56 protein-coding genes, 1 pseudogene and 2 riboswitches (2 of these 59 running past the window's edge) are annotated in these 55,993 nt (G+C 70.6%); of the genes and pseudogenes, 35 read left to right on the top strand and 22 right to left on the bottom strand.

The features are described 5' to 3' along the window. On the bottom strand, positions 1-132 hold the start of the coding sequence (locus ACYUED_RS11985; RefSeq protein ID WP_491292261.1) for a response regulator. The gene continues 273 nt to the left of window position 1, outside the view; 132 of the gene's 405 nt are visible here — the first part of the coding sequence; its start codon is at positions 130-132; the stop codon falls past the left edge of the window. 178 nt (positions 133-310) lie between these two features. On the opposite strand from ACYUED_RS11985, the gene ctaE reads away from it, so the two are divergent. The 6 genes from ctaE (at position 311) to ACYUED_RS11955 (ending at position 7,423) form a co-directional block, all read left to right on the top strand. Beyond that, positions 311-931, top strand: coding sequence for an aa3-type cytochrome oxidase subunit III (ctaE, locus tag ACYUED_RS11980; RefSeq protein WP_242760872.1), 621 nt, complete (start codon positions 311-313; stop codon positions 929-931). 79 nt (positions 932-1,010) lie between these two features. Next, complete coding sequence (gene qcrC / locus ACYUED_RS11975; RefSeq protein WP_491292260.1) at positions 1,011-1,820, top strand: cytochrome bc1 complex diheme cytochrome c subunit; 810 nt, start codon at positions 1,011-1,013, stop codon at positions 1,818-1,820. Further along, positions 1,817-2,872, top strand: coding sequence for a cytochrome bc1 complex Rieske iron-sulfur subunit (qcrA, locus tag ACYUED_RS11970; RefSeq protein ID WP_491292259.1), 1,056 nt, complete (start codon positions 1,817-1,819; stop codon positions 2,870-2,872). Before qcrC ends, qcrA begins: the two co-directional genes overlap by 4 nt. Then, positions 2,869-4,521 carry a cytochrome bc1 complex cytochrome b subunit gene (gene qcrB, locus ACYUED_RS11965; RefSeq protein ID WP_491292258.1) on the top strand — a complete coding sequence of 551 codons (1,653 nt, stop codon included), beginning with the start codon at positions 2,869-2,871 and terminating at the stop codon, positions 4,519-4,521. The genes qcrA and qcrB overlap by 4 nt, the downstream gene beginning before the upstream one ends. Before the next feature lie 144 nt (positions 4,522-4,665). Further along, on the top strand, positions 4,666-5,730 hold the full coding sequence (gene trpD, locus ACYUED_RS11960) for an anthranilate phosphoribosyltransferase (protein WP_491292257.1): 1,065 nt from the start codon (positions 4,666-4,668) through the stop codon (positions 5,728-5,730). 76 nt (positions 5,731-5,806) lie between these two features. Beyond that, positions 5,807-5,923, top strand: a riboswitch (SAM riboswitch). A 123-nt stretch (positions 5,924-6,046) separates the two neighbouring features. After that, positions 6,047-7,423 (top strand): aminotransferase class V-fold PLP-dependent enzyme, encoded by a 1,377-nt coding sequence (locus ACYUED_RS11955; protein WP_491292256.1) that lies wholly within the window; start codon positions 6,047-6,049, stop codon positions 7,421-7,423. Positions 7,424-7,458: 35 nt separating this feature from the next. Here ACYUED_RS11955 and ACYUED_RS11950 read toward each other — a convergent pair whose 3' ends face one another. Beyond that, on the bottom strand, positions 7,459-7,740 hold the full coding sequence (locus ACYUED_RS11950; protein ID WP_124442915.1) for an Lrp/AsnC family transcriptional regulator: 282 nt from the start codon (positions 7,738-7,740) through the stop codon (positions 7,459-7,461). Then, positions 7,737-8,522 (bottom strand): rhomboid family intramembrane serine protease, encoded by a 786-nt coding sequence (locus ACYUED_RS11945; RefSeq protein ID WP_491292255.1) that lies wholly within the window; start codon positions 8,520-8,522, stop codon positions 7,737-7,739. Before ACYUED_RS11945 ends, ACYUED_RS11950 begins: the two co-directional genes overlap by 4 nt. A gap of 164 nt (positions 8,523-8,686) precedes the next feature. Here ACYUED_RS11945 and ACYUED_RS11940 point away from each other — a divergent pair, with 164 nt between their 5' ends. The 5 genes from ACYUED_RS11940 (at position 8,687) to ACYUED_RS11920 (ending at position 14,002) form a co-directional block, all read left to right on the top strand. After that, positions 8,687-8,926: a hypothetical protein gene (locus ACYUED_RS11940; RefSeq protein WP_266512872.1), complete on the top strand. Its 240-nt coding sequence runs from the start codon at positions 8,687-8,689 to the stop codon at positions 8,924-8,926. Between the two features lie 34 nt (positions 8,927-8,960). Further along, the gene (locus tag ACYUED_RS11935) at positions 8,961-10,304 is read left to right on the top strand and encodes an NYN domain-containing protein (RefSeq protein WP_491292254.1); all 1,344 of its coding nucleotides are present in this window, start codon (positions 8,961-8,963) and stop codon (positions 10,302-10,304) included. Positions 10,305-10,526: 222 nt separating this feature from the next. Beyond that, positions 10,527-11,561, top strand: a complete 1,035-nt coding sequence (locus ACYUED_RS11930) for a C40 family peptidase (protein ID WP_491292253.1) — start codon at positions 10,527-10,529, stop codon at positions 11,559-11,561. Between the two features lie 201 nt (positions 11,562-11,762). Continuing rightward, complete coding sequence (locus ACYUED_RS11925; RefSeq protein WP_491292252.1) at positions 11,763-12,779, top strand: C40 family peptidase; 1,017 nt, start codon at positions 11,763-11,765, stop codon at positions 12,777-12,779. Positions 12,780-12,811: 32 nt separating this feature from the next. Next, positions 12,812-14,002 carry a hypothetical protein gene (locus ACYUED_RS11920; protein WP_491292251.1) on the top strand — a complete coding sequence of 397 codons (1,191 nt, stop codon included), beginning with the start codon at positions 12,812-12,814 and terminating at the stop codon, positions 14,000-14,002. Here the strand turns inward: ACYUED_RS11920 and ACYUED_RS11915 are convergent. Then, positions 13,990-14,219 (bottom strand): annotated as a pseudogene (locus ACYUED_RS11915) (PadR family transcriptional regulator); the annotation flags it as partial. The gene ACYUED_RS11920 and the pseudogene ACYUED_RS11915 sit on opposite strands and share 13 nt — an antisense overlap. Positions 14,220-14,312: 93 nt before the next feature. After that, positions 14,313-15,548: a glycosyltransferase 87 family protein gene (locus ACYUED_RS11910; protein ID WP_491292250.1), complete on the bottom strand. Its 1,236-nt coding sequence runs from the start codon at positions 15,546-15,548 to the stop codon at positions 14,313-14,315. A 120-nt stretch (positions 15,549-15,668) separates the two neighbouring features. On the opposite strand from ACYUED_RS11910, the gene ACYUED_RS11905 reads away from it, so the two are divergent. Together ACYUED_RS11905 and ACYUED_RS11900 are read left to right on the top strand one after the other, a co-directional pair. Next, positions 15,669-16,811 carry a glycosyltransferase family 4 protein gene (locus ACYUED_RS11905; RefSeq protein ID WP_491292249.1) on the top strand — a complete coding sequence of 381 codons (1,143 nt, stop codon included), beginning with the start codon at positions 15,669-15,671 and terminating at the stop codon, positions 16,809-16,811. Positions 16,812-16,972: 161 nt separating this feature from the next. Next, on the top strand, positions 16,973-18,595 hold the full coding sequence (locus ACYUED_RS11900) for a GMC oxidoreductase (protein ID WP_491294217.1): 1,623 nt from the start codon (positions 16,973-16,975) through the stop codon (positions 18,593-18,595). Between the two features lie 31 nt (positions 18,596-18,626). Here the strand turns inward: ACYUED_RS11900 and ACYUED_RS11895 are convergent, their stop codons facing one another. After that, positions 18,627-20,423 (bottom strand): AMP-dependent synthetase/ligase, encoded by a 1,797-nt coding sequence (locus ACYUED_RS11895; RefSeq protein WP_491292248.1) that lies wholly within the window; start codon positions 20,421-20,423, stop codon positions 18,627-18,629. A 338-nt stretch (positions 20,424-20,761) separates the two neighbouring features. Here ACYUED_RS11895 and ACYUED_RS11890 point away from each other — a divergent pair, with 338 nt between their 5' ends. The 6 genes from ACYUED_RS11890 (at position 20,762) to ACYUED_RS11865 (ending at position 25,889) form a co-directional block, all read left to right on the top strand. Then, positions 20,762-21,517, top strand: a complete 756-nt coding sequence (locus tag ACYUED_RS11890) for a metallophosphoesterase family protein (protein WP_491294216.1) — start codon at positions 20,762-20,764, stop codon at positions 21,515-21,517. A gap of 123 nt (positions 21,518-21,640) precedes the next feature. Continuing rightward, positions 21,641-22,084, top strand: coding sequence for an SRPBCC family protein (locus ACYUED_RS11885; protein WP_491292247.1), 444 nt, complete (start codon positions 21,641-21,643; stop codon positions 22,082-22,084). A 64-nt stretch (positions 22,085-22,148) separates the two neighbouring features. Beyond that, positions 22,149-23,318 carry an ArsA family ATPase gene (locus tag ACYUED_RS11880; RefSeq protein ID WP_491292246.1) on the top strand — a complete coding sequence of 390 codons (1,170 nt, stop codon included), beginning with the start codon at positions 22,149-22,151 and terminating at the stop codon, positions 23,316-23,318. Positions 23,319-23,375: 57 nt separating this feature from the next. After that, entirely contained in the window at positions 23,376-23,909 is a 534-nt protein-coding gene (locus ACYUED_RS11875; RefSeq protein ID WP_491292245.1) for a DUF5304 domain-containing protein, read from the top strand. A gap of 124 nt (positions 23,910-24,033) precedes the next feature. Next, positions 24,034-24,987 carry an ROK family glucokinase gene (locus ACYUED_RS11870; protein ID WP_491292244.1) on the top strand — a complete coding sequence of 318 codons (954 nt, stop codon included), beginning with the start codon at positions 24,034-24,036 and terminating at the stop codon, positions 24,985-24,987. A gap of 155 nt (positions 24,988-25,142) precedes the next feature. Beyond that, positions 25,143-25,889, top strand: coding sequence for an endonuclease/exonuclease/phosphatase family protein (locus tag ACYUED_RS11865; protein WP_491292243.1), 747 nt, complete (start codon positions 25,143-25,145; stop codon positions 25,887-25,889). Here ACYUED_RS11865 and ACYUED_RS11860 read toward each other — a convergent pair. Further along, positions 25,886-26,449 carry a hypothetical protein gene (locus ACYUED_RS11860; RefSeq protein WP_491292242.1) on the bottom strand — a complete coding sequence of 188 codons (564 nt, stop codon included), beginning with the start codon at positions 26,447-26,449 and terminating at the stop codon, positions 25,886-25,888. The genes ACYUED_RS11865 and ACYUED_RS11860 overlap by 4 nt on opposite strands. After that, the gene (locus ACYUED_RS11855; protein ID WP_491292241.1) at positions 26,442-27,221 is read right to left on the bottom strand and encodes an alpha/beta hydrolase; all 780 of its coding nucleotides are present in this window, start codon (positions 27,219-27,221) and stop codon (positions 26,442-26,444) included. The genes ACYUED_RS11860 and ACYUED_RS11855 overlap by 8 nt, the downstream gene beginning before the upstream one ends. Positions 27,222-27,431: 210 nt before the next feature. Between ACYUED_RS11855 and ACYUED_RS11850 the strand changes: the two genes are divergently transcribed. The 4 genes from ACYUED_RS11850 to ACYUED_RS11835 all read left to right on the top strand — a co-directional run bounded on the left by ACYUED_RS11850 (position 27,432) and on the right by ACYUED_RS11835 (position 31,226). Further along, a complete protein-coding gene (locus ACYUED_RS11850; protein WP_491292240.1) occupies positions 27,432-28,148 on the top strand; it encodes a lysophospholipid acyltransferase family protein in 717 nt (238 codons plus the stop codon). 25 nt (positions 28,149-28,173) lie between these two features. After that, complete coding sequence (gene macS, locus ACYUED_RS11845; protein ID WP_491292238.1) at positions 28,174-29,403, top strand: MacS family sensor histidine kinase; 1,230 nt, start codon at positions 28,174-28,176, stop codon at positions 29,401-29,403. Beyond that, entirely contained in the window at positions 29,400-30,089 is a 690-nt protein-coding gene (locus ACYUED_RS11840) for a response regulator (protein WP_491292237.1), read from the top strand. Before macS ends, ACYUED_RS11840 begins: the two co-directional genes overlap by 4 nt. A 108-nt stretch (positions 30,090-30,197) precedes the next feature. Further along, positions 30,198-31,226 carry a 6-phosphofructokinase gene (locus ACYUED_RS11835; protein ID WP_491292236.1) on the top strand — a complete coding sequence of 343 codons (1,029 nt, stop codon included), beginning with the start codon at positions 30,198-30,200 and terminating at the stop codon, positions 31,224-31,226. Positions 31,227-31,282: 56 nt separating this feature from the next. On the opposite strand, the gene ACYUED_RS11830 is transcribed toward ACYUED_RS11835, so the two are convergent. Together ACYUED_RS11830 and ACYUED_RS11825 are read right to left on the bottom strand one after the other, a co-directional pair. After that, on the bottom strand, positions 31,283-33,163 hold the full coding sequence (locus ACYUED_RS11830; RefSeq protein WP_491292235.1) for an anthranilate synthase family protein: 1,881 nt from the start codon (positions 33,161-33,163) through the stop codon (positions 31,283-31,285). A gap of 115 nt (positions 33,164-33,278) precedes the next feature. Then, a complete protein-coding gene (locus tag ACYUED_RS11825; protein ID WP_073723848.1) occupies positions 33,279-33,335 on the bottom strand; it encodes a trp operon leader peptide in 57 nt (18 codons plus the stop codon). A 105-nt stretch (positions 33,336-33,440) separates the two neighbouring features. Between ACYUED_RS11825 and ACYUED_RS11820 the strand changes: the two genes are divergently transcribed. Both ACYUED_RS11820 and ACYUED_RS11815 read left to right on the top strand, forming a co-directional pair. Next, a complete protein-coding gene (locus tag ACYUED_RS11820) occupies positions 33,441-34,793 on the top strand; it encodes a class II 3-deoxy-7-phosphoheptulonate synthase (RefSeq protein ID WP_266512804.1) in 1,353 nt (450 codons plus the stop codon). Positions 34,794-34,962: 169 nt separating this feature from the next. Further along, the gene (locus ACYUED_RS11815; protein WP_491292234.1) at positions 34,963-35,190 is read left to right on the top strand and encodes a (2Fe-2S)-binding protein; all 228 of its coding nucleotides are present in this window, start codon (positions 34,963-34,965) and stop codon (positions 35,188-35,190) included. Here ACYUED_RS11815 and bfr read toward each other — a convergent pair. Next, entirely contained in the window at positions 35,187-35,666 is a 480-nt protein-coding gene (gene bfr / locus ACYUED_RS11810; protein WP_266512801.1) for a bacterioferritin, read from the bottom strand. The genes ACYUED_RS11815 and bfr overlap by 4 nt on opposite strands. Positions 35,667-35,839: 173 nt before the next feature. On the opposite strand from bfr, the gene ACYUED_RS11805 reads away from it, so the two are divergent. Continuing rightward, a complete protein-coding gene (locus tag ACYUED_RS11805) occupies positions 35,840-36,487 on the top strand; it encodes a sulfite oxidase-like oxidoreductase (RefSeq protein WP_491292232.1) in 648 nt (215 codons plus the stop codon). A gap of 16 nt (positions 36,488-36,503) precedes the next feature. Here ACYUED_RS11805 and ACYUED_RS11800 read toward each other — a convergent pair whose 3' ends face one another. The 6 genes from ACYUED_RS11800 to thiO all read right to left on the bottom strand — a co-directional run bounded on the left by ACYUED_RS11800 (position 36,504) and on the right by thiO (position 42,196). Next, a complete protein-coding gene (locus ACYUED_RS11800) occupies positions 36,504-37,007 on the bottom strand; it encodes a DUF4396 domain-containing protein (RefSeq protein ID WP_491292231.1) in 504 nt (167 codons plus the stop codon). A 76-nt stretch (positions 37,008-37,083) separates the two neighbouring features. Further along, complete coding sequence (locus ACYUED_RS11795; protein ID WP_491292230.1) at positions 37,084-37,953, bottom strand: deoxyribonuclease IV; 870 nt, start codon at positions 37,951-37,953, stop codon at positions 37,084-37,086. Between the two features lie 34 nt (positions 37,954-37,987). Then, positions 37,988-39,928, bottom strand: coding sequence for a Stk1 family PASTA domain-containing Ser/Thr kinase (pknB, locus tag ACYUED_RS11790; protein ID WP_491292229.1), 1,941 nt, complete (start codon positions 39,926-39,928; stop codon positions 37,988-37,990). Positions 39,929-40,046: 118 nt separating this feature from the next. Continuing rightward, positions 40,047-40,841 carry a thiazole synthase gene (locus tag ACYUED_RS11785; RefSeq protein ID WP_491292228.1) on the bottom strand — a complete coding sequence of 265 codons (795 nt, stop codon included), beginning with the start codon at positions 40,839-40,841 and terminating at the stop codon, positions 40,047-40,049. Between the two features lie 3 nt (positions 40,842-40,844). Then, positions 40,845-41,045: a sulfur carrier protein ThiS gene (gene thiS, locus ACYUED_RS11780; RefSeq protein ID WP_491292227.1), complete on the bottom strand. Its 201-nt coding sequence runs from the start codon at positions 41,043-41,045 to the stop codon at positions 40,845-40,847. Beyond that, a complete protein-coding gene (gene thiO / locus ACYUED_RS11775) occupies positions 41,042-42,196 on the bottom strand; it encodes a glycine oxidase ThiO (protein WP_491292226.1) in 1,155 nt (384 codons plus the stop codon). Before thiO ends, thiS begins: the two co-directional genes overlap by 4 nt. After that, positions 42,194-42,305, bottom strand: a riboswitch (TPP riboswitch). Its footprint overlaps the gene before it by 3 nt. Positions 42,306-42,357: 52 nt before the next feature. On the opposite strand from thiO, the gene ACYUED_RS11770 reads away from it, so the two are divergent. The 6 genes from ACYUED_RS11770 (at position 42,358) to ACYUED_RS11745 (ending at position 47,364) form a co-directional block, all read left to right on the top strand. Continuing rightward, entirely contained in the window at positions 42,358-42,708 is a 351-nt protein-coding gene (locus ACYUED_RS11770; protein ID WP_491292225.1) for an avidin-fold protein, read from the top strand. A 32-nt stretch (positions 42,709-42,740) separates the two neighbouring features. Next, the gene (locus tag ACYUED_RS11765) at positions 42,741-43,982 is read left to right on the top strand and encodes an NAD(P)/FAD-dependent oxidoreductase (protein ID WP_491292224.1); all 1,242 of its coding nucleotides are present in this window, start codon (positions 42,741-42,743) and stop codon (positions 43,980-43,982) included. Between the two features lie 66 nt (positions 43,983-44,048). Next, a complete protein-coding gene (locus ACYUED_RS11760) occupies positions 44,049-44,420 on the top strand; it encodes an Rv2175c family DNA-binding protein (protein ID WP_491292223.1) in 372 nt (123 codons plus the stop codon). Between the two features lie 198 nt (positions 44,421-44,618). After that, positions 44,619-45,275 (top strand): thiamine phosphate synthase, encoded by a 657-nt coding sequence (thiE, locus tag ACYUED_RS11755; protein WP_491292222.1) that lies wholly within the window; start codon positions 44,619-44,621, stop codon positions 45,273-45,275. Positions 45,276-45,394: 119 nt separating this feature from the next. Beyond that, entirely contained in the window at positions 45,395-46,318 is a 924-nt protein-coding gene (gene metF / locus ACYUED_RS11750) for a methylenetetrahydrofolate reductase [NAD(P)H] (protein ID WP_491292221.1), read from the top strand. A 56-nt stretch (positions 46,319-46,374) separates the two neighbouring features. Further along, entirely contained in the window at positions 46,375-47,364 is a 990-nt protein-coding gene (locus ACYUED_RS11745) for an SCO2102 family sporulation regulator (protein WP_491292220.1), read from the top strand. 33 nt (positions 47,365-47,397) lie between these two features. Here ACYUED_RS11745 and ACYUED_RS11740 read toward each other — a convergent pair whose 3' ends face one another. From ACYUED_RS11740 to ACYUED_RS11725, 4 genes are all read right to left on the bottom strand, one after another. After that, a complete protein-coding gene (locus tag ACYUED_RS11740; protein ID WP_491292219.1) occupies positions 47,398-48,906 on the bottom strand; it encodes a phytoene desaturase family protein in 1,509 nt (502 codons plus the stop codon). A 504-nt stretch (positions 48,907-49,410) separates the two neighbouring features. Further along, positions 49,411-50,040, bottom strand: coding sequence for a TetR/AcrR family transcriptional regulator (locus ACYUED_RS11735; RefSeq protein ID WP_491292218.1), 630 nt, complete (start codon positions 50,038-50,040; stop codon positions 49,411-49,413). 47 nt (positions 50,041-50,087) lie between these two features. Beyond that, positions 50,088-52,172: a YhgE/Pip family protein gene (locus ACYUED_RS11730; RefSeq protein WP_491292217.1), complete on the bottom strand. Its 2,085-nt coding sequence runs from the start codon at positions 52,170-52,172 to the stop codon at positions 50,088-50,090. Beyond that, positions 52,144-52,935, bottom strand: a complete 792-nt coding sequence (locus tag ACYUED_RS11725) for an ATP-binding cassette domain-containing protein (protein WP_491292216.1) — start codon at positions 52,933-52,935, stop codon at positions 52,144-52,146. The genes ACYUED_RS11730 and ACYUED_RS11725 overlap by 29 nt, the downstream gene beginning before the upstream one ends. Positions 52,936-53,096: 161 nt before the next feature. Between ACYUED_RS11725 and ACYUED_RS11720 the strand changes: the two genes are divergently transcribed. The 3 genes from ACYUED_RS11720 (at position 53,097) to ACYUED_RS11710 (ending at position 55,335) form a co-directional block, all read left to right on the top strand. Continuing rightward, positions 53,097-53,663, top strand: coding sequence for an SAV_6107 family HEPN domain-containing protein (locus ACYUED_RS11720; RefSeq protein WP_266512752.1), 567 nt, complete (start codon positions 53,097-53,099; stop codon positions 53,661-53,663). A gap of 174 nt (positions 53,664-53,837) precedes the next feature. Then, on the top strand, positions 53,838-54,665 hold the full coding sequence (locus ACYUED_RS11715) for a methyltransferase (RefSeq protein ID WP_491292215.1): 828 nt from the start codon (positions 53,838-53,840) through the stop codon (positions 54,663-54,665). A gap of 277 nt (positions 54,666-54,942) precedes the next feature. Further along, on the top strand, positions 54,943-55,335 hold the full coding sequence (locus ACYUED_RS11710; protein ID WP_232648209.1) for an SCO2097 family morphological protein: 393 nt from the start codon (positions 54,943-54,945) through the stop codon (positions 55,333-55,335). Between the two features lie 81 nt (positions 55,336-55,416). Here the strand turns inward: ACYUED_RS11710 and ACYUED_RS11705 are convergent, their stop codons facing one another. After that, positions 55,417-55,993, bottom strand: the 3' portion of a protein-coding gene (locus tag ACYUED_RS11705; protein ID WP_491292214.1) for a transglutaminase TgpA family protein. Its footprint extends 1,925 nt past the window's final position; the window shows 577 of its 2,502 coding nt (coding positions 1,926-2,502); the start codon falls outside the window, past its right edge — the gene reads right to left on this strand; its stop codon occupies positions 55,417-55,419.

Here is a 55,993-nt window from a genome sequence, read left to right as displayed (position 1 = left end):
CGCCTGCGTCGCGCATTCCAGGAACTCGACGACGGGAGCGTCCGGCGCAGGCCTGCGTCCGGTCGCCAACCGGACTTGTTCGCGGGTGTTGGAGTCATCGCTGTAGACCAGCACCGTGGCGGTCGCCTGCATCGTTCCTCCGCATCGTTGGTCGGGAACATCGGTTACCGATGGGGCGGATGCTACTCCCATGAACACCGAGTCAACACCTGTTGGAACACGGCTTCGATGGGCCATATGAGCAGTACACGCGGTACGGACACTCCGAACGGTACCCCCCGGAGTGAGGGCGGGATAAGGGACCGACATAATGTCGGTCGTGGCGACAGCAACGACAGTAGAAACCGGGCACGCGCACCCGTCGGTCAACCGGCCGAACCTCACCAGCGTCGGAACCATCATCTGGCTGAGTTCCGAGCTGATGTTCTTCGCGGCCCTCTTCGCGATGTATTTCACCCTGCGATCGGTGACCGGTCCGGATCACTGGAAGGAGATGGCGAGCCATCTCAACCTTCCGTTCTCCGCGACCAACACCACGATCCTGGTGCTCTCCTCCCTGACCTGCCAGCTCGGCGTCTTCGCCGCCGAGCGCGGGGACGTGAAGAAGCTCCGGGGCTGGTTCATCGTCACCTTCGTCATGGGTGCGATCTTCATCGGCGGTCAGATCTTCGAGTACACGGAGCTGGTGAAGAAGGACGGACTCTCTCTGTCCTCCGACCCGTACGGCTCGGTGTTCTACCTGACCACCGGGTTCCACGGCATGCACGTGACGGGCGGCCTCATCGCCTTCCTGTTCGTCCTCGGCCGCACCTACGCGGCGAAGAGGTTCACCCACGAGCAGGCGACCGCGGCCATCGTCGTGTCCTACTACTGGCACTTCGTCGATGTCGTGTGGATCGGCCTCTTCGCCACGATCTACCTGATCAAGTAGCCGGGACCGTTCCCGCGTGCGCCCACAGGCGCACATCCCAGAAGCATCGACGCAGAAGATCCTGACACCGGGGTAATCCGTGAAAAAGCTCTCCGCACGACGACGCCATCCCATGGCGGCGCTCGTCGTCCTACTCCTCGCGCTGGCATGCACCGGGGGGCTGTACGCCGCGTTCGCACCCGCGAGCAGGGCGCAGGCCGATGAAACAGCCCAGTCTCTCGCCATCGACGAGGGCCAGAAGCTCTACGCCGTGGGCTGCGCCAGCTGCCACGGCACCGGCGGTCAGGGCACCTCCGACGGTCCGAGCCTGGTGGGCGTGGGCAGCGCGGCCGTCGACTTCCAGGTCGGCACCGGCCGTATGCCGGCCCAGCAGCCGGGTGCGCAGATCCCGAGCAAGAAGGTGATCTACACCCAGGCGCAGATCGACCAGCTCGCGGCGTACATCTCCTCCCTCGGCGCCGGCCCGACCGTCCCGACGAAGACGCAGTACGGCCCGGAAGGTGCTGACATCGCCAAGGGTGGCGAGCTGTTCCGCACCAACTGCGCGCAGTGCCACAACTTCACCGGCAAGGGCGGCGCGCTGACGCACGGCAAGTACGCGCCTAGTCTTGAAGGCGTCGACCCGAAGCACATCTACGAGGCCATGCAGACCGGCCCGCAGAACATGCCGTCGTTCCCCGACACCACGCTGTCGGAGCAGAACAAGAAGGACATCATCGCGTACCTGAACGCGGTCAACGGTGACGACACCGAGAGCCCCGGCGGTCTTGAGCTGGGCGGTCTCGGCCCGGTCTCCGAGGGCCTGTTCGCCTGGATCTTCGGACTCGGCGCGCTGATCGCGGTCGCCGTCTGGGTCGCCGCTCGGACCGCAAAGGCCAAGAAGTCATGAGTAGCCAAGACATTCCAGAAGAGAACCTGCCCGCAGAGCAGGACGCGCACGGCACCGTGAGCATCGCGGACGAGAAGAACCCGTTCGCGGACCCCGGTCTGCCGCCCCACGAGCACCGTGTCCAGGACATCGACGAGCGGGCCGCCAAGCGGTCCGAGCGTGTGGTGGCCATGCTGTTCACGGTCTCCATGCTCGCCACGGTGGGCTTCATCGCCTCGTACGTGGCGATCCCGCACGACAAGGCGATCTACGTCTTCCCGATCGGTCACATCAACGCGCTGAACTTCGCGCTGGGCCTGACCCTGGGCCTCGCGCTGTTCGCCATCGGCGCGGGCGCGGTCCACTGGGCCCGCACCCTGATGTCCGACGAGGAGGTCGCCGACGAGCGTCACCCGATCGAGGCCTCGCCCGAGGTCAAGGCCAAGGTGATGGACGACTTCCGGCAAGGTGCCAAGGAGTCCGCGCTCGGTCGTCGCAAGCTGATCCGCAACACGATGTTCGGTGCGCTGGCCCTGTTCCCGCTGTCCGGCGTCATGCTGCTGCGCGACCTCGGCCCGCTGCCGGGTACGAAGCTCCGCCACACGCTGTGGTCCAAGGGCAAGCTGCTCGTCAACATGAACACGAACGAGCCGCTGCGCGCCTCGGACGTCGCCGTCGGCTCGCTCACCTTCGCCAAGCCCGAGGGCCTGGAGGAGCACGACGAGGACTTCCAGACCCAGATCGCCAAGGCGGCCCTGATGATCGTCCGGATCCAGCCGGACAACATCAAGGACAAGCGCGAGCTCGAGTGGTCGTACCAGGGCATCGTCGCGTACTCGAAGATCTGCACCCACGTCGGCTGCCCGATCTCGCTGTACGAGCAGCAGACGCACCACGTGCTGTGCCCCTGCCACCAGTCCACCTTCGACCTCTCCGACGGTGCCCGGGTGATCTTCGGCCCCGCCGGTCACGCCCTGCCGCAACTGCGCATCGGCGTGAACGACGAGGGCTACCTCGAGGCGCTCGGCGACTTCGAAGAGCCCGTCGGTCCTGCATTCTGGGAGCGCGGATGAGCAGCAACGAGACCAACGGGACCCCCGCGAACAACGGGGGGCGGCGCGGCAAAGCGCCCGCCGGCGAGCGCGTCGCCGACTGGGCCGACGGCCGTCTGGGGATCTACTCCCTGGCCAAGTCCAACATGCGCAAGATCTTTCCCGACCACTGGTCGTTCATGCTGGGCGAGGTCTGCCTCTACAGCTTCATCATCATCATCCTCACGGGTGTGTACCTGACGCTGTTCTTCCACCCGTCGATGAACGAGGTGGAGTACCACGGCAGCTACATCCCGCTGCAGGGCCAGATGATGTCCGAGGCGTTCAACTCGACCATGCACATCTCCTTCGATGTGCGCGGTGGTCTGCTGATCCGGCAGATCCACCACTGGGCCGCGCTGATCTTCCTCGCGGGCATGTTCGTGCACATGATGCGCGTGTTCTTCACGGGTGCGTTCCGCAAGCCGCGCGAGGTCAACTGGCTGTTCGGCTTCCTGCTGCTCGTCCTCGGCATGTTCACCGGCTTCACCGGTTACTCGCTGCCGGACGACCTGCTCTCCGGCACCGGTGTCCGCTTCATGGAGGGCGCGGTCCTGTCCGTGCCGATCGTCGGCACGTACCTGTCGATGTTCCTCTTCGGCGGCGAGTTCCCGGGCGGCGACTTCGTGGCCCGCTTCTACTCGGTCCACATCCTGCTGCTGCCGGGCATCATGCTCGGTCTGCTGGTCGGCCACCTGATCCTGGTCTTCTACCACAAGCACACGCAGTTCGCGGGCGCCGGACGTACGAACAACAACGTCGTGGGCATGCCGCTGCTGCCGGTGTACATGGCCAAGGCCGGAGGCTTCTTCTTCCTGGTCTTCGGTGTCATCGCGGCCATCGCGGCGATCGCCTCGATCAACCCGATCTGGTCCATGGGCCCCTACCGGCCGGACATGGTCTCCACGGGCGCCCAGCCCGACTGGTACATGGGCTTCTCCGAGGGCCTGATCCGTGTCATGCCGGGCTGGGAGATCAACCTCTGGGGCCACACGCTCGTCCTGGGCGTGTTCATCCCGCTGGTGATCTTCCCGCTGGTCCTGGTCTCGATCGCGGTCTACCCGTTCATCGAGTCCTGGGTCACCGGCGACAGGCGCGAGCACCACATCCTGGACCGTCCGCGCAACGCCCCGACGCGTACCGCGTTCGGTGCCGCGTGGATCTCCTGGTACTTCGTGCTGATGATCGGTGGCGGCAACGACCTGTGGGCCACGCACTTCCACCTGTCGATCAACTCGATCACCTGGTTCGTGCGCGTCGGCTTCTTCGTCGTGCCGGTCCTCGTGTTCATCGCCACCAAGCGGGTCTGCCTCGGCCTCCAGCGCCGGGACAAGGACAAGGTGCTGCACGGCCGCGAGTCGGGCATCATCAAGCGCCTGCCGCACGGTGAGTTCATCGAGGTCCACGAGCCGCTCAGCCAGGACGCGCTGCACACCCTCACGGCGCACGAGCAGTACAAGCCGGCCGAGATCGGCCCGACGACCGACGACAACGGCGTCGAGCGCAAGGTGAAGGGCTCCGAGAAGCTCCGCGCCAAGCTCAGCGAGGCGTACTTCGGCGAGGAGTCCCAGATTCCGAAGCCGACCGTCGAGGAGTACAAGGAGATCACGAGCGGCCACGGCCACCACTGATCGCTGCGGCGTCGCCACGCCACAGCAAAGGGCCCCGTCCGGTGTTCGGACGGGGCCCTTTGCCATGCCTTCCGGCTGGATAGGGTGGGGGTCGCGGACTCCGCTACGAGTTCACACACTTCTACGACACCCAGGAGCGTCCTTATGAGCGCTGTGACCCCCGCTGGAGGCGACACCGCGGCGGGCCGTTCCTGGCCCGAGGTACTGAACGCCCTGCTGTACGGCCGCGACCAGAGCGCCGACGCGACGGCATGGGCGATGGACCAGATCATGCGGGGTGAGGCGACGGACGCCCAGATCGCGGGCTTCGTCGTCGCCCTGCGCGCCAAGGGCGAGACCGTCCAGGAGATCACCGGCGTGGTCCGGGCGATGTACGAGCACGCCAAGGTGATCGAGGTGTCGGGCCGCACGGTCGACATCGTCGGCACGGGCGGCGACGGCGCCAAGACGGTGAACATCTCCACGATGTCGGCGCTCGTGGTGGCCGGCACCGGCGCGAAGGTCGTCAAGCACGGCAACCGCGCGGCCTCCTCGGCGTCCGGCTCCTCGGACGTCCTGGAGAAGCTGGGAGTCAACCTCGACCTCACGCCCGTGCGGGTGGCCGAGGTGGCCGAGGAGGCGGGCATCACGTTCTGCTTCGCGGTGAAGTTCCACCCGGCGCTGCGTCATGTCGCCGCCGCCCGCGGCCAGTTGGGCATCCGGACGGTGTTCAACGCGCTGGGCCCGCTGACCAACCCGGCGAAGGTCAAGGCCCAGGCGGTCGGCGTCGCCGACCCCCGGCTGGCGCCGATGATCGCGGGCGTCCTGGCCGAGCGCGGCAACTCCTCGCTCGTCTTCCGCGGCGACGACGGCCTCGACGAACTGACCACGACGGCCACCTCCCATGTCTGGATCGTCCGGGACGGCAAGGTCGCCGAGGAGTCCTTCGACCCCCGTGACGTCGGCCTCGAACTGGTGCCGGTGCAGGCCCTGCGCGGCGCCGACCCGTCGTTCAACGCGGAGGTCGCCCGCAGGCTCCTGGACGGTGAGACGGGCCCGGTCCGCGACGCCGTACTGCTGAACTCGGCGGCGGCGCTCGTGGCGCTCGATCCGGGCTCCGGGACGCTCGCCGAGCAGCTGCGGGCCGGGATGGACAGGGCGGCGGAGTCGATCGACTCGGGCGCGGCCAAGCGGACGCTGGAGCGCTGGGTGGCGGTCAGCAACCGCTGAGGAGTGACGCGGGGCGCAGTCCACGATCCGGACTGCGCCTTGCGGACCGAAGATCGTATGGCAGGATGTCCTACCAGGTCATGAGTGACAGTCATGAGGCCCCGGCCGACTGTCCGGCAACCCTCCGTCCGTGGCGGGGTGCCCCGGGTGAAGACCAGGCCGTGCACAACAAGGTGTGCGGCAAGCGCGGACCCCTCCCACAGCCAGGGGTCCTGGTCGTCGAGGAGTCTTCTGTGAGCAAGCGAATGCGATAGGGCGTAGTGCCCCGCCCCCGCGTACCCCTTTTCACTTTCCTTGCCTCTCACGGGAGTTCCCCATGTCTGTCTCCTCTGCTGCCGTCGCCCAGACCATTTGTGCCCCGCTGCCCGTTCTGGGCCGGGATGTCACCGTCCCGCTCGTGACGGGCGGCGAGGTCACCTACGCCGCGCTCGACTATGCGGCCAGCGCCCCCGCCCTCCAGCGGGTCTGGGACGACGTGGCGGCCTACGCCCCGTACTACGGCAGTGTCCACCGCGGCGCCGGATACCTCTCCCAGCTGTCGACCGACCTGTTCGAGAACGCCCGCAGGACGGTTGCGGAGTTCCTCGACTGCCGCCCCGACGACCAGCTGGTCTTCACCCGCTCCACGACGGACTCGCTCAACCTCCTCGCCGCCGCGCTCCCCGCCGACTGCCAGGTCTTCGTCTTCGAGACCGAGCACCACGCCAGCCTGCTCCCGTGGAAGGACGCCCGGGTCACCTACCTCGACGCCCCGCGCACCCCGCGGCAGGCCGTCGAGACCCTGGAGCGCGCCCTCGCCGACCGCACTGCATCCCCCCAGGACGGGTACGGCCCGGCACTGGTCTGCGTGACCGGCGCCTCGAACGTCACCGGCGAGCTGTGGCCGGTGCGCGAGCTGGCGGCGGCCGCGCACGCCCACGGCGCCCGCATCGTCCTGGACGCGGCCCAGCTCGCCCCCCACCACCCGGTCTCCGTGCGGGACCTCGACGTCGACTGGGTCGCCTTCTCCGGCCACAAGCTGTACGCGCCCTTCGGCTCCGGCGTGCTGGCCGGCCGCGCCGACTGGCTCCGGGCCGCCGACCCCTACCTCGCGGGCGGCGGCGCCAGCCGCAAGGTCACGCGGCGCGAGGACGGGGGAGTGGACGTGGAGTGGCACGAGAGCGCCGCCCGCCACGAGGCCGGCTCCCCGAACGTGATCGGCGTCCACTCCATCGCGTCGGCCTGCAAGGCCCTCACCGAGGCCGGCTTCGACACGCTGGTCGCCCGCGAGCAGGACCTGATCGAGAAGGTGAAGGCGGGCCTCGCCGAAGTCCCGGAGGTCCGGATCCTCTCCCTCTTCGGCGACGACGCGCCCCGGGTCGGCGTGATCTCCTTCGTCGTCGAGGGCTGGAACAGCTCGCACTTCGCCGCCGCGCTCTCCGCCGAGTACGGCATCGGCGTCCGCGACGGCCTCTTCTGCGCCCACCCGCTGGTCCGCACCCTGCTGGGCAGCGACCCGCAGACCCAGGGGGAGTGCGGCGCCCCCGAGGCCGCGCCCGGCGAGAAGTCCCTCAACGCGATCCGGGTGAGCTTCGGCGCCGGCACCCCCGACGAGCACGTCGAGCGCTTCGTCAACGCCGTGAAGGAGCTGGTGAGCGACGGCGCGAAGTGGCGGTACCACACGGAGGAAGGCCGCTGCGTCCCCGCGGTCTGAGCCGGGCTACGCCTTCGGGCGGTGTCCGCGACCGGTCAGGAGTCCAGGCCGATCGCGAACGCCGCCTCCAGGTCGTGCTGCGAGTAGGTCCTGAACGCCACGTGCGTGTCCGTTCCCTCCACGCCGGGGATTTTGCTGATGCGGCCCGGGATGACCTCGGCCAGGTCCTCGTGCTGCTTGACCCGGACCATCGCGATCAGGTCGTAGGTACCGGTGACCGAGAAGACCTCGCTCACCGATTCCAGCGCCGCGATCGACTCCGCGATCTCGGGGATCCGGTCCACGCTGGTCTTGATCAGGACGATCGCGGTGATCACGGCTGGTTCTCTCCCTCGGGGGCCGGAGCTGGGGCGGACTTCACTGTAGTCGCCCGGCCGTCTCCCATCACCGCCCTTCCGAGGCCGCCCCTCGGGCCCTCGCTGCGTCCGAAGCGGACCCAGGCCAGGACGAAGCCCAGGCCGAAGCCCACCAGGTGGGCCAGATAGGCCACCCCCGGGCCCGCGGGCGCCCGCCCGGCCGCCAGCCACTGCAGGGCCGCCCAGAAGGGCAGCACGACCCAGGCGGGCAAGCGCACGGGGAGGAAGAAGAGGAACGGGAGCAGGCTTGTGACCCGGGCCCCGGGGAACAGGTACAGAAACGCGCCCAGGACCGCCGAGATCGCCCCGGACGCGCCGACCAGGGACTGCTCGGACGTGGCGTTGGCCGCCGCGTACCCCAGCAGGGCGAGGTAGCCGCAGCAGACGTAGAACACGGTGAACCGCAGTGGGCCCACGCGTTGCTCCGTCATCACGCCGAAGACGTAGAGGAACAGCATGTTGCCCAGCAGGTGCACCCAGCTGCCGTGGACGAACAGGGCCGTGGCGGGGGTCAGGGCGGCCCTCGGGGAGCCCTGGAACAGCTCGGCCGGGACCACGCCCCAGCGGTGGAAGTAGGCGCGCTGGGCGGCGACCAGCGCGTCCCCGGAGCCGTAGGCCGGATTCAGGCCCGCGGCCGGACCGGTCACGAAGGCCAGGAAGCACAGGGTGATCAGCGCGTATGTCACGGGCGCCGCAGGGCGCCGGATCACTCTGCTGACGGTCGGGCTCCAGTTGCTGATCATGGACACAGAGCATGACGTAACGGGACGCAGCAGCACAGACCGCCTCGCCGCCCTGGACGGGCGGGCGGCGAGTCCTCGCCAGGCCGTAGGGTTACGAGCCATACGCCCAGGGAATCTGGGGCGTCACTGACAATGGAAGCCCAGAAGGAAAGAGCACAGGCACGATGACGGTTCCCCTGCCGACCGCCTCCACGCGGTGGCGCTGCACCCTCTGCGGCAACCTCACGCGCTTCGACGTGACCCGCTCGTCCAAGGTCGTCGAGTACGTCCACCTCGATCTGGCGGGCGACCCGAAGGTCGAGGAGCGCGAGGTGGTCAGTGAGACCATCGAGTCGGTGCGCTGCCGGTGGTGCAACGCGGTGGACCAGGTGGAACTCGTGGACAGGCCGGGCGCCGACTCCTGAGCGGAGCGGCCCCACAGGTATTGGGGTGTGACGGATGGCGGAGACCACAGGCGGGGGGCCGGGCGACGGCACCGCCGAGGTGCTTGACCGTCCGCTGCCCGACGGGGTGCGCCGCAGGGTCGTCCAGATCGTCTCGGACGGGTTCGGCGGGCTCACCGTCGGCGAACTGCCCGCACAGCTCAGGCAGTACGCCCGCTTCGCGCCGAACCGGCGGGCCAAGTTCGCGGGCAACGCGATGGCGGCCGCACTGGAGACCGATCCGCTGTTCCGGCAGCGCATCGGGGAGAAGCTGAGAGAGGTCCAGCCGGAACTCACAGGCGCTCTCGACTCCGGCTCGCCGCCCCCGGCCGCGGATCCGCTCGATGTGGCGGCCGCGGCCTATGTTCTGCGGCCCACCGGTTGGGTCAAGCTCGTCACCGCGGCCGGCGAGGAGGCCCAGCGGGCCGATGCCGAGCGCGCCGACGAGGAGAGCCGGGCCGAGCTGGAGCGGCTGCGCGAGGAGCTCGACCGCGCCCGGGAGCAGACCCGGGCCGACACCGAGCGGCTGCGGGCCGAGCTGGAGGCCACCAAGAAGGAGGCCGACTCGCTGCACCGGAAGCTGCGTGCCGCCCACAGCGACGTCAAGCGGCGCGAGGCCGCCCTGCGCAAGACACAGGGCGAGATGGAGGCCGCACGCGCCGAGGGGCAGGCACAGCTGTCCGCCGCCGAGAGCGAGACCCGGCGCCTGAAGTCACGGCTCGGGGAGGCGGAGGCGGCCCTGGAAGCCACGCGCAAGGCAGTGCGCGAGGGGCGCAGCGTCGAGGACATGCGCGTACGACTGCTTCTGGACACCGTGCTGGACGCGGCCCAGGGGCTGCGCCGGGAGCTGGCGTTGCCACCCGTGTCCGTACGGCCCGCCGAAACCGTCGATGCGGTCGAACCGGGACGAATGACGCCGAAGGACATCGCCGCGCGGGCACTGTCCGAGAACGACCCCGCGATCCTGGACCAGCTGCTCGCGCTGCCGCAGGCGCACCTGGTCGTCGACGGCTACAACGTCACCAAGACCGGCTATCCCCAAATGCCCCTGGAGAAGCAGCGGTTGAGGCTTCTGGGGCAGCTCTCGCAGCTCGCCGCGCAGACCGGCGCCGAGGTCACCTGCGTCTTCGACGGGGCCGAGCTGGCCGCTCCCGTGCTGCTCGCGCCGCCGCGCGGGGTCCGGGTGCTGTTCTCCAAGCCCGGCGTGACCGCCGACGAGTTGATCCGCCAGCTGGTGCGCGCCGAGCCGCCCGGGCGGCCCGTCATCGTGGCCTCCACCGACCGCGAGGTGGCCGACGGAGTGGCTCGTGCGGGGGCGCGTCCGGTCGCCTCGGCGATGCTCCTGAAGCGGCTGACCTGAGCGCATGTCCCGAAGGTCGAACTTCTAGGTTTAATGACCGAATTGGCGGGATCGTCACGCAACGTAGCGTCAACCGCGCATCACTGCATGTGCGTTGTGTGCAAAGAATGCATTGCGTGACGGGATTTTTTTGTGTGAGGATTTGATCTGATCACAGGATGGTCACTAGGGTCGGGCCGAACCTCCGAACGGGTGATCACTCTCAAGAAGGAGCCCGCGTCCGTGGCGTCCCACCGTCGACCCAAGCAGCCGAGCCGCACTCGCGTGACCGTGCTCACCACCGCAGCTGCTGCCGCCGTTGCTTTCAGCGCCCAGGCCGCCAACGCCGCGCCGAGCGAGAAGCCCTCCAAGGACGAGGTCAAGGCGAAGGTCGACGCTCTCTACGAGCAGGCCGAGCAGGCCACCGAGAAGCTCAACGGCGCCAAGGAGAAGCAGGAGAAGCTCCAGAAGGAGATCTCCACCATCCAGGACAACGTGGCCCGCGGCCAGGACGACCTCAACGAGCTGCGCGACTCGATAGGGCTGGCAGCAGCCGCCCAGTACCGCACGGGCAGCATCGACTCCTCCCTCCAGCTCTTCCTGTCGTCGAACCCGGACGACTACCTGGACAAGGCCTCCACCGCCGACCAGCTCAGCGCCCAGCAGGTCGAGGCGCTGAAGAAGATCCAGGAGAAGCAGCGCGAGCTCGCGCAGGAGCGCTCCGAGGCCTCGGACAAGCTCAAGGACCTCGCCTCCACCCGCACCGAGCTCGCCAAGAAGAAGAAGCAGGTCCAGGGCAAGCTCGCCGAGGCGCAGAAGCTGCTCAACACCCTGACGGCCTCGGAGCGGGCGGCGCTCGCCGCCGCGGACAGCCGCGCCAGCCGCTCCTCCGCCGAGCGTGTGGACCTCGGCAACTCGACCTCCGCCTCCGGCCGCGCGGCCGCCGCCTTCTCGGCCGCCCAGAGCCAGCTCGGCAAGCCGTACGTCTACGGCGCCACCGGCACCGCCTCCTACGACTGCTCGGGCCTCACCTCCTGGGCCTACGCCCAGGCCGGTGTCTCCATCCCGCGCACCTCGCAGGCCCAGGCCAACGCGGGCACGCGGATCTACAGCGAGAGCCAGCTCAAGGTCGGCGACCTCGTCATCTTCTACGGCGACCAGCACCACGTCGGTCTCTACGCCGGCAACGGCCAGGTGATCCACGCCCCGCGCACCGGCACCGTCGTGCGCTACGAGTCGATCGGCAACATGCCGTTCCAGTTCGGCGTCCGGATCTGACCGTGCCGCCCGAACGGGCGAATTGCGTGACCCCACACTGACCCCACGCCCCGCCGATGACCTGCGTCAGAGGCGGGGCGTCACGTTGTGTGGCCATGGAGGTCTTTGGCCGTCGGCCCGCCGCGGGGCTACTGTCTGCCGCGTTTCCCTGCTGAGGCGGGGAGGCAGTCCTTGTCGCCAACGGAGGGAGCGCGGCTTCCCGTGGGGTCTCATCGCCGTCCTGCACCGACGTCCGGGTTCAACCGGGGGGCCGGGGCCGCCCTGTGTGCGCTGTCCGCCGCGGCCTCCGCCCTCGGCGCCGTGCCGGCGACCGCCGCTCCGCACGACACCACCAGGGCCGAGGTGGACCGCCTCTACGAGGACGCCGAGAAGGCGACCGAGGCGTACAACAAGGCCGACGAGACCGCCGACACGCTGCGCAGGCAGGTGAGCGACGCGCAGGACCGCATCGCCCGGCAGCAGCAGCGCATCAACACCATGCGGGAGTCGCTCGGTTCGCTGGCCGGCGCCCAGTACCGCTACGGCGGCATCGACCCGACCCTCGCCCTGCTGTTCTCCCATGACCCGGCCGACTACCTCGACAAGGCCTCCGTCCTCGACCGCATCACCACCCACCAGGCCGGCGAACTCAAGGACCTGCAGTCCGCGATGCGCGAACTCGCCCAGGAGCGCGTCGAGGTGGTCGGCAAGCTCGCCGAGCTGACCAGGAACCGCAAGGCGGTCGCCGCCCACAAGAAGACCGTCGAGAAGAAACTCGCCAAGGCGCGCCGGCTGCTCAACTCCCTTCCGTACGGGGAACGCGCCGCCTACGACCGGGCCTCCCGCGGCGACCGCGGCGACATCCCCGGCCTCGGCAGCGCCCTCCCGGCCTCGGCCCGCGCGGCCGCTGCGATCGCCGCCGCCCGCTCCGCGCTCGGGACGCCGTACATCTGGGGCGCCACCGGCCCCTCCGGCTTCGACTGTTCGGGCCTGATGCAGTGGTCGTACGCGCGCGCCGGCGTCCAGTTGCCGCGCACCTCGCAGGAGCAGCGGTACGCCGGCCGGCAGATCCCGCTCTCCGAGGCGCGCCCCGGAGACCTGGTCACCTACCGGTCCGACGCCAGCCATGTCGCGATGTACATGGGCAACGGCCAGGTGATCCACGCGCCCTATCCCGGCGCGCCCGTGCGCTACGACCCGGTGAACATGTTGCCGGTGTCCTCGGTCACGAGGGTCTGACCAACCGCCCTGTCGGCCTTACGATCGGAAAGGTGGCTGGTCGTAGGCGGGCGTCGAGGTCCGCGCTGGTGGTGCTGGTGCTGCTGCTCGTCTCTCTGGTGGCGTGCGGCGGCAGACCCGTGGGCGACACCGCCAAGGCAGATCTGCAGCGCGTCCTGGACCGGCGGTCCACCGCCGTCCTCGACCGCGACCGGGGCGCCTTCCTGACGACGGGTGAGCTCGGCTGGTTCGAGAACCTCCGCGGGGTGCCCCTCTCGGCCTGGTCGTACCGCGTCACGGCCCTGCACTGTACCGGCGACGAGGCCACGGCCGCCGCCGAACTGCGCTACCGCATCGAGGGATACGACAAGGCGCCTGTCACCGTGGGCCGCACCCTGACCCTCTCCCGGGAGACGGACGGGCAGTGGTACGTCGACGCCGACAAGCCCGCGAAGAAGGCCGCCCAGCAGCTGTGGGACCAGGGCGGGGTGACCGTCGTGCGGGGCAGGCACAGCCTCGTCCTCGGCACCGGACAGTCCAGCGAGGCGCTGCACACCTATGCGGACCTCGCGGACAAGGCGGTGCCGGCCGTGTCCGCGGCGTGGGGCCTGGAGTGGACCGGGCAGGTCGTGGTGCTCGTACCGGGGTCGGTGGACGGCATGGCGGGGCTGCTCGGCTCGCCCGCGTCCCAGTACCGGGGAATCGCGGCGGTCACCACGGGCGAGGTGGGCGGTCCACCGAACGCGCCCGCGGACCGCATCATCGTCAACCCTGACGCGTACTCCCTGCTCGGGCCCGTGGGCAAGCAGGTCGTGCTCACCCACGAGACCACCCATGTCGCCACCCGCGCCCACACCACCGCCGCCACCCCGCTGTGGCTGTCCGAGGGTTACGCCGACTGGATCGGCTACCTCGCCACCACCCGCAGCCCCTCCGAGGCGGCGCCGGAGCTGGCGCGCGCGGTCAACGAGGGGCGTGTGCCGGACAACCTGCCCACCGACAGGGACTTCGGCTTCAGCGGCGACGCCACGAAGCTGGCGCAGTCCTACGAGGCCGGCTGGATGGCCTGTCGGATGATCGCCGGGCAGTGGGGCCAGGAGCGGCTCGGCCGGTTCTACCGCGCCGTGGGCGACCACCAGCAGCGGTCGGGTTCCGTCGAGAACGCGCTGAAGAGGGTGCTCGGCACGACACCGGAGACGTTCACGGCACAGTGGCGGGACTACCTCCAGGCTCAACTCGGCTGATCCAGCAGCGAGATGGCCTCCCTCAGCCATGTCCGCGCGGGGCCTCGCCGGTGGCCCGCGCGACCCGCAGCATGCCCTGCCGGAACAGGTCGTCCGTCTCCTCCGCGCGCACGGGCCCTCCGCTGTCGTAGAAGAAGCTCGTCGGCGTCTCCAGGAACTCCAGCCGGCGACGCAGCACTTCGGCCTGCTCGCGGCGGTCCGGCAGCTGCCGTGGAAACGGGGCTCGGGCTGCCCGGGGTGTGTCTGGCGCCGGCGGTCTCGATGGCCGTGCAGTGCGCGGTGGTGGCCGTGCTGTTCCGGCGCTCCGGCGTCAGGACGAGGCCGACGTCTCCCTCGTGCGGGTCGCCTGCGCCGGCAGGGACGGTACCGGCTCGCGGGAGACCGTCGACTGCCACAGCTCCACGGCGGCGAGCAGGGCGGCGACGAGCAGCAGGCCGTTGCGGACGAGCAGGAGGGTGACGCCGAGGGTGTCGCTCATGACCACGTGCTGGAACCAGACGGGGAACTCCAGCACCGTCACGAAGGCGGCCGTGAGGACCAGGCCCACGGGCAGCCCCATCCGGCTGCCGCGGAAGCACAGGCAGACGGCCGCCGTGCCGACGAGCCACACCATGTACTGCGGGCTGATCACCCGGCTGGTGACCGTGAACATCAGCACCGCCGTGAAGGCCGCGTCGGCGAGCGTGTTCGGCAGGAACCGCGTCGCCATCAGCCGCCACAGCAGCAGCCAGCCGAAGGCCACGCCGGTGAGGAACAGGGCAGCCGAGCTGATGACGGTCACCCAGGGGCCGAGGAACTCGATCGAGCCGTAGTTCAGCAGCACCTGGCCGTTCCAGCCGAACTGCCGGGCGACGTGGATGACCAGGGAGCCCAGCGACTCCACCTCGGTACCGCGGTTGCGCTGGAAGGTCAGGAAGGCGAAGGCGCCTGGCATGCTCACCGCGAAGGCCACCGCCAGCGCGGCCACGGTCGCCGCCGCCCAGGCCCACGCACCGCGCTTGCGGGCGCCGAGCAGCAGCAGCGCCGGCCACACCTTCAGCATCGCCCCGAAGCCGACGAGGACGCCCATCACACGGGGATGCCGGGCGCCCGCCAGGAGCCCCGCCACGGTCACGGCCGTGACCATCACGTCGTAGCGTGCGTACACGGTCGGTCCGATCAGCGGTGCGCCCACCACCCACACCCAGGCTCCACGCAGCGTCCTGCCGGGACGCAGGCCCGCGTACACGAGCAGTGACAGGACGACCAGGTCCGCGAGGAAGGCGAGGACGAAGAAGGCCTTCGTGTACGCCAGGAAGCCCAGCAGCGCGGGCGAGAGGATCGCCAGGGCGGCCGCGGGCGGGTACTGCCAGGTGACGTCGTCCAGTGGGAAGGTGCCGTGCCGCAGCGTCTCGTACCACCCCTGGTAGATCACCGACACGTCGGTCGTCACGTCCGGGCCCGGGAAGACGAACACCTTGAACACGAACAGCAGCAGGACCAGCCTGGTCAGGCCCCAGACCCCCAGCAGCCCCGCCAGGGACCGCCCCGTACCCGCAATGTCCACCGGAGCCCCTGTCCGTCCGCGTCCCGCCTTGAGGGGAACATGATGTCCTGCCTGGGTGTGTGCGTGCCATAAACGTGGCCGTGCCGGGCTGTGCGCGCCCGTTGGGTAGGGTCGGCGGCGATGCACAAGACCCTCATTGTGACGAACGACTTCCCGCCCCGTCCGGGCGGCATCCAGGCGTTCCTGCACAACATGGCGCTGCGCCTGGACCCCGAGCGCCTCGTCGTCCACGCCTCCACCTGGAAGCGCGGCCGGGAGGGCGTCGAGGCGACGGCCGCCTTCGACGCCGAGCAGCCCTTCACCGTCGTACGCGACCGTACGACGATGCTGCTGCCCACCCCGGGCGCGACCCGACGGGCCGTGGGCCTGCTGCGTGAGCACGGGTGCACGTCGGTGTGGTTCGGGGCGGCGGCGCCGCTCGGGCTGATGGCGCCGGCGCTCAGGAAGGCGGGCGCCGAGCGGCTGGTGGCCACGACCCACGGCCACGAGGCGGGATGGGCACAGCTGCCCGCAGCGCGGCAGCTGCTGCGCCGGATCGGGGAGTCGACGGACACGATGACCTACCTCGGCGAGTACACGCGCTCGCGGATCGCCTCCGCTCTGACACCGGACGCGGCCGGCCGGATGGCGCAGCTGCCGCCGGGGGTCGACGAGAAGACCTTCCATCCGGCCTCGGGCGGCGACGCGGTCCGGGCACGGCTGGGGCTGACGGACCGGCCGGTGGTCGTGTGCGTGTCCCGGCTGGTGCCGCGCAAGGGGCAGGACACCCTCATCCTCGCCATGCCCCGCGTCCTGGCCGCCGAGCCGGACGCGGTGCTGCTGATCGTCGGCGGCGGCCCCTACGAGAAGGACCTGCGCAAGCTGGCCCAGGACACCGGGGTCGCCGGTTCCGTGCGCTTCACGGGCGCGGTGCCCTGGTCCGAGCTGCCCGCCCACTACGGCGCCGGAGACGTCTTCGCCATGCCGTGCCGGACGCGGCGGGGCGGGCTCGACGTCGAGGGCCTGGGGATCGTGTACCTGGAGGCGTCGGCGACAGGGCTGCCGGTCGTGGCGGGCGACTCGGGCGGCGCCCCCGACGCCGTGCTGGACGGCGAGACGGGCTGGGTGGTGCGCGGAGGTTCCCCCGAGGAGACGGCTGCGCGCATCGCCGTACTCCTGGGTGATGCCGAGTTGCGTCGTCGGATGGGGGAGCGGGGCAGGGAGTGGGTCGAGGAGAAGTGGCGGTGGGACCTGCTGGCGGAGAAGCTGAAGAAGCTGCTGTAGGACCGCGCCCCAAAGGGGCGCGGGGAACTGCGCGACCAGCCACGAATTGCCCGCAGTCGCACGATTGAACACTTGGCACCCCGGATGGCGCCCCAAAACCGGCGGAGCCCCTAGGCGGAACCGAATAATCCGCACATGCTGCGCACATGACAGCAAAACTGATGCAGCGTCAGCTGACGAGACGTCAAATCCTGGGCATGGCAGCCCTGCAGACCGCCGCAACCCTCGGCTTCACCCGCATCGGCCTCCAGAGCGCCCAAGCGGCCGAGCCCGACGCAGTCGAATCCGCCCCGGCGATCGTGGTCGGTTCGGGCTACGGCGGGGCCGTCGCCGCCCTCCGCCTCGGCCAGGCCGGCATCCGCACCCTCGTCCTCGAGATGGGCCGGCTGTGGAACACCCCCGGCACCGACGGCAAGGTCTTCTGCTCCACCGCCGCCCCCGACCAGCGCTCCATGTGGTTCCGCACCCGCACCGAGGCGCCGCTGGCCACCTTCCTGTGGCTGGACCTCGTCAACAGGGACATCGGCGCGTACCCCGGAGTCCTGGACCGCGTGCACTTCGACCACATGTCCGTGTACGTGGGCCGTGGGGTCGGCGGAGGCTCCCTGGTCAACGGCGGTATGGCGGTCACCCCGCTCCAGCCGTACTTCAGCGAGCAGTTCCCCACCGTGGATGCGGGCGAGATGTACAACACGTACTTCCCGCGCGCCCGTTCCGAGCTGGGGGTCAACAGCGTCGACCCCACCTGGTTCGAGTCGACGGAGTGGTACCGGTTCACCCGGACCTCACGGAAGGCCGCGGCCAACGCCGGCCTGAAGACCACCTTCGTGCCGAACGTCTACGACTTCGACTACATGGAGCGCGAGGCGGCCGGTACGGCGACCAGGTCCGCGCTCGGCCAGGAGGTCATCTACGGCAACAACCACGGCAAGCGGAGCCTGGACAGGACGTACCTGGCGTCGGCGCTCGGTACCGGAAACGTCACCATCAACACCCTGGAGCGGGTGAAGGCCATCAGCCGGGCGGGCGACGGGAGTTGGATCCTGACCGCCGACCGGATCGACGACACCGGCGCGGTCGTCGGGACCAGGCAGTACAACTGCACGTACCTCTTCCTCGGCGGCGGCAGCGTCGGCACCACCGAACTCCTCGTCCGGGCCCGGGACACCGGCGCCCTGCCCGCGCTCGACTCCAGCGTCGGCGCCGGCTGGGGCACCAACGGCAACACCATGCTGGGCCGCGCCAACCACATCTGGGACACCACCGGCGCCAACCAGTCGACCATGCCGGTGATGGGCATCGACGACTGGGCCAACGCCGAAAACCCGGTCTTCGCCGAGATCGCCCCGCTGCCCATCGGGTTCGAGACCTGGGTCAGCCTCTATCTGGCGATCACCAGGAACCGGGAGCGGGCGGCGTTCACATACGACGCCGCGAGCGACGGGGTCAAGCTCGGCTGGAGTGCCGCGCAGAGCGCCGTCTCGGTGGCCATGGCCAAGAAGCTGTTCGACCGGATCAACTCGGCCAACGCCACGATCTACCGCTACGACCTGTTCGGCTCGTCCGGCAAGGTCTTCGCCGACGACTTCTGCTACCACCCGCTGGGCGGCTGCGTGCTGGGGAAGGCGACCGACGACTACGGCCGGGTGAAGGGCTATCCGAAGCTGTATGTCACGGACGGTTCGCTGGTGCCCGGCTCGATCGGCGTGAACCCGTTCGTGACGATCACCGCGCTCGCGGAACGCACGATGGCGCGGGTCCTCGTGGAGGACACCGCGCCATGAGCCGTACGACCGGGGCGTACTGCTCGGCGTACTACTTCTGGTAGATCGCCTCGATCTCGTCCGCGTAGTCCTTCGCCACCACATTGCGCTTGAGCTTGAGCGACGGCGTGAGGTGACCGGACTCCTCGGAGAACTGGGAGGACAGAATGCGGAACTTCCGCACCGATTCCGCCTTCGACACCGCGGCGTTGCCGTCGTCGACCGCCGACTGGATCGCGGCCAGCAGGTCCGGGTCCTGGCGCAGCGACGCCGCGGTGGAGCCCGCCGGCTTGCCGTGCTCCTCGGCCCAGCGGCCCAGGAACTCGTCGTCGATGGTGATCAGCGCGCCCACGAACGGCCGCCCGTCGCCCACCACCATGCACTCCGCGACCAGGGCGTGCGCCCGGATGCGGTCCTCGATCACGGCCGGGGCGACGTTCTTGCCGCCCGCGGTGACGATGATCTCCTTCTTGCGGCCGGTGATCCTGAGGTACCCGTCCTCGTCGAGGGTGCCGATGTCACCGGTGTGGAACCAGCCGTCGGCCAGCGCCTCCGCGGTCGCCTGCTCGTTGTTCCAGTACCCCTTGAACAGGTGCTCGCCGTGCAGCAGGACCTCGCCGTCGTCCGCGATCCGGACCACCGAGCCCGGCAGCGGCTGCCCGACCGTGCCGATCTTGGTCCGGTCCCAGGGGTTGAAGGCGGTGGCCGCGCAGGACTCGGTCAGGCCGTAGCCCTCCAGGACCGTGAAGCCGATGCCGCGGAAGAAGTGACCGAGGCGCTCACCCAGCGGCGCGCCGCCGGAGATGGCGTACTCGCCGCGGCCGCCGAGCACCGCGCGCAGCTTGCTGTAGACGAGCTTGTCGAAGGTCTTGTACTTGATCTTCAGGCCGAGCGAGGGTCCCGACGGGGTGTCCAGCGCCTTGCTGTACTCGATCGCGGTGTCCGCCGCCTTGTCGAAGATCTTGCCCTTGCCGTCCGCCTGCGCCTTGGCGCGCGCGGAGTTGTAGACCTTCTCGAAGACCCGCGGGACGCCGAGGATCAGCGTCGGGCGGAAGGACGCCAGCTCGTCGGTGAGCTGCTTGATGTCGGGCACCATGCCCAGCTTGATCGGCGCCATCAGCGGCGCGATCTGCACCATCCGGCCGAAGACGTGCGCGAGGGGCAGGAAGAGCAGGACCGAGCAGTCGCCGGTACGGAACAGCGGGCGCAGCCGCTCCACGATGTTGCCGCACTCGGCGAAGAAGGCACGGTGGGTGAGCACACAGCCCTTGGGGCGGCCGGTCGTGCCGGACGTGTAGATGATCGTCGCCGGGTCGTCCGCCCTCGCCAGCGAGCTGCGGTCCTCGACCATCGCGTCGGTGACGTCCTTGCCGAGCCGCCCGAGCTCCTCGACGGCACCGGCCTCGATCTGCCAGACCTGCTTGAGCGCGGGCAGCCGGTCGCGCACCGACTCCACGGCGGCCGCGTGGTTGTCGAGCTCCACGACGACGGCGCTCGCGCCCGAGTCGGAGAGGATCCACTGCACCTGCTCCGCGGAGCTGGTCTCGTACACCGGCACGGTGATCGCCCCGGCGCTCCAGATCGCGAAGTCGAGCAGCGTCCACTCGTAGCGGGTGCGGGACATCAGGGCGACCCGGTCGCCGGGCTGGACGCCGGAGGCGATCAGCCCCTTGGCCGCCGCGTGCACCTCGGCCAGGAACGCGGTGGAGGTCACGTCCTGCCACACACCACCCACCTTGCGGGCGATGACGGCGGCGTCAGGATGCTGCGCGGCGTTTCTCCGGACGATGTCGGTCAGATTGCCGTCCGCGGGGACCTCGTACAAAGCCGGAAGGCTGAACTCGCGCAAGACTGCTGCTCCTCATAGGGCGCCGGCGCCACGACTTTGTGTGATGCGACGGTGCGGTCCAAGGCTCGGGCAGGCACTCAGGTGTTCAGTGGTTGAAATCCTGAGTACGACTGGACTGCCCGGACGTTACCCGCCGGTATGGCTTCTTCGACAGGGGGGTCCGGCGAGATGTTCGCTGCGTCACACGGATTGGTGTTGCTTTGCGTACGGTAGTCCACCCGCTAGCTGACTGGCCAGTAACCGCAAGGTCCGTCGGCTCTGTTCACGTACACCGCACACGCTTACCCTTGATCGCCATGGCATCCACATCAGCCGGTAATCGCAGGACGCGCGTTCATGTGGTCAGTGATGTGCACGGCAACGCCCGTGACCTGGCCACGGCCGGCGAGGGTGCCGATGCCCTGATCTGCCTGGGTGACCTGGTCCTCTTCCTCGACTACGCCGACCATTCGCGCGGGATCTTCCCCGACCTGTTCGGCGCGGAGAACGCCGACCGCATCGTCGAGCTGCGCACCGCACGCCGCTACGAGGAGGCACGGGCGTTCGGGGCCCGGTTGTGGAGTGGTGTCGGCCCGGACCGGGCCGCCGTGATCGAGCAGGCGGTGCGCGAGCAATACGCCGAGATGTTCGCCGCCTTCCCCACACCGACGTACGCCACCTACGGCAATGTCGACATGCCGCCTCTGTGGCCGGAATACGCCGGCCCGGGCACCACCGTGCTCGACGGCGAGCGCGTGGAGATCGGCGGCCGGACCTTCGGCTTCGTCGGCGGCGGCCTCAAGTCCCCCATGCGCACCCCGTACGAGATCAGCGACGAGGAGTACGCGGCGAAGATCGAGGCCGTCGGCGAGGTGGACGTGCTGTGCACCCACATCCCGCCCGAGGTTCCCGAGCTGGTCTACGACACCGTCGCGCGCCGCTTCGAACGCGGCAGCCGGGCCCTGCTGGACGCGATCCGCCGCACCCGCCCCCGGTACGCGCTGTTCGGCCACGTCCACCAACCCCTGGTCCGGCGGATGCGGATCGGCGCCACGGAGTGCGTGAACGTGGGTCACTTCGCCGGGACCGGAAAGCCGTGGGCGCTGGAATGGTGACCACCTCCTGACCCCGGCGCGCGCTACGGGTACGCGGGTGAAGTCGGCTGGTCGGACGCGCGGTAGCCTTCACGCTGCACGCACGTGCATGAGTACCGGCCCGCATCTGGAGGAGCCACGGCGATGGCGGAACACACCAGCTCGAGCATCACGATCGAGGCGGCCCCGGCCGACGTCATGGCGGTGATCGCCGACTTTGCCCGCTACCCGGACTGGACCGGCGAGGTGAAGGAGGCGGAGGTCCTGGCGACGGACGCCGAGGGCCGTGCCGAGCAGGTCCGGCTCGTCATGGACGCGGGAGCGATCAAGGACGACCAGGTGCTCGCGTACACCTGGACCGGCCGGGACGAGGTCTCCTGGACCCTGGTCAAGTCCCAGATGCTGCGTTCGCTCGACGGCTCGTACCTCCTGAAGCCGGCCGGAGCGGCCGCGACCGAGGTCACGTACCGGCTCACCGTCGACGTCAAGATCCCGATGCTGGGCATGATCAAGCGGAAGGCCGAGAAGGTCATCATCGACCGGGCGCTGGCGGGGCTGAAGAAGCGCGTGGAGTCGGGGGAGAAGTAGAGGCGGCCGAGCAGCCTCCGGGGGCGGTCCGGCAGCCGATCAGGCACAGGTACCGTTCAGGCCCATGCGCACCATCCTGATCACCGGCCCCGGCGGCAGCGGACGTACCACCCTCGCGGCCGCCACCGCGCTCGCGGCAGCCCGCGAAGGGACCCGCACCCTGGTCCTCAGCGCCGACCGCACCGACATCCTCGGCGCGGCCCTCGGCGCGGCGACGGGCTCGACGCCGACCCGGATCGCTCCGCATCTCACCGCCTGGCGGCCCGACGCCGCCGCCGGTTTCCGGGACGACCTCTCGGCGTTCCAGGAACGCGCGGCCAATGTCCTGGACCTCCTGGGCGCCTCCCGCCTGGACGCCGAGGAGGTCACCCCCCTCCCCGGTGCCGAGGAGCTCACGCTGCTGCGCGCCCTGCGTGACGCCGCCCTCGCCGAGGCGCACGACCTGCTGGTCGTCGATCTCCCGCCCGCCCCGCAGGCCCTGGCCCTGCTCGCCCTCCCCGAGGAACTGCGCCGCTATCTGCGCCGACTGCTCCCGCCCGAGCGGCAGGCGGCCCGTGCGCTGCGCCCCCTCCTGGGGCGGCTGGCCGGTGTCCCCATGCCCTCGGAGTGGCTGTACGAGACCGCCGCCCGCTGGGACATGGAGCTGGCCGCCGTCGAGGCCGTACTCGCCGACCGCGGCACCGTCGTACGGCTGGTCGCCGACCCCGGCCCGGCCGGCGCCGACACAGTCCGCGACGTCACCCTCGGCCTCGCCCTGCGCGGGCTGCGCCCCGACGTCCTGATCGCCAACCGGGTGCTGCCGGAGCGGGCCGCGGACGGCTGGCCGGCCGGACCCGTCGCCCAGCAGCGCAAGGTCCTCGACGCGTGGCGGGAGGCGTACGACGTCCGGACCATCGCCCATCTCGGCCACGACCCCCGCGGCACCGACGACCTCGCCGCGCTCCACGCACCCGCGGTCAACGACACGACCTCCACCGTCGAGTGGCCCGTCGTCGACCGGCTAGCCGACGACGGCGTGCTCGTCTGGCGGCTGCCCCTGCCCGGCGCCATACGCGAGGACCTGGACCTCATCCGGCGCGGCGACGAACTCGTCGTCGCGGCAGGCCAGTTCCGCCGTATCCTCCCGCTTCCCTCCGCCCTGCGCCGTTGTACGGTCGACGGGGCGGCGCTGCGCGAGGGCGAGCTGCGCATCCGGTTCGCGCCCGACCCGCAGCTGTGGCCGGAGACCCGGTGAACCACGTGCGCCCGTTCGGGTAACGTCGTAGAGACGAACCGTAGTCAGGAGGTCGTCATGAGCGAAGAGCTCCCTCCGTCCGACGCGTCGGGGTCACCCCGCTCGAGCGAAGCCGAGAGTGGGGGAGAGCACGAGGCGATCGACGAGGCGCGGGCGACCGACGCCGACGCCTGGTCGACGGCGTGCGCCGAGGACCTCGCGGCGGAGAAGGCCCGCCGCCGCGCGGAGTACGGCCCGCCCCAGAGCTCGGCCGCCGAGGAACTGCGCCGACTCGTCGACGCCGTCACGGACAAGCTGTCGACGATCCAGTCCCCGCTGCTCGGCGCGGTCGCCGGACCCGCCGCCCAGCAGGTGGTGAAACAGGTCGTCCAGCAGGCGAAGGCCGCGGTCGAGCCCGTCATCGAACGCAACCCGGACGTCTTCGACCACCTCGCCGCCGCGGGCAACGAACTGCTGGCCGCCTACCGCTCCGCGGTCCAGGCCCAGGAACAGCGCTGGACGACCCGCACCACGGACCTGCACAAGGACCTGGACGAGCACCGGGACGGCGACGAGGGCACCGGCCCCGGGCAACGCATCGACCTGGACTGAGAGTCCCCCGAGGCCCTGCCGCCGGAGTCCCGCCCGTCTGTCCTCCAGGCGGACGCCGGGATCCCGACGGCAGGGCCTCGGGTACGGTTGGCCGTAGCGGGGCTCGACCGAAACTGAGGGATTCATGGGACTCACCATCGGCGTCGACATCGGCGGTACCAAGATCGCGGCCGGTGTGGTCGACGAGGACGGCAACATCCTCTCGACGCACCAGGTGCCGACCCCGGGCACGCCCGAGGCGATCGTGGACGCCATCGCCTCCGCCGTGGAGGGCGCGCGCGCCGGTCACGAGATCGTCGGCGTGGGCATCGGCGCGGCCGGCTACGTGAACCGGCAGCGGTCCACCGTGTACTTCGCGCCGAACATCGACTGGCGCCAGGAGCCGCTGAAGCAGGCGGTCGAGGCCCGCGTGGGCCTCCCCGTCGTCGTGGAGAACGACGCCAACGCGGCAGCCTGGGGCGAGTACAAGTTCGGCGCGGGCAAGGGCCACCGCAACGTCATCTGCATCACGCTCGGCACCGGCCTGGGCGGCGGCATCATCATCGGCAACAAGCTGCGCCGCGGCCACTTCGGCGTCGCCGCCGAGTTCGGGCACATCCGCATGGTCCCGGACGGACTGCTGTGCGGCTGCGGCTCACAGGGCTGCTGGGAGCAGTACGCCTCCGGACGCGCCCTCGTGAGATACGCCAAACAGCGCGCCAACGCCACCCCCGAGATCGCCGAGATCCTGCTCGGCCTCGGCGACGGCAGCCCGGAGGGCATCGAGGGCAAGCACATCTCCATGGCCGCCCGCCAGGGCGACCCGGTCGCCGTCGACTCCTACCGCGAGCTCGCCCGCTGGGCCGGCGCCGGCCTCGCCGACCTCGCCTCGCTCTTCGACCCGTCCGCCTTCATCGTCGGCGGCGGCCTCTCCGACGAGGGAGAGCTGGTCCTGGACCCGATCCGCAAGTCCTACAAGCGCTGGCTGGTCGGCGGCAACTGGCGCCCGGTCGCGGATGTCATCGCGGCCCAGCTGGGCAACAAGGCGGGCCTGGTGGGCGCGGCGGACCTGGCTCGGGAGCCCGACCCCATCATGTGACGCGCACTTCTCCAGGTGCGGTCAGTGCACGTGCTCCAGGGGGGCGCGGGGCTGTATGAACACGCGGCTCCGCCACGTGGGCGCGACAAGCCACGACGGACCGGCGGTCGCCCATACACCTCGCGCCCCGCGCTCCAAGGCGTAGATTGATCCACATGGAGCCGCTGCCCAACTCCCGCACCGAACCGGACGGTTCCGCCGTCATCCGGGTCCTCAGCTACAACATCCGCTCCATGCGCGACGACACGGACGCCCTGGCCCGCGTCATCACCGCGTGCGGCCCCGATCTGGTCCTCCTCCAGGAAGCGCCGCTCTTCTTCCGTTGGCGCAAGAAGCTCGCACGGCTGGCGGCCGCCTCCGGTCAGGTGATCCTCACCGGAGGCGCCACAGCCGCCGGCCCGGCCATCCTCTGCACCCTCCGCGCGACCGTCGAACGCACCGAGGACGTCCTCCTGCCGCTCACCCCCGGCCAGTTCCGCCGCGGTTTCGCCACCGCGGTGCTCCGCTTCGGCGCCACCCGCCTCGGCGTCCTCAGCTGCCACCTCTCCCTGGAGAAGGACGAGCGGTACGAGCAGGGCGGCATGCTCCTGGACCGCCTCGCCGGCCTGGGCGTCGATCACGCGATCGCGGGCGGCGACCTCAACGACCGCCCCACCGGCCGCACCTTCCGCCGTCTCGCCGACGGCCTTCAGGACTGCCGGGTCACCGCCCCCTGGGGCGGCGATTTCACCTTCACGCCGGTCACGCCCTTCCAGCGCATCGACGCGATCTTCGCCAGCAAGGGCATCGAGGTGCTCGGCTGCGGCGTCCCCCTCGGCCACCCCGGAGTGACGGAGACGGACCTGAGGGCGGCCACGGACCACCTCCCGGTCCTGGCCGCCCTCCGAATCCCGGCCGGCTAGACGACCGCGCCGCGCCCCGGATCGTCGTCGTCCTCGTCATCCGTCCGCATCCGCATCACCAGTGCGGCGAAACCGCCCAGGAAGCCGCCGATGCCGAGCGTGGCGAGCCACCAGGTCATGTCCCAGCCGAGCAGCACCGCCAACAGGAGCAGGATCGGACCGCCGATCACTCCCAGCCAGGCGAACTTCGCGGTCGCGTCGGCCGCGGGCAGCGGCGGCGGCTCCGGCGGTACGAAGTGGCCCTCGTCGTCCTCGTCGAAGTCGTCATCGGACGGCGCCGCGGTCGCGTAGTCGCGCGGGCCGACGCCGGGCGCGAAGGAGACCGATCCGCCCAGGGGGCCGACGGGCTTGTCCTGCTTCGGCGCGTCGTCCGCGGAGTCGTTGCTCTCCGGCTCAAGCAGCGCGAGGTCCTCGACCGACTTGAAGGGCTTGGCGCCCGGCGGGTCCTTCGGCTCGTCGCCGTACCCGGCGACGATCGCGGCCCACGCGGCATCCTCGTCGAAGGGAACGCCCTGCTCCTCCGGCTCGAGATCCTCGCGGTCCGAGTCGTGCTCAGCCACCTGCGGCCGTCCCTTCCTTGCCGACACTGGGTGCGAGCCGGCCGATGAACGCGAGGCTCTCCTCGAAAATCCGGTCCGCGTCGTGGTCCAACGTCGCGACGTGGTAGCTCTGTTCCAGCAGGACCTCCGTCACGTCCCGTGACGACACCCGGCCGAGGATCCGCGCCGAGTCGGCCGGCGGCACGACATGGTCCTGCGGGCTGCGCAGGACCAGCAGCGGCTGTGTGACCTGCGGCAGCTCGCGGTCGACCAGCCGGAAGAAGTTCCGCAGCGAATGGGCCGCGTGCAGCGGCACCCGGTCGTACCCCAGCGCGACGCCGCCCTCCCTGGCGATGTCGCTGGCGATCCCCTTCGTCGTCCGCACGAGATGGCGGGCCACCGGAAGGGCGTACGGGGAGAAGCCGTGCATGCGGTTCGCCGGGTTGACGACCACCACCCCGGCGACCCCCTCGCCGTGCTTGGCCGCCAGGCGCAGGGCCAGGGTGCCCCCCATCGACAGGCCGGCCACGAACACCGCGCCGCAGCGCTCGCGCAGGGACCGCAGCTCGCGGTCCACCTCCGCGTACCAGTCCTGCCAGCCGGTGAGCTGCATGTCCTCCCAGCGCGTGCCGTGCCCGGGCAGCAGCGGCAGCGAGACCGTCAGGCCGCGCTCGGCGAGATGCTCCGCCCAGGGGCGCAGCGACTGGGGGGAACCGGTGAAGCCGTGGCAGAGGAGGACGCCTGTGTCTCCGCCCTCATGGCGGTACGGCTCGGCTCCAGGAAGGACCGGCACCTTCGGTCTCCTGTTCATGGAAGAGGGGTCATGGAAGGGGGTCATGGAAACGGGGGTCAAGGAAGGGGCACGCAGTGGATGGAGCGCCTGCAGAACCTTCACCGTACGCGACCGCACTGACACCGACCAGGGTCGTCGGCGCCTTTGACAGTGCTCCGGGTTAAGGTCTGATCGACGGAAACGGGAGGCACTGGGTTGTTGTACGGCACGATGAAGGTAGCCATCGGAGGGCCGCTGAAGGTCGCCTTCAGGCCCTGGGTGGAAGGGCTCGAGAACATTCCGGCGGAGGGTGCCGCCATCCTGGCGAGCAATCATCTCTCCTTCTCCGACTCGTTCTTCCTGCCCGCGGTCCTCGACCGCAAGGTCACCTTCATCGCGAAGGCGGAGTACTTCACCACGCCCGGCGTGAAGGGCCGCCTCACGGCCGCCTTCTTCAAGGGTGTCGGCCAACTCCCGGTGGACCGCTCCGGCGCGCGGGGCGCGGGCGAGGCCGCCGTCAAGAGCGGCATCGACGTCCTGGAGCGCGGTGAGCTGTTCGGCATCTACCCCGAGGGCACCCGCTCGCCCGACGGCCGTCTCTACCGGGGCAAGCCCGGCGGCCTCGCGCGCGTGGCGCTCGCCAGCGGCGCGCCGGTCGTCCCGGTCGCGATGATCGACACGGAGAAGATCCAGCCGCCGGGCAAGGTGATGCCCAAGCTGATGCGCCCGGGAATCCGCATCGGCAGGGCCCTCGACTTCAGCCGCTACCAGGGCATGGAGCACGACCGCTTCGTCCTGCGCGCGGTCACCGACGAGGTCATGTACGAGATCATGAAGCTTTCCGGCCAGGAGTACGTCGACATCTACGCGACCGCGGCCAAGCGGCGGATCGCGGATGCCGCGAAGGCCGACAAGGAACAGGCCAAGAAGGAGAAGTCCGGGGCCTAGGCTCCTGGTTGTGGGGGTGGGGGAAATGGCCAGGCGCGAGCAAGTCATGCGGATGTCGGTCGAGCAGCCGCTGTGGCGTGCGCTCACCGCGTACCGGGTGCTGACCATGCTGTACGCGGTCGGCCTGTTCGCCACCGCGTACGACGAGTACGACCGGGCGGGCATCGCCATCGTCTACTACGTCGTCCTGTTCGCCTGGACGCTCGCCACGCTGCCCCGCGTCCAGAGCGCGGTCGCCTGCACCAAGCGCTTCCTCGCCGTCGACCTCGCGATCGCGCTCACCGGCATCCTCCTCACCCCGATCGCGGCCGACGACGCGCACATCCACAGCGGCGGCCCCACCCTGCCATCCATATGGACGGCGGGCTCGGTCCTCGCGTACGCCATCAAGGGCGGATGGCGCTGGGCCGCGTTCGCCTCCACGCCGGTCGCCGCCGCCAATCTGATCGCGCGTGGCGCCCCGGCCCGCGACACCGTCCACAACGTGATCCTGGTCTGGGTCGCCTCCATCGCCATCGGCTACGTCGTCGAGGTCGCCCGCGCCTCCGAGCGCACCCTCGCCCGGGCCCTGGAGATCGAGGCCGCGACGAGGGAGCGGGAGCGGCTGGCCCGGGACATCCACGACGGCGTGCTGCAGGTGCTGGCCATGGTGCAGCGGCGCGGTGCCGTCATCGGCGGCGAGGCGGGCGAGCTGGGCCGCATGGCCGGCGAGCAGGAGGTCGCGCTGCGCACGCTGGTCTCCGGCGGGCTGGTCCCCGTCTCCCGGGCGTCGGAGGACGCGGCCGACGGCGCGGTCGTACGGGCCGTGGAGGAGCCGTCCTACGACCAGGACGGGCCCGTGGACCTGCGGGTGTTCCTCGCTCGGTACGCTGCCGCGAAGGTCAGCTTCGCCGAGCCCGGCGCCCCCGTGCTGTTGACCACGCCCGCCGCGAAGGAGCTGGCCGCGGCCGTCGGCGCCGCCCTGGACAACGTACGCAAGCACGCAGGCGAGCACGCGCGCGCGTGGATCCTCGTCGAGGACGAGCCCGGCGAGGTCGTGGTGACCGTACGGGACGACGGACCCGGCATCCCCGAGGGGCGACTCGCCCAGGCCGAGGGCGAGGGACGGCTCGGCGTCGCCCTGTCCATCCGGGGTCGGCTGCGCGAACTCGGCGGCAGCGCCGAACTGATCTCGGTGCCCGGGCAGGGCACGGAGGTCGAGCTGAAAGTACCGAAGGACGCGAAGGACCCACGGGGTAAGGCGGAGCGGCGATGACGGATTCCACCGACGGGCAGCGGGACCCGATCAGGGTCATGGTGGTCGACGACCACCCGATGTGGCGCGACGCCGTCGCCCGCGACCTGGCCGAGTCCGGCTTCGACGTGGTCGCCACCGCCGGCGACGGCGACCAGGCCGTACGCCGAGCCAAGGCCGCCGCCCCCGACGTCCTGGTCCTCGACCTGAACCTGCCGGCCAAGCCCGGTGTCCAGGTCTGCAAGGAACTCGTCGGCCACAACCCGGCGTTGCGGGTCCTCGTGCTGTCCGCGAGCGGCGAGCACGCCGACGTCCTGGAGGCCGTGAAGTCCGGCGCGACCGGCTATCTGCTGAAGTCGGCGTCGACCGAGGAACTCCTGGACGCGGTGCGCCGTACGGCCGTCGGGGACCCGGTGTTCACACCGGGCCTGGCCGGACTGGTCCTCGGCGAGTACCGCCGTCTCGCCTCCGAGCCCGCGCCCGCCGCCGACACCGGCGAATCCAGGGTCCCGCAGCTCACCGACCGCGAGACGGAGGTGCTGCGCCTGGTCGCCAAGGGCCTGAGCTACAAGCAGATCGCCGAACGCCTCGTCATCTCCCACCGCACGGTGCAGAACCACGTCCAGAACACCCTCGGCAAGCTCCAGCTGCACAACAGGGTCGAACTCGTGCGGTACGCGATAGAGCGCGGGCTTGACGACGAGTAAACCGCGCGCCCGACAGTTCACCGGAATTGCCCTTCACGCCCATCCCTGTGTGACCTGGATCACCATTAGCGTGGCCCCCACAGGCAACCGCGGCGAAGGGACATTTCCATGCGGGTCGGAGTACTGACCGGAGGCGGCGACTGCCCCGGACTCAACGCCGTCATCCGGGGCATCGTCCGCAAGGGCGTGCAGGAGTACGGCTACGACTTCGTCGGCTACCGGGACGGCTGGCGCGGACCGCTGGAGGGCGACACCGTCCGCCTCGACATCCCCGCGGTGCGCGGCATCCTGCCCCGCGGCGGCACCATCCTCGGCTCCTCGCGCACGAATCCGCTGAAGCAGGAGAACGGCATCCGCCGGATCAAGGAGAACCTCGCCAAGCAGGAGGTCGACGCGCTCATCGCGATCGGCGGCGAGGACACCCTGGGCGTCGCGGCGCGCCTCACCGACGAGTACGGCGTGCCCGTCGTCGGCGTACCGAAGACCATCGACAACGACCTGTCCGCCACCGACTACACCTTCGGCTTCGACACCGCGGTCGGCATCGCGACGGAGGCCATCGACCGCCTGCACACCACCGCCGAGTCCCATATGCGCGTCCTGGTCTGCGAGGTGATGGGCCGTCACGCCGGCTGGATCGCGCTCCACTCCGGCCTCGCGGGCGGCGCCAACGTCATCCTCATCCCCGAGCAGCGCTTCGACGTCGACCAGGTGTGCTCCTGGATCACCTCCCGCTTCAAGGCGTCGTACGCCCCGATCGTGGTCGTGGCGGAGGGCGCCATGCCCAAGGACGGCGACGTGGTCCTCAAGGACGGGTCGCTGGACTCCTTCGGACACGTCCGCCTGTCGGGAGTCGGCGAATGGCTGGCCAAGGAGATCGAGAAGCGCACGGGCAAGGAGGCCCGTACCACCGTCCTCGGTCACATCCAGCGCGGCGGCACCCCCAGCGCCTTCGACCGCTGGCTCGCCACCCGCTTCGGCCTGCACGCCATCGACGCCGTCCGTGACGGTGACTTCGGGAAGATGGTCGCCCTGCACGGCACCGACATCGTCCGCGTCCCGATCGCGGAGGCCACGGCCAGACTCAAGACGGTGGACCCGAAGCTGTACGAGGAGGTCGGGGTCTTCTTCGGCTGACGGCAGGCCCAGGCGGAGGTCCGGGGGCGCCGGCCCCCGGACCGTTGCGTGGCCGGCTACACGGTCGTGTTCAGCAGCCCGCCGACCAACTCCCGCACCACTGCGGCGCCGTTGAGCGTGAGGATCGACTCCGGGTGGAACTGCACTCCGGCGAATCCCGGGCCGCGCATCGCGTGCACTTCGTACGAGGGGCTCCGGCTGACCTCGACGCCGTGCGCGGCCAGTTCCTCGACGGTCTCGTCGTCGCAGCGCGCCACGAAGCTGTTGTAGAAGCCGACGGTCTCGCTCCGCCCGAACAGGTCGACCGTCGTCTGCGCGCCCTGGTAGGGCACTTCCTTCCGTACGATCTCCAGCCCCAGCTCGGCCGCGATCAGCTCGTGTCCGAGGCAGACGCCGAGGACGCCGTGCCCGTGGTTCCGGATCACCGCGGCGGTCAGCTCCCGCAGGAACCGCATCTTCGGATCGTCCACGTCCGAGGGGTCACCGGGGCCGGGGCCCAGCACGAGTGGCCCCTCATGCGCGAGCACGGCGTCCCGCAGGCCGGGCTCGTCGTAGCGCCGGACGGTCACCTCCAGACCGCTGGAGCGCAGCACATGCGCGAGCATCGCCGTGAAGGTGTCCTCGGCGTCGACGATCAGGGCGTGCCCGGTGAGCTGAGCGGACCGCTCCTGCATCCGCAGCCAGAAGGGGGCGAGTGAGGCCCGGCGCCCGTCGAGCGCGGCACGCACGCGTGGATCGTCGGCGAGACGTACGCGCGCGTGCTCGTCACGCGGCCGTGACGGGCGTACGCCCAGGGCCGCCAGCACACCCGCCGCCTTCGCGTGCGTCTCCGCGACCTCGCTCGCCGGGTCCGATCCCCGTACGAGGGTCGCGCCGACCGGCACCCTCAGCCGCCCGTCCGCGTCGATGTCCGCGGTACGGATGAGGATGGGGGAGTCGAGCGTCTGCGCGCCCCCGGAGTCCCGGCCCAGCAGGGCCAGCGCGCCCGCGTAGTAGCCGCGCCCGACACCATCCGGCCCGAGGGGCTCGTACCGCTCGATGACCCGGCAGGCGTTCTGCACGGGCGACCCGGTGACGGTCGCCGCGAACATCGTCTCCTTCAGCACCTCACGCGCGTCCAGCGAGGACTTCCCGCGCAACTCGTACTCGGTGTGCGCGAGATGGGCCATCTCCTTCAGGCGCGGGCCGACCACGACCCCGCCCATGTCGCCGACGGTGCACATCATCTTGAGCTCCTCGTCGACGACCATCGACAGCTCCTCGATCTCCTTGCCGTCGTCGAGGAAGCCGAGCAGGTGCTCGGGTGTCGGGCCCTCGGCGGGATACCGGTACGTCCCGCTGATCGGGTTCATGACGACCGTGCCGCCGGACATCCGGACGTGCACCTCGGGACTGGCACCGACCAGTGTCCGGTCCCCGGTGTGCACGACGAACGTCCAGTACGCGCCCCGCTCGCCCTCCAGCAGCCGCCGGAAGAGCGCGAGGGCGTCGGCTCTGGAGAATCCCGGGATCCCGCCCTCGTACGTCCGCCGGATCACGAAGTTCGCGCCCTCGCCCCGCCCGATCTCCTCCCGCAGCACCCGCCCGACGATCTCGCCGTACTCCTCGTCGTCGACGTCGAAGCCGCCGTCCTCCACGCGCACGTCGTGCGTCGGGAGCTGCGCGAGAGCGTCGGCGAGCGGGATCTCGTACGACTCCTCGGGGGTGAGGAACGTCAGCGGGGTGCCGTCGTCGCGGACGTCGAAGCCGCGCTCGCGGATCTGGCGGAAGGGGACCAGGGCGAGGCCCTCGTCAGGGAGGTCGGCGAGGCGGTCGTAGGCGGCGACCGGGCCGAGGAGCAGCTCGACCGTGGCGTTTTCCTCGATGGCACGGCCCGGCGTGCGGCGGTGCAGCAGGGCGAACGGCCGGGGGTCGTGCGGCAGGTCCAGCAGGTTCATGGGTCCGGGTTCCTTCTCGGTCTCGTCGTCGGCAAGGAGGACGGAGAGGAACGACCCCGGAAAACACCGAAGGCCGCCCCTCGGGCGGCCTTCGCGAAGTCTTGCGTACGCGCAGTCAGTGGGCCGCCGGATGAGCGGTCCACCACCAGGTCTGGGTCGAATGCGCGAACATGCGACGCACCCTACCGCACCGCCCGGCCGTCCGGACGGTGGTCGCCCTGTCTCACCAGTCGAGCCGGGAGATAACCAGTCGACACGACCCCGTAATGTTTACCGGGTGACCGTGAACGCAACGACCAGCGCGAGCGCTGGCAACACCTGGCGAAACCTGCCCGCGGCGCAGCAGCCCGAGTACCCCGACACCGAGGCTCTGCGCGCAGTGATCGCGGACCTCGAGTCGTATCCGCCGCTCGTCTTCGCGGGCGAGTGCGACCAGCTGCGCGCCCGGATGGCGGCCGTCGCCAAGGGAGAGGCGTTCCTTCTCCAGGGCGGCGACTGCGCCGAGGCCTTCGACGCGGTGTCCGCCGACCACATCCGCAACAAGCTCAAGACCCTGCTCCAGATGGGCGCCGTGCTGACGTACGCCGCCTCGGTGCCGGTCGTGAAGGTCGGCCGCATCGCCGGCCAGTACTCCAAGCCGCGCTCCAAGCCGACCGAGACCCGCGACGGCGTGACCCTGCCGACCTACCGCGGCGACTCGGTCAACGGCTTCGACTTCACCGAGGCCGCCCGCATCCCGGACCCCGAGCGCCTGAAGCGGATGTACAACGCCTCCGCCTCCACGCTCAACCTGGTGCGCGCCTTCACCACCGGCGGTTACGCCGACCTGCGCCAGGTGCACGCCTGGAACCAGGACTTCGTGAAGTCGTCCCCGTCCGGTCAGCGCTACGAGCAGCTGGCCCGCGAGATCGACAACGCGCTGAACTTCATGCGGGCCTGTGGCACGGACCCGGAGGAGTTCAAGACCGTCGAGTTCTACTCCTCGCACGAGGCGCTGCTGCTGGACTACGAGTCGGCGCTGACCAGGGTCGACTCGCGTACCGGGCAGCTGTACGACGTCTCGGCGCACATGGTGTGGATCGGCGAGCGCACCCGTCAGCTGGACGGCGCGCACATCGAGTTCGCCTCGAAGATCCGCAACCCGATCGGCATCAAGCTCGGCCCGACCACCACGGCCGAGGAGGCGCTGCAGTACATCGAGCGCCTCGACCCCGACCGTGAGCCCGGCCGGCTGACCTTCATCGTCCGCATGGGCGCCGACAAGGTCCGCGACAAGCTGCCCGAGCTGGTCGAGAAGGTCAGCGCGTCCGGCGCGACCGTCGCCTGGATCACCGACCCGATGCACGGCAACACCTACGAGGCGGCCTCCGGCCACAAGACCCGCCGCTTCGACGACGTGCTCGACGAGGTCAAGGGCTTCTTCGAGGTGCACAAGGGCCTCGGCACCCACCCGGGCGGCATCCACGTCGAGCTCACCGGTGACGACGTCACCGAGTGCGTGGGCGGCGGCGACGAGATCTTCGTCGACGACCTGCACCAGCGCTACGAGACGGCCTGCGACCCGCGCCTGAACCGCAGCCAGTCCCTCGACCTGGCGTTTCTCGTCGCCGAGATGTACAGGGACCAGTAGGGACCGGTGACGGGGGCACCTGTTGCAGGAACGTGAATGGGGCGCGGATCACATACGATCCGCGCCCCATCGCACTTTTGCGGTTCCTGAGTGCCGGGTAAGGTTAGGTTAGCCTCACCGATCATTCGGGACGGCGAGACTGGTCAATCCCGGCGGGAGGTGGAACCGCGTGTACGTCTGCAGTTGCTTCGGCATCACCGAGCAGCAGGTCAAGAAGCATGCCGAGGACGGTGCCGGTACCCCCCGCCGGCTGGCCTCCGCCTGCAAGGCGGGCACGGACTGCGGTTCGTGCGTCCGGCGGATCCAGGCACTCCTGGGCCGGGGCGAGTGCCCCCGCCGTGAGCTGGCCGAACAACAGGGCAAGGCGGTCCTGACCGGGCTGGACGAGGCCGCCTAGCTCTCCGGCTGCTCGATCAGCTGCGCGATGTAGAGCGCCTCTCCGAGCTTCTCGACCAGTTCCAGCTGGGTGTCGAGGTAGTCGATGTGGTGCTCCTCGTCCGCGAGGATCGACTCGAAGATGTTCGCGGACGTGATGTCGCCCTTGGTGCGCATCACCTCGATACCGCGCTTGAGCCGGTCGATCGCCTCGACCTCGACCTGCCGGTCGGCCTCGAACATCTCCTTGACGGTCTGCCCCACGCGCACATGGAACAGCCGCTGGTAGTTCGGCAGCCCCTCCAGGAAGAGGATGCGGTCGGTGAGCACCTCCGCGTGCTTCATCTCGTCGAACGACTCGTGCCGCGTGTACTTCGCGAGCTTCGTCCAGCCGAAGTTCTCCTGCATCTTCGCGTGCAGGAAGTACTGGTTGATCGCGGTCAGCTCGCCGGTGAGTTGCTCGTTGAGGAATTCGATGACCTCGGGGTCGCCCTGCATCGCAGAGGCTCCTTCCAAGCGTGGGGACTGGCAGGTTGCGCCGCATGATTCCACCGGCAACAAAGATCGTCCAGTAAGTCTTCACTTAGTAAGTAAGTGCATACTTAGTCGCAATTGCCCGTATTTGATGGGGGCGGTCAAGCGCACTGTCATAGGTCTGTCAGGATGGAGACATGGGTCAGCCGGCGGAGCGTGAATCGGGAGAACGCGATTCAGGAGGAGCAGCACAGGCCGAGCTTCCGCCGGGGCAGCGCCTGCAACGCGGCTGGCCGGTCACGCACTACGGGCCCGTCCCCAAGTTCCGCCCGGAGCGCTGGGAGTTCAGGGTATTCGGCGCGACCGCGGACGGCGAGAAGCACTGCTGGACCCACGAGGAGTTCGCGGCCCTGCCGTACGCCACGGTCGTGGCCGACCTGCACTGCGTCACGAAGTTCAGCATGCTCGGCGCCGAATGGGGCGGGATTCCCGCCCGTACGATTCTTGAGATCGCGCCGCCCGCGCCCGCGGTCACCCATGTCATGGTGTGGGCCGAATACGGATTCAGCTCGAACCTCCGCCTGGCGGACTTCGCGTCCGGGCGGACCATCTTCGCCACCCACAAGGACGGCGAGCTGCTGACGGCGGAACATGGCTTCCCGCTGCGCCTCGTCGTGCCCCATCTGTACGCCTGGAAGGGCCCGAAGTGGGTGCGCGGCGTGGAGTACATGACCGCCGACCGCCGCGGCTTCTGGGAGGAGCGCGGCTACCACAACGTCGGGGACCCGTGGAAGGAGCAGCGCTACTCCTACCAGGAGGAGCTCGGGGACGGCCCCGAGCTCTGACTCCTGGCGGACGTCGTCAGTGGTGGTAGCCGTGCACCACCGCGTGGCCCTTTCCGCGGCCGATCATCCACTTGTTGACAGGTGTCGTCGTGACGAAGGCGATCGCCAGGGAGATCGCGAGGGAAGCCCAGAACAGCAGGTCGGCCAGCTGGGCGTCCATCGCGTCCGGCCACAGAACGATCACACCGTTGTCGATCAGCTCCATCACGGCGATGGACAGGGTGTCCGCGGCCAGTGCCACCCGGAAGGCCGTACGGAAACCGACGCCGGCCCGCAGCACCCCGCGCAGGGTCAGTGAGTAGCCGAAGAAGAACGCGAGGACGATCGCCAGGACCGTCGTCGCGACGTTGCCCCAGCCGAGTGCCGTGCCGACGACCATGCCCAGCACCTCGCCGATGGCGCAGCCGGTCAGGCAGTGGAGGGTCGCCTGGGCGGCCATGCTCCAGGTGGCGGCGGCCGGGTGATGGTGGTGTGCGTGTGTCTGATGTTCCTGATGTTCCTGATGTGCTTCGTGCTGCATGGCTGCCCCCAATGTCAGGTAACGGTTCCTGCATCGAGCAGGAACCGTATACCCCCCTGGGGTATTCCTCAACGGCCTACGAGTCGCGCAGTTTCTTCAGCCGCTCCACGTCCGCGGCATGCCCTTCCTTGCCGCCGGGTGTCTCGATGATCAGTGGTACGCCCTCGGTCGCGGGGTGGGTCATCAGCGCCCGGAACGGATCCTCGCCGATGTGACCGGCACCGATGTTCTCGTGCCGGTCCTTGTGTGCGCCGACCACGTCCTTGGAGTCGTTGGCGTGGATCAGCTTCAGCCGGCCCTCGCCGACGGTGTCCACCAGCAGGTCCAGGGTCTGGTGCATGCCGCTCGGGCCGGTCAGATCGTGGCCGGCCGCGTAGATGTGGCACGTGTCCAGGCAGACGCCGAGCTTCGGATGGGCGTCCAGCGCCTCGAAGTACGGGCCGAAGTCCCAGGTCCGCGAGCAGAGCGAGGCGCCCTGCCCGGCGGTCGACTCCAGGAGCAGGAACGGGTCGTCGTCGTGGGTGAGCTCGTCGAGCAGCGGCAGCATGTGCTCCCGCACCTGCTTCAGGGCGACGGAGCGGTCCCTGCCGCCGGTCGCGCTGCCCGTGTGCACGACCACCCCGAGCGCTCCGATCTCCCGCCCGCGCCGCAGCGAGTGCCGCAGCGAGTCCACGGACTTCTCGACGGTCGCCTCGGTGTGCGAACCGAAGTTGATCAGGTACGGGGCATGCACGTACGCCGGGATCGACTCGGCCTCGCACGCCGCGCGGAACTCCTCGTCCTGTCGCGGATTGCCGACCGGCGTGGCCCAGCCGCGCGGGTTGGCGACGAAGACCTGCACCGTCTCGGCCTTCAGATCATGGGCGTACGACAGGCCGACGGAGTGGAGACCGCCGGCCACGGGAACATGGCCGCCGACGGGGTTGCGGGACTGCTGAATCTTCACCCGTTCAGGGTGTCACGCAGCCTGACGTGCTCCGTCACCGGATCTTGATGGTGATCGTCGACCCCTTGGGCGCCTTGTCCCCGCCCTCCACGGACTGGCTCTTGACGGTGTCGCCGAACAGTCCGAGCAGACCGCGGTCCTTGTCGACCTTGAAGCCGGCGTCTTCCAGGGTCTTCTGCGCGTCGTCGACGTTGTCCCCGGTGACGTCCGGAACCTCGATCATCTCGGGGCCCTTGGACAGGGTCAGCGTCACCGTGTCGCCCTCGGCGGCCTGGCGTTCGCTCCGGGGTGTCTGCGCGGCGACCTGCCCCTTGTCGTACTCGGAGTTGACCCGCTCGGAGGCGACCTTCACCGTCAGGCCCGCGTCCTCCAGATCGGCCTTCGCGTCCTGAAGGTCCTCACCGGTGACGTCCGGGACGTCCACCGGGCTTCCCTTGCTGACGACGAGCGCGATCGCCGAACCTGCGTGCCGCTTCGTGCCCGCCGCCGGATCCGTGGAGATCACGGAGCCCCTGGGGACGTCGTCGCTGAACTCGCGGGTGACCATGCCGGGTTCGAGGCTGTGCTGCTTCAGCTGCGTCCTCGCCTCGGCCAGCGTCCGGCTCTCCAGGTCGGGCACCTGCACGGTCTCCGGGCCGTCGGAGAGGGTGAGCGTCACGGACGCGTTGTCGCGGACGCGGCTGCCGGGCACGGGGTCGGAGCTGATGACCGTGCCCCGCTTCACCGTGTCGCTGTAGGCGTGCTTGACCTTGCCGAGGTCCAGCCCGGCGTTGTCCAGCTGCTTCCGCGCCTCCACCTGGGTCTTCGCCAGCACCGGCGGGACCTTGGTGAACTGGCCGGAGTTGATGTACCAGACACCCGTGCCGACACCGAGGACCAGCAGCACCGCGACGACGATCGCGAGCGGACCGCCCCGGCCGCGCGCGCCGCCCCGGCCGCGCCGGCGCGGCGGCAGCGGTGGGGGAGTCTCCAGCAGGCTGGTGTGGTGCAGTGCCCGCCGGTCGTCGTCCTCGTTCACCGGCAGCGGGCGCTGCACCGTCAGCCCGCGCGGGATCACGCTCGTACGGTCCGCGGAGATGTCCCGGTGGTCCGAGGCGAGCGCCTGCGGGGGCATCGCGTCCAGCTGGTCCACGCTGAGCGCGGCGCGCACCTCGCGCGCCTGCGCGAGCAGCGCCACCGCGTCCTGCGGGCGGATGTCGGGGGTGCGGGCGGTGGCCGACGCGACCAGCGCGTCCAGTTCGTACGCCAGCCCCGGCACGGCGGCCGACGGGGGCGGGACGTCCTCGTGGATGTGCTTGTAGAGGACGGTGGCCGCGGAGTCCCCGTAGTGCGGCCGGTCGCCCGTCAGCATCTCGTACAGGACGACACCGCACGCGTACACGTCGACCCGGGGGTCGGCGGTGCCGTGCTCGATCTGCTCCGGCGCGAGGTAGGAGACGGTGCCGAGGATCGTTCCCGTGGTGTTGGTGACCGTGTCCACGGAGCGGACGAGGCCGAAGTCGGCGACCTTGACCCGGCCGTCGTCTCCTATCAGCACGTTCTCCGGCTTCATGTCCCGGTGCACGAAACCGGCGCGGTGCGCGGCACCGAGCGCGGCCAGCACCGGCTCCAGGATGTCCAGAGCGGCGCGCGGCTGCAGCGCCCCGCGCTCGCGCAGCACGTCCCGCAGGGTGCACCCGGCGACGTACTCCATCGCGAGATAGACGTACGACCCGTCGGTGCCCTGGTCGAAGACCTGCACCACGTTCGGATGGGCCAGCCGGGCGACGGACTTCGCCTCCCGGATGAACCGGTCGACGAAGGTGCCGTCGGCGGCGAGCGAGGGGTGCATCACCTTGAGCGCGAGCACCCGGTCGAGGCGGGTGTCCAGGGCCCGGTAGACCGTGGCCATCCCGCCGACCGCGATCCGCGCCTCCACGCGATAGCGCCCGTCGAGCACCTGCCCGACCAGAGGGTCCTGAAGGGTCGTATCCACGCAGGTGAGTGTACGAGCCGTGACTGACAGGGCCGTGGATTCCTGCGGGATCGGGGCGTGACTGCAGCCGAGCTGTGACGGACATCGCAGCGACTTCAGGCCAGTGTCGAACGTTCGTTCAGAAAGCGGGCCGCTCGGGGTCCAGTCGTGCGAGGCCCTCCGCGGGGGACGACGCCGCCGCGAAGTGACGCCGCGGAATCCGCCCCGCGAGCCGGGCCAGCCGTCCCGCCTCCACCGCGTGCTTCATCGCCTCGGCCATCAGCTGCGGCTCCTGTGCCCGCGTCACCGCTGAGGCGAGCATCACACCCGCGCACCCCAGCTCCATCGCGAGCGCCGCGTCCGACGCCGTACCCGCACCCGCGTCCAGAATCACCGGCACGCGCGCGTGCTCGGTGATCAACTGAAAGTTGTGCGGGTTGCGGATGCCGAGCCCCGAGCCGATCGGCGAGCCGAGCGGCATGACCGCCGCACAACCGACGTCCTCCAGCTTCCGGGCGAGGACGGGATCGTCGTTCGTGTACGGCAGCACCGTGAAGCCGTCGTCGACGAGGGTCTCGGCGGCGTCCAGCAGCTCGATCGGGTCGGGCAGGAGGGTGCGCTCATCGGCGATGACCTCAAGTTTGACCAGTTCGGTTCCGAGCGCCTCGCGCGCGAGGCGGGCGGTGAGGACGGCCTCGCCGGCGGTGAAGCAGCCCGCCGTGTTCGGCAGCACCTGGATGCCGAGCCTGTCCAGGACGGACAGCACCGAGCCGTGCACCGAGGGGTCCACGCGCCGCATCGCCACGGTCGTCAGCTCCGTGCCGGACGCGACCAGCGCCCGCTCCAGCACGTCGAGGCTGGGAGCACCGCCGGTGCCCATGATCAGGCGGGACGTGAAGGACGTACCGCCGATGACAAGGGGATCGTCGGCCATGCGTCAGCCTCCTTGGACGGCGGTGAGGATCTCTACGCGGTCCCCCTCGCAGAGGGACGTCGACGGCCACTCGGCGCGTGGGACGACGGTCTCGTTCAGGGCGGCGGCCACCCCGGAGGCGGCCGGGGTCAGCGTGCGTACGACGGAGTCGAGAGCGGTGCCGGCAGCGAACTCCCGCGCCTGACCGTTGACGGAGATGTTCATGCGGGCTGCTCCATGAGCGCGAAACGCCTCGGGGTGAACGGACGGGCCTCGTCCGGGAGTTCGCCGGTGGTCAGGACGTGCGCCATGGCGTCGCCGGTGACCGGCGTGAGCAGCACGCCGTTGCGGTAGTGGCCGGTGGCCAGCAGGAGCCCGGGCAACTGCGTCGGGCCGAGCAGCGGCGCGTTGTCCGGGGAGCCGGGACGCAGGCCCGCACGCGTCTCCGTCAACGGCAGCTCGGTGATCCCGGGCACCAGCTCGTGCGCGTCGCGCAGCAGCTCGTACACGCCGCCCGCGGTGACCGTCGTGTCCCAGCCCAGCTCCTCGCTGGTCGCTCCGACGACCAGCTCGCCGTTCTCGCGCGGCACCAGGTAGACATGGCTGCCGCGGACGACCGCGCGCACGGTGCGGCTCAGGAACGGCGCGTACCGCTTCGGCACGGTCAGCCGAAGCACCTGCCCCTTCACCGGCCGCACGGGCGGCAGCACGTCGTCCGGGACGCCCGGGAGGCGCCCGCTGAGGCTGCCGGCGGCCAGCACCACCTGGCCCGCGCCCAGCTCGTCACCGCCCGCGGTCGTGACACCGGCGGCCCGGTCCCGTACGACGTGGAAGCGCTCGGCCCACGCGCGGTGGAAGACCACGCCCGCCCCCTCGCACGCCGCCACGAGAGCGCGTGCCAGGCGCCGGGGATCGATCTGGTGGTCGCCGTCGACCCTGAGCCCCCCGCGCACGCCGGGCGCGAGCATCGGCTCCAGGCGCCGGCAGTCGCGCCCCGACAGCCACTCGGAGTCGAGCCCCGACTGCCGCTGCAGGACGTGCAGTTCGCGCAGGTGGGCGCGGTCGTCGGCGTCCAGGGCGACGGCCAGCGTGCCGCACTGGCGGTAGCCGAGATCGAGGCCCGTGAGGTCGGTGAGCTCGGCCGCGAAGTCCGGGTAGCGGCGGGCCGACTCCAGACTGAGGCCGAGCAGGGTCTGCTCGCCGTAGTGCAGTTCGGTGACGGCGGCCAGCATCCCGGCGGCCACCTGGGCGGCCCCGCCGCCCGGTTCGGGGTCCACGACGGCCGTGGTCAGCCCGCGCTGCGCGGCCCGCCAGGCCGTGACCAGGCCGATGATTCCGCCCCCGATGACGAGGACGTCTGACGTACGTGACGACATGGGCGTCCAGCCCCTCCCTTCGCCGGCATGACCCGGATCAGGTTCGTACGGTCGGAGGCCGCCAGCCTCCCTCTCAGCCCGGTGCGTCCGGGCTCCCGCGAGTGCTTGTACGTTGGCCACCCTAGCCCGACCCGCCGCGCCTCTGTAAGGAGCCCTCTGCCATGTCAGGCTCGCTCGACGGCCTCGTCCTCGCGCCCGTCGCCGACCAGGCTCCAGGTCAGGTGGGTACCCGTACCCGGTTCACGTACCACGAGAAGGACGGCGAGATCTGGGCCGAGTACGCGGGCGGCGACGTCGTACGCGGGCATCTGGTGGGTACCCGGTCGGGGGACCGGCTGGACTTCCGCTACGTCCAGCTCAAGCACGACGGGACGACGTCCTCGGGGCACTGCGTGTCGACGGTGGTGGAACTGCCGGACCGGCGGGTGCGGCTGGAGGAGACCTGGGAGTGGGAGTCGCAGCCGGGCAGCGGAACCAGTGTTGTGGAGCAGGTCACTGAGCGCGACCGCTGACTGACGAATTGTCAGTTGTCTATGGTGATCAGGTGAGTGAGCAGACGCGGGAAGTGAGCACGTCGCCGGAACGGCGCGTGGTCGTCGCCGGCGCGGGGATGGCCGGTGTGCAGACCGCCGTCGCCCTGCGCGAACAGGGCTTCACCGGCACCGTCACACTGATCGGCGCCGAGCCCCACCAGCCGTACGACCGGCCGCCGCTGTCCAAGGCCGTCCTGCTCGGCAAGGCCGAGGGCTCCGCCTTCGACGTCGACTTCGAGGCGCTCGGCATCGAACTGCAGCTGGGCCGCGAGGTGCTCGGCGTGCGTCCCGGCGAGCACGAACTGGACACCGAGGCCGGGCCCGTCCCGTACGACGTCCTGGTCCTCGCCACCGGCGCCGAGCCGATCACCCTGCCGGGCACGGAGGGCGTGCCCGGCGTGCATCTGCTGCGCACCCTGGACGACGCCGAGCGACTGCGGCCCGTGCTCGTGCGGCAGCACGACATCGTGGTCGTCGGCGCGGGCTGGATCGGCGCCGAATTCGCCACCGCCGCGCGCGAGGCCGGCTGCGCGGTGACCGTGGTCGAGGCCGCGGACCGGCCGCTCGCGGGAGCACTGCCGGCCGAGGTGGCCGCACCGATGGCGGCCTGGTACGCGGATGCCGGCGCCGTGCTGCGTACGCACGCGCGCGTGCAGCGCGTCGAGCCCGGCGCGGTCGTCCTCGACGACGGCACGAGGCTGCCCGCGGGCGCGGTCGTGGTCGGCATCGGCGCACGCCCCGCCACGGCCTGGCTGACCGGCTCCGGCATCGAGCTCGGCGCACACCGCGAGGTCGTGGCCGACACCCACCTGCGCACGTCCGCACCGGACGTCCACGCCGTCGGCGACTGCGCCTCCTTTCCTTCGGGACGGTATGGCGAGCGCCTGGTGGTCCACCACTGGGACAACGCCCTCCAGGGGCCGCGCACGGTGGCGGCGAACATCGTCGGCGAGGCCACCGACGAACCCCTGGCGGTCTACGACCCGGTCCCGTACTTCTGGTCCGAGCAGTTCGGACGCTTCGTCCAGTACGCCGGCCACCACGCGTCCGCCGACACGACCCTGTGGCGCGGCGACCCGTCGGGGCCCGCCTGGTCCGTGTGCTGGCTGCGCGAGAACCGACTGGTCGCCCTGCTGGCGGTGGGCAGGCCGCGGGACCTGGCGCAGGGCAGACGGCTGATCGAGGCGGGCACACCGATGGACCCGGAGCTGCTCGCGGATCCGGCGAAGCCGTTGAAAGCCGCCGCGGTGTAGTGCAAAAGCCGCAGGTCGGACGCTCCTGGCTTCCGACTGTCAGTGCGGGATGGCAGGCTTGATTCCGTGACCGAGATTGACGCAAAGATCGATGCTCTCGTCCCCGCCTGGCTCACGCTGCCCGACATCGCAGAGATGCTCGATGTCGAGGTGACGCGCGTGCGACAGCTGGTCAAGGAGGGCCAAGTCATCGCCGTACGCCGTGGTGAGAACCGTGCGCTGCACGTCCCCGCCGCCTTCATCGACGGGACCGAGCAGAAGGTCGTCAAGGGCCTGACCGGCACCCTGACGCTCCTGCGGGACGACGGCTTCACCGACGAAGAGATGCTCGAATGGCTCTTCACCCCCGACGAGAGCCTGCCCGGCACCCCCGCGCAGGCTCTGAGCGAGAATCGAGGCACGGAGGTGAAGCGCCGGGCCCAGGCGCTCGCCGTCTGATCCGAACAGGCTGATCCGAACACCGTCCGGCGTACGGGCCGGGGCCGGCCAAGGCCACGGCCGCGGTTCACTGCGGCCCGCAGCTCTGCAGGTTCACTGAGATCCGCAGGTCCACTGCGGTCCGCGGGGGCCGACGGCCACGGCCCGTCCCCGAGCCCGTACGCCGCCGACACGGAACGACACCGGGGGGACCCTCGTATGCCCGACACCGCCGTCACCGCACGCGCCCGGCTCGCCGACGCGCGCCTCTACCTGTGTACGGACGCCCGCAGGCGCCAGGGCGACCTGCCCGAGTTCCTGGACGCCGTCCTGGCCGGCGGCGTCGACATCGTGCAGCTGCGCGACAAGGGCATGGAGGCGGCCGAGGAGCTGGAGCACCTGAAGGTCCTCGCCGACGCCTGCGCCCGTCACGACAAGCTGCTGGCGGTCAACGACCGCGCGGACGTCGCGTACGCCGCCGGCGCCGGCGTACTCCATCTGGGCCAGGGCGACCTCCCGGTCCCCGCGGCCCGCGCGATCCTCGGGGACGACGTCCTCATCGGTCGCTCGACGCACGCGGAGGCGGAAGCGGCGGCCGCCGCCGTCCAGGAGGGCGTCGACTACTTCTGCACCGGCCCCTGCTGGCCGACCCCCACCAAGCCCGGCCGGTACGCCCCCGGCCTCGACCTGGTCCGGTACACCGCCTCCCTCGGCACCGACCGCCCCTGGTTCGCCATCGGCGGCATCGACCTCGGCAACCTCGACGAGGTGCTCGCGGCCGGCGCCCGCCGGGTCGTGGTCGTTCGCGCGATCACCGAGGCGGACGACCCCGGCGCGGCGGCGGCCGACTTCGCGAAGCGGCTGCGGAATCCCTGAGCGGGCAGCCGGAATCCCTGAGCGGGCAGGCTGTCCAAGGGGTGGACAACAAGTCGACAAAACGGGCAAATTACCGGCGCTCGGTTGGGGGACCGCCCACCCCTGGTTAACCTGCGAGTATGGCCCTCGGAACCGCATCCACAAGGACTGATCGCGCACGCACCGTGCGGGACATGCTCGCCACGGGCAAGACGACGTACTCCTTCGAGTTCTCGGCGCCCAAGACGCCCAAGGGTGAGCGGAACCTGTGGAGCGCGCTGCGCAGGGTCGAGGCCGTGGCCCCCGACTTCGTCTCCGTGACCTACGGCGCCGGCGGCTCCACCCGCGCGGGCACGGTCAAGGAGACCGAGCAGATCGTCGCCGACACCACGCTGACCCCGGTCGCCCACCTCACCGCGGTCAACCACTCCATCGCCGAACTGCGCAACATCATCGGCCAGTACGCCGACGCCGGGATCCGCAACATGCTCGCCGTGCGCGGCGACCCGCCCGGCGACCCCATGGGCGACTGGGTGCCGCACCCGACGGGTCTGACCTACGCCGCCGAACTCGTCCAGCTCATCAAGGAGTCGGGCGACTTCTGCGTAGGCGTCGCGGCCTTCCCGGAGATGCACCCGCGCTCCGAGGACTGGGACGCGGACGTCGCCTGCTTCGTGGACAAGTGCCGAGCCGGCGCCGACTACGCCATCACGCAGATGTTCTTCCAGCCGGAGTCCTATCTGCGGCTGCGTGACCGGGTCGCCGCGGCGGGCTGCGACACCCCCGTCATCCCCGAAGTGATGCCGGTGACCAGCGTGAAGATGCTGGAGCGGCTGCCCCAGCTCAGCAACGCGCACATCCCGGCCGCCCTGAAAGAGCGAATCCTCACAGCAAAAGACGATCCGACCGCTGTACGCTCCGTTGGCATCGAATTCGCCACGGAGTTCTGCGCGCGGCTGCTGGCCGAGGGCGTGCCCGGACTGCACTTCATCACGCTCAACAACTCCACGGCGACGCTGGAAATCTACGAGAACCTGGGCCTGCACCACCCCCCGCGGGCCTAGACCAGCCGCACGGGTATACGACACACTGCGTAGCGGCGACTGGGAGAGGGGCGTACATGGGCTATACGGTCCTCTACATCGCGTTCGGAATCGTCGCGCTGTGGCTGCTGGGTGAGGTGCTGCTGCAGTACAAGGCGCGGCTGCGCTGGCGGTTGCTCGCCTTCGCCGGCTTCCTGTGCGTCGTGGCCGGAGTGCTGATCTCGCAAGTGATCGTCATCGGGCTGGGCGCGGCCGCGTTCGCGGTCGGCCAGACCTACGTCACGCTGTCGTTCCGCCGTGGCTTCTCCGCGGGCTGGGCGGTCAAGCGCCCCGACGAGGACGGCGCCGGTACCAAGCGCAGGCGTGGCGCGGCGGACCGCCAGGACCCGAGCCTGGAAGTCTCCGACCTGGAGCCGGGTGAGAGCGGGTACGGCGACCGGGCGGCCGCCTACAACCGCGAAAGCGTGTCGTACAACGACGACGACTACGACCGCGACGACGTCTTCACCCCCGCCCGCTCCGCCGCCGAGCCCACGGCCGCGGAGTCCACCGCGGTGTACGAGCCGCAGCCCCTGCCCGACGACACCGGCTCGTACGGCATATACAACGACAACACGTACACCGCGGCCAACGACACGTCCTACGCGAACGCCGGCCAGGCCCAGGACCAGTACGCGACAACGGCCCAGGGCGCCGACCAGGCCTACGCGTACGACTACTCCGGGTACGACCAGCAGCAGTACGGCTACGACACCACCGGCCAGCAGCAGTACGCCGCCTATTCCGACCCGTACATCGGTACCCAGACCTACGGCGGCGGCTACGACGCCACCTACGGTCAGTACACGCAGCAGGGCTACGGACAGGACCAGTACGCCACCGGCACCTACGGTGGCGAGACCCCGGCCGGCGGCGTGTGGGTTCCGCAGCAGCGCACCGACGAGACCTACGGCGGCGAACTCCCGCAGGAGCAGCCCTACCCCTACCAGGACAACAACGGTCAGGGGCAGGGACAAGCGCAGGGGCAGGCGCAGGGGAACGGGTACGACGAGCAGTACCGCTTCTGAGAGCCCCTCAGTGAGCCCCCCGGCGCGGGGCGCTCACTGAGAACCCCTGAACTCCGGCCCCTCCACGATCAGTCCGGCCACCAGCGCGCCCGACATGCCGGCATGGGGGAGACCGCCGCCGGGGTGGGACCACCCTCCGACCCGGTAGAGACCCGGGAACCGGGTGGTGTTGGCCGGGTGCAGGAAGCGCCCGCTTCCCGCGGCCAGCGAAGGAGCGGACAGACCACCGAACGCGGCGCCTGCTTCCTTCTCGCCGTCTTCCGGCGGCCGCACCTCGCGCCACAGGATCCGCTCACGCAGCCCCGGTATCGCGGCCCCGGCCGCGGCGACGAGCGCGTCGGCGAGGCGTTCGTCCCGCTCCGGCGGATGCGGGTCGGACCCCGTCGCCACCACCGCGGACACGACCACGGACTCGTGCCCGTCGTCCGGTCTCAGCGCCGGGTCGTCCGGCCGCAGCACGGTCACCGTGGGCCGGACGGGCTCGGCCGCGCCGGAGCCCAGCGAGTCCAGCTCGGCCGCGCGGTCGGGCGCGTGCACGACCGTGTGATGAACCGCACCGGCCTCCCGCGGGCCGCTCAGCGCCAGCAGCACGGTGAACCGTCCGGGGCGGGGGGCGGTGTCGGGCCGTACATCGCCCTCCTCGTCGAGCAGACGCTCCGTCAGCCCCCGCAGACGTACGGGATGCACACCGGCCACCACATGGTCCGCCTCCACCAGGGAGGTGCCCCCGGCCAGCTCGATCCCGGCCGCGCGGCCGTCCTTCTCCAGCAGTCCCGTCACCTCGGCGCCGAAGTGGAACTCGACCCTGCGAGCCACGCACCGCTCGTACACCGCGCGCGCCAACTCCCTTACGCCGCCGCGGACATACCAGCTCCCGAAGGCGTGCTCCATGTACGGCAGCACGGCCGCGCTCGCCGGAGCGACGCGCGGATCGAGGCCGTACGAAAGGGCGTAACTCTCCAGCAGGGCCGTGAGCCGGGGATCGCGCAGCTCCCAGGCGCCGACCTCGGCGAGCGTGGTGGCGCGTCGCGTGCGCAGCAGCCGCTTGTGCGGGACCGCCGGGTACGGGTCACGCTCGGCCAGTACCGACCAGTTGGGCCACAGGGGCTCCTCCAACAGGGGCCGGCGGGTGCGGTCCCAGGCCTCACGGGCCCGCACCAGGAAGTCGCCCCAGCGCCCGCCCGCGCCGGCTCCGAGGGCCTCGTCCAGGGCCGCGACCGCGCCCGCGCGCGAGGCGTTCGGCAGGGACACCTCCGTGCCGTCCGCGAAGACGTGCCGTGAGGACGGATCGACCTGGACCAGCTCGACGCACGCCTCCAGCGGCTCCTTGCCGGTCTTGACGAACAGATCACGCCAGACGGCGGGCAGCGTCAGCAGCCCAGGGCCGGCGTCGAAGCCGAACCCGTCCCGCTCGAAGCGGCATACCGCCCCGCCGTACGTCTGAGCACGCTCGTACACCGCGACCCGGTGGCCCGCCACGGCCAGCCGGGCGGCGGCCGCCATCGCGCCCATCCCGGCGCCGATCACCGCAATCCGTCCCATGCCCGCGACCTTACCGACCGCCACTGACAGCCACGGCACGAGTGGTCCGCCGGGTGGCCGTCCGGTCTGCGCGGCGAGTCCGCGTTTCTCCCGTCGCCCGCCGGGGGGAGGCAGGACGAGCCAAGGGGAGTACGGACACGGAGGCGATCGGGACCAGTCGGGAACGGAGCGCCCTGGGGGTGAGTGCGCAGCACTGAGTACGCGTACCTAGTGGGTGAGATGAGTACGCGCGCGGATGGGCCCGACCTGCGTGAACGAGAGAGTGGAGACACGGAAAGGGGCGCGGCTCCGGCACCGGCGACACGGGGCGTCGGAACGGAGCGGCCCCGGATCCGCTCCTTCCGCCGACCGAGGTCGGCGGGAGCGAGGCACGGGGGAACCCGGGGGAACGGACCGGAACGGGGGTCCGACGGGGGAAGAGAAAACGGGGGAGTACGGGAAGGCGCCGGTTCGAGGTGGCCCGCGGGGGACGCGGCCACATCGGACCGGCGCTTTCGTGTGTGCTCAGCGCTGCCCGCTCACGCGCCCCTGGAGCAGCCGGGACAGCGCCGCGTGGACATCGTCCAGGGAGCGCTCCGGCTGGAAGGACTGCCAGTCCAGGGCGGCCACCAGGACCATGCCGACCAGCGCCGACGCGGTCAGTGACACGTCGATCTCGTCGCTGAACTCGCCGTTCGCCACGCCCTCGCGCAGCACGTCCTCGACGACAGCGACCGCCTGCTGGCGGACCACCATCAGCGTGGACTGCCAGGCCCTGTTGGTGCGCCACATCTCGGCCACGTACAGCTGGGTGAAGGCCGGATAGCGGTCGATGAAGACGAGACCCGCCCGGACCATCGCGTCCAGCGCGTCCACCTTGCTGCCGCCGTCCCTGGCCGTCCGCTCGGCCGCCTCCCGCAGGGAGGCGGTGAGGAGCCCGACGCCGTGTCGCAGCAACTCCTCGAAGAGAACGGACTTGCTCGCGAAGTTGTAGTAGACCGTGCCCTTCGCGACCCCGGCACGCTCGGCGATCTCGTCCACCGTGGTGGCGGAGAAGCCCTGCTCGGCGATGAGCGTGACGGCCGCCTCGTAGAGCTTCTGTCGGGTGGCCTCGCGGCGGGTGCTGCCGCCCGGCGTGGCGCTGCTGCGTTCCATGGTCCTGATTGTCACAGGAGCCGTACCCCCGGACGGCGCCGCAGGGCTCACAGGGTCAGCTCCGGGTGCAGCCGGTCCAGCGTCCACACCTGCCGGCGGCGGGCCGACACCGCGGTCAGTGCGAGGGCGCCCGCGGTGAACGCCACGAGCACCACGCACGCGTGCCACACCGGTCCCGTGCCGCCGCCCGTGATGAGCCTCCTCAGGGCCTCCACGACGTAGCTCATCGGCAGGAAGGGGTGGATCGCGTTGAAGAAGCCCGGACTGGTCTGTACGGGGTACGTGCCGCCGGCGGAGGTCAACTGGAGCATCAGCAGGGCGAGGACGAGGATCCGGCCCGCCGCCCCGAAGCGCGCGTTCAGCCACTGCACGATCGCCCCGAAGCACGCCGTCACCAGGAACAGGAAGCCGACGGTGCCGGCCGCCCGGTCCAGTTGCAGGCCGATCGCCCAGTGCAGCACCGACATCAGGGACACGGTCTGCAGTACGCCGATCGCGACCACCGGGAGCCAGCCCGCCAGCGCGATCCGCCACGCCGGGGCGCCCGTGGCGAGCGCGCGCCGGTTCATCGGCGGGATCAGCATGTACGCCACCATCGCGCCCACCCACAGGGACAGCGGGATGAAGTACGGGGCGAACCCGGTGCCGTAGTTGGGCGCCTTGTGCAGGTCCTTGGAGACGAGCCCGACCGGGTCCGCCATCACCTGGGTGCGCTTGTCGCGGTCCTGCTTGTCGTAGTCGGGGATCTGCCCCGCGCCGTCGTGCAGCCCGCCCGCGAGCCTGCCCGAGCCGTCGACGAGCTTGTACATGCCGCCGTTGAGGGTCTGGGCGCCGGTCTTCAGCTTGCCGAGGCCCTCGTCCAGGTCTCCGGCACCGTTCTTGGCCGTACCGAGCCCCTTGTGCAGCTTCTTGGCGCCCGCGGCGACCTTCCCGGCGCCCTCGTTCAGCTTGTTGACCTTGGAGACGGCGTCGTCGAGGTCCTCGGAGAGGTGCGGCGCGCGGTCGGCGAGTGCCTGGGCCTGCGTCTGGAGGGTGGCCAGGTTCTTGTCGAGCTTCTTCAGGTCGCCGTCCTGGTCGCCGATCAACGTGTTCAGGTCGTCGGCGATCGTCGACACGTCGTCGGCCGCCTCCTTCGCCTTCTTCAGGTCGGAGCAGGCCGCGTCCGGCAGCACGGGGTTCTCGCAGCGTGTCCTGTAGACGTCGTCCAGCGTGTCGGAGGCCGCATGCGCGCCCTTGGCGGCGACCGGGGCCGTCTTCACCAGGGTGCCGAGATTGTGGCGGATCGCCTTGGAGGAGTCGGCGACCAGCTGGGCGGTGTCCCCGATGGTCTTCTCGTTGCCCTTCAGGAACGGGCCCGCCTTCTTGTCGATCCCGTTGACCTTGTCGGCGAGCGTCTGCGTGCCCGCCGCGACCTGCTTCGAGCCGTCCTCCAGGTCGCCCGCGCCCGTGTCGAGCTTCCGCAGGCCCCTGGAGAGCTTGCCGCTGCCGTCCTTGGCGTCCTTCAGCCCGTCGGCGAGGTCCTTCGACCCCTTTTCCGCCTTCCCGATACCGCCGCTCAGCTTGTCGGCGCCGTTCGCCGCCTTCACCGTCGCGCCGTGGATGTCGGAGAACGAGATGAAGATCTTGTCCAGGAAGGACCGTGACGCCTTCGTGGACGCGGCCTGACGCACCTCGCTGAACACCGTCCGCGAGATCTGCCCGACGATGTAGTTGTTCGCGTCGTTCGTACGCACCTGGAGTGCGCCCTTCTGCGGCGAGTCACCCGCGCTGGACGCGATCCGCTCGCTGAGGTCGGCCGGCATGGTCAGCGACAGGTAGTACGTGCCGTCCTCCACGCCCGCGCGTGCCTCGGCGGAGCTCACCTCGTGCCACTCGAAGACGTCGCTGTCGCGCAGCCCCTGGGTGAGGGCGTCGCCCGCCGCGATCCTCTCCCCGTCGGCCGTCGCCCCCTTGTCGTCGTTGACGAGCGCCACCGGGATGCGGTCCAGACGGCCGTACGGGTCCCAGAAGGACCACAGGTACAGGGCTCCGTACAACAGCGGCAGCACGAGGAGCGCCACCATGGCGGCGCGCGGCAGCCTGCCCCTGCCGAAGCGCCTCAGCTCAAGAGCGGCCAGTTTCGGCGAGCGCATCGGCCCTCCCCTTTCCCTCGGTGGCTGCGACGTCCTGCGTGGCGGTGACGCCTTCGGCGGCTGCGACGTCCCCGGTGGCTACGGCGACGGTGTCGTCCGGAGCCTCGCTGCACACCGCCACGACGGTCGTCCCGGACTCGGCGATCGACCTCAACAGCGCCCAGACCTCGCCCCGTTCGGCCTCCGAGAGCTTGAGGTCGGTGTCGTCGACGCCGAGCAGCCGAGGGCGCCCGAGCAGGGCGAGCGCGAGGGACAGCCGCAGCGCCTCCAGCCGTTCGAGATCGCGTACGGCCGTCCGGGAGCCCTTGGGCAGCGCCTCCCGGTCCAGCCCGGCGGCAGCCAGCGCGGTGTCGATCCGCAGCCTGGCCTCGGCGACGCGCTCCGCACGCGGCCGCAGCAGCGCACGCAGCGAGTCGCCGAACCGCCGTTGCAGCAGCGCCCGTTCGTGCAGATGCTCGCCCACGGTCAGCGCCGGGTCGAGATCGGTGACCCCGCCGACGTGCGCGAGCCCACTGACCCGGCGCACGGCCGCCATCTGCTTGGGCAGCTTCCACTCGCCCACCCCTGCCGCACCCTCCGTGGGTTTCATCCGTCCCGTGAGCGCGAGCAGCAGGCAGGTGCGGCCGGACCCGGACGGTCCCTCGATCGCGATCAGCGAGCCGGGCTCCGCGTCGAACGTGACGTCGCGGAAGGCCCAGCCGCGAGGGCCCCTGAGTCCGAGGCCGCGGGCCGTGACACCGATTCCGGGCACGGTTCCCCCCATTCCCCTGATTTGAACTGACTGGTCAGTGCAAAAAATAACGCGAACTCTCGATCGACGCAAAAGCCCAGGTCAGAACGGATTGTCAGTGGCATACCGCACGATGGGCACATACGGCGGCCCGTATCGGGGCATGCCGTCACGCAGACGACAGGAGGTTCGTCATGGCCAGCTATCACGCAGCAGCCGCCCGTCGGCGCCGTGCCACCGGTCCTGCCCCCTCACTGACCGGTCCGGCCAGCGACGTCCACCCGGTGCTCCGCCGGACCACGGCCCCGCCCGCCGCCCTCGACCTGCTGGCCCAGGCCCGCGCCGGGCTGGACGAGGCAGCCGTCCTCGAAACGCCGAACGAGCGCTATGCCACCGCCCACCTCGCCGCCCTGCGCACCGCCGCCGCCGTGCTCGCCGCGCGAGGGCGCCCCGAGCCGTCGTCCCGACGCCGGGCCCGCATCCGGAGCGCTTGGGAAGTCCTCCCCGAAATCGCGCCCGAACTGACCGAGTGGAGCGCGCTGTTCGCCTCCGGTGCCCGGCGCCGCGCCCGGGCCGAGGCGGGCATCCCGGGCGCGGCCGGCCGCCGCGACGCCGACGATCTGATACGCGACGTGGCGATGTTCCTGCGCCTCGTCGAGCGGATGCTCGTCCTCCAGCCGGTCCTCCCGCAGCCGCGCCAGGACGCCGACCATCCGCAGACCGAAGCGGAGAGCGACCGTGACTTACCGGACACGGGATGAGTCCGTCCGCCGTACGAGACGGCGGGTGGGGCACACCACCGCGGTGACCAGGCAGGGCACCGGAGGCAATAGGGTGGAAGGCGCCTGAAGCCTTCCCTCTCGCATCCCGGCGGGGGAGGCACTCCGTTCGCTCCGCCGTGCAAGGGGCGGTGCCGCGCCGAGGAGTCAACTGCCGTGTCGGACCCGATGCGCCCGCCCGTCTCCCACCACCACCCCCAGACGACGTCGTCACGCACCGACCCCCCTCGCCCCCGTGCCTCCCTCCGTACGGCCGTGGTCTGGGAGGTCCTGCAGGAGGCCCTCGAACGCCGGGTGAAGGCCACGGGCCGGGAGTCGCTGGACGTCCTCGACACCGGGGGCGGCAGCGGCAACTTCGCGGTGCCCGTCGCCCGTCTCGGCCACCGGGTCACCGTCGTCGACCCCAGCCCCAACGCCCTGTTCGCTCTGGAGCGCCGCACCGCCGAGGCCGGAGTCGCCGACCGGGTGAGGGGTGTCCAGGGCGACGCCCACGGCCTCTTCGACGTGGTCGAGCGGGGCGGCTATGACGTGGTGCTGTGCCATGGCGTCCTGGAGTACGTCGACGACCCGGCCGAGGGCGTGCGCAACGCCGTGGCCGCCCTGCGGTCCGAGGGAGTGCTCAGCCTGCTCGCCGCGGGGCTGGGCGGCGCCGTGCTCGCGCGCGCCCTCGCCGGCCACTTCAAGGAGGCCAAGCAGGCCCTCGAAGACCCGAACGGCCGCTGGGGCGACGGCGACCCCGTGCCGCGCCGCTTCACCGCCGCGCAGCTCACCTCGCTGGCCGAGGGCGCGGGCCTCAGGGTCGGCGCCGTGCACGGCGTACGGGTCTTCGCCGACCTCGTCCCGGGCGTCCTCGTGGACACGGAGCCGGGCGCCCTGGAGGCGCTGCTGAAGCTGGAGGAGGCGGCGGCCGAGCTCCCCGCCTTCCACTCCGTCGCCACCCAGCTCCACGTGCTCGGCGAGACGCAGGGGGCCTCCGAGGCCTGAGCCGCCTCCTGCGGTGCACCGCTGATCAGGGACTTGGCCGCACATGGAGTAGGCCACAGGCCCCCCGATCGGAGCCTCAGCGCCGTATGATCGAGGGAGACCACCCGGCATGACGGGTCGGCCGCTGGGGAATGCAAGCTTCAGCGAGCCGGGACGTCCATGGCGGATTCCGGTTGGCCAATTGGCGCAGAGGGGCGGGTTTCACGGGGGCGATTCCCTGCCTATCCTGAAGGGACCCCCCGGGTCGCCCCGGCGACTGCACGATGAGGAGGACTCCGTGCCGCTCTCGGAGCACGAGCAGCGCATGCTCGAGCAGATGGAGCGAGCGCTGTACGCCGAAGATCCCAAGTTCGCGACAGCGCTTGAGGGAAGCGGGCTGCGTACGTACACCCGGCGACGGGTCTACCAGGCGGTCGCCGGCTTTCTCGTGGGTATCGCGCTCCTCATGGCTGGAATGGTCGCCAAGCAGGTCTGGCTCAGCGTGGTGGGTTTCCTCGTCATGCTCGGCTGTGCGGTTCTCGCCGTGACCGGCTGGCGCAAGGCCCCCAAGCCGGGTGAACAGCCCGCCGCAGGTGCCCCGCACGCGCGCCGTCAGGGACGGCAGAAGCGCTCCATGATGGACCGCATCGAGCAGCGCTGGCAGCGCCGCCGCGACGAGCAGGGCCACTAGCACCTCCCAGACGCAGATGAGGGGGTGACCACCCGCCCGGGTGGTCACCCCCTCACACATGCCCGGAAGACCGGGGCGCCGTCAGCCGCTCTGCTGCCCCGGCCGTCGCACCAGCGTCGACCAGCGGTTCGCCCAGCGGGCCTTGAGGAGTGTCCAGCGGTCCGTGAAGTCCCACACCGCGCGGATGGCCGACCGGGGCGCCACGACCGCCCGTACCCGGGTGGTCCAGCCGGCGCTCGACCGCAGCGCCACCCGCAGCCGGTGCACGTCGTCGGCCAGCCCGGGCACAGCCTGCGGCTCCGGTGCGAACAGCACCTGCTCCACCGCACTCGCCACCCGGTGCACCGCCTCGGCGGTCGCCGTATCCAGCTGCCCCAGCCGCACGATGCGCGCGGCCGCCTTCCGTGGGGTCAGCGCGTCGTCCGGCGCGATGCCGTAGTCCCAGGCCGTGTCGGTGAGTTCGCGCCAGACGGCCAGGACATGGCCCGCGGCGACCTCGGCGGCGTATCGCGAGTCGGCCTCGATCTGCAGGGCCGTCACCTCGATGTCGCCGGCGGCCCCTGTGTCCGTCCCCCGTGCCGTGCGGCCCTGTCGGGTCCGCCGCATGCCCGACGCGGAGTGCTGGGCCGAGGCCAGTCGCACCGAGCGCCGTCGCAGT

Source organism: Streptomyces sp. DF42, assembly GCF_058267695.1.
Note: the sequence above shows the minus strand (reverse complement) of the source record. Positions and strands in the feature narration are given on the sequence as shown.

What these genes read in the sequence shown, in the direction of transcription:
- metF (WP_491292221.1), top strand. Translation starts at nt 45,395, where the DNA reads ATGGCCCTCGGAACCGCATCCACAAGGACTGATCGCGCACGCACCGTG.
- ACYUED_RS11885 (WP_491292247.1), top strand. Translation starts at nt 21,641, where the DNA reads ATGGCGGAACACACCAGCTCGAGCATCACGATCGAGGCGGCCCCGGCC.
- ACYUED_RS11905 (WP_491292249.1), top strand. Translation starts at nt 15,669, where the DNA reads ATGCACAAGACCCTCATTGTGACGAACGACTTCCCGCCCCGTCCGGGC.
- ACYUED_RS11770 (WP_491292225.1), top strand. Translation starts at nt 42,358, where the DNA reads ATGTCAGGCTCGCTCGACGGCCTCGTCCTCGCGCCCGTCGCCGACCAG.
- ACYUED_RS11865 (WP_491292243.1), top strand. Translation starts at nt 25,143, where the DNA reads ATGGAGCCGCTGCCCAACTCCCGCACCGAACCGGACGGTTCCGCCGTC.
- ACYUED_RS11880 (WP_491292246.1), top strand. Translation starts at nt 22,149, where the DNA reads ATGCGCACCATCCTGATCACCGGCCCCGGCGGCAGCGGACGTACCACC.
- ACYUED_RS11740 (WP_491292219.1), bottom strand. Translation starts at nt 48,906, where the DNA reads ATGGGACGGATTGCGGTGATCGGCGCCGGGATGGGCGCGATGGCGGCC.
- ACYUED_RS11785 (WP_491292228.1), bottom strand. Translation starts at nt 40,841, where the DNA reads ATGGCCGACGATCCCCTTGTCATCGGCGGTACGTCCTTCACGTCCCGC.
- ACYUED_RS11720 (WP_266512752.1), top strand. Translation starts at nt 53,097, where the DNA reads ATGGCCAGCTATCACGCAGCAGCCGCCCGTCGGCGCCGTGCCACCGGT.
- ACYUED_RS11830 (WP_491292235.1), bottom strand. Translation starts at nt 33,163, where the DNA reads ATGAACCTGCTGGACCTGCCGCACGACCCCCGGCCGTTCGCCCTGCTG.
- ACYUED_RS11955 (WP_491292256.1), top strand. Translation starts at nt 6,047, where the DNA reads ATGTCTGTCTCCTCTGCTGCCGTCGCCCAGACCATTTGTGCCCCGCTG.
- thiO (WP_491292226.1), bottom strand. Translation starts at nt 42,196, where the DNA reads ATGTCGTCACGTACGTCAGACGTCCTCGTCATCGGGGGCGGAATCATC.
- ctaE (WP_242760872.1), top strand. Translation starts at nt 311, where the DNA reads ATGTCGGTCGTGGCGACAGCAACGACAGTAGAAACCGGGCACGCGCAC.
- ACYUED_RS11840 (WP_491292237.1), top strand. Translation starts at nt 29,400, where the DNA reads ATGACGGATTCCACCGACGGGCAGCGGGACCCGATCAGGGTCATGGTG.
- ACYUED_RS11730 (WP_491292217.1), bottom strand. Translation starts at nt 52,172, where the DNA reads ATGCGCTCGCCGAAACTGGCCGCTCTTGAGCTGAGGCGCTTCGGCAGG.
- qcrB (WP_491292258.1), top strand. Translation starts at nt 2,869, where the DNA reads ATGAGCAGCAACGAGACCAACGGGACCCCCGCGAACAACGGGGGGCGG.
- trpD (WP_491292257.1), top strand. Translation starts at nt 4,666, where the DNA reads ATGAGCGCTGTGACCCCCGCTGGAGGCGACACCGCGGCGGGCCGTTCC.
- ACYUED_RS11940 (WP_266512872.1), top strand. Translation starts at nt 8,687, where the DNA reads ATGACGGTTCCCCTGCCGACCGCCTCCACGCGGTGGCGCTGCACCCTC.
- thiS (WP_491292227.1), bottom strand. Translation starts at nt 41,045, where the DNA reads ATGAACATCTCCGTCAACGGTCAGGCGCGGGAGTTCGCTGCCGGCACC.
- ACYUED_RS11800 (WP_491292231.1), bottom strand. Translation starts at nt 37,007, where the DNA reads ATGCAGCACGAAGCACATCAGGAACATCAGGAACATCAGACACACGCA.
- ACYUED_RS11875 (WP_491292245.1), top strand. Translation starts at nt 23,376, where the DNA reads ATGAGCGAAGAGCTCCCTCCGTCCGACGCGTCGGGGTCACCCCGCTCG.
- qcrA (WP_491292259.1), top strand. Translation starts at nt 1,817, where the DNA reads ATGAGTAGCCAAGACATTCCAGAAGAGAACCTGCCCGCAGAGCAGGAC.
- ACYUED_RS11735 (WP_491292218.1), bottom strand. Translation starts at nt 50,040, where the DNA reads ATGGAACGCAGCAGCGCCACGCCGGGCGGCAGCACCCGCCGCGAGGCC.
- thiE (WP_491292222.1), top strand. Translation starts at nt 44,619, where the DNA reads ATGCCCGACACCGCCGTCACCGCACGCGCCCGGCTCGCCGACGCGCGC.
- ACYUED_RS11850 (WP_491292240.1), top strand. Translation starts at nt 27,432, where the DNA reads ATGAAGGTAGCCATCGGAGGGCCGCTGAAGGTCGCCTTCAGGCCCTGG.
- ACYUED_RS11725 (WP_491292216.1), bottom strand. Translation starts at nt 52,935, where the DNA reads ATGGGGGGAACCGTGCCCGGAATCGGTGTCACGGCCCGCGGCCTCGGA.
- ACYUED_RS11870 (WP_491292244.1), top strand. Translation starts at nt 24,034, where the DNA reads ATGGGACTCACCATCGGCGTCGACATCGGCGGTACCAAGATCGCGGCC.
- ACYUED_RS11835 (WP_491292236.1), top strand. Translation starts at nt 30,198, where the DNA reads ATGCGGGTCGGAGTACTGACCGGAGGCGGCGACTGCCCCGGACTCAAC.
- ACYUED_RS11745 (WP_491292220.1), top strand. Translation starts at nt 46,375, where the DNA reads ATGGGCTATACGGTCCTCTACATCGCGTTCGGAATCGTCGCGCTGTGG.
- ACYUED_RS11945 (WP_491292255.1), bottom strand. Translation starts at nt 8,522, where the DNA reads ATGATCAGCAACTGGAGCCCGACCGTCAGCAGAGTGATCCGGCGCCCT.
- ACYUED_RS11935 (WP_491292254.1), top strand. Translation starts at nt 8,961, where the DNA reads ATGGCGGAGACCACAGGCGGGGGGCCGGGCGACGGCACCGCCGAGGTG.
- macS (WP_491292238.1), top strand. Translation starts at nt 28,174, where the DNA reads ATGGCCAGGCGCGAGCAAGTCATGCGGATGTCGGTCGAGCAGCCGCTG.
- bfr (WP_266512801.1), bottom strand. Translation starts at nt 35,666, where the DNA reads ATGCAGGGCGACCCCGAGGTCATCGAATTCCTCAACGAGCAACTCACC.
- ACYUED_RS11805 (WP_491292232.1), top strand. Translation starts at nt 35,840, where the DNA reads ATGGGTCAGCCGGCGGAGCGTGAATCGGGAGAACGCGATTCAGGAGGA.
- ACYUED_RS11900 (WP_491294217.1), top strand. Translation starts at nt 16,973, where the DNA reads ATGCAGCGTCAGCTGACGAGACGTCAAATCCTGGGCATGGCAGCCCTG.